Source organism: Geomonas sp. Red276, from assembly GCF_054784495.1.
The window spans coordinates 1-57,671 of sequence record NZ_BLXW01000029.1 but is presented as its reverse complement, the minus strand read 5'-3'; the positions used below and the strand labels follow the sequence as shown (position 1 = coordinate 57,671).

Sequence of the window (57,671 nt, the reverse complement as noted above, 5' to 3'; positions counted from 1 at the left end):
TTAGACGGGTCTCGATCGCCTTCCTGATCCTGGTTCGCATATCGACGTTGATGTTCGGGATATCCCTCGCCTTCACGTCCGGATGGTAGGAAACTGTGAAAGGGATTTTAGGACCAGACATCATCATGTCCCAAGGCATTTCGGGAGTCGAATTCTGCTTCACGTTCCGCTGCAATTGCGGCGAGCATCCTGTCCTCGCGAATTTCCATGGCTTCCCTGACCAGATCCCGCATCAGCATTGACATGGAAATCCCCTCGTCCTCGGCAAGCTCTTGGACAGCATTGTACAGCGGTCTCTCAAGCACCACATTTATCCTCGGGTTTTTTGCGGGCATGGCAGTTACCTCCTTGCAAAAGTGTATCACTTCTGTGTCACCTTGGTCAAGGTGCCCCCCATGCCGGTGTCAACGGAGGCCTAAAGTTGTCCGCACGTAGGTCGCGTTGAACGGCTTCAGCGTGAGACGCGACATTGCCACAGTTGGCGCAGCGCCGGGTGTCGCGTTTCGTTCCTCAACGCGACCTACGGAACTGAATCATGCTGGCATTCGGTTATCCTTTTGCCTAGATGTCCGCGAACTCTGAAGTCAACTTGTAACGCGCGCGTCATATGGACTTCATAGGGGTATGCTGTCCAGTAATCTGTTTTCTTGACCTCTACCTCGTTCCACGGGACAAACAACGCATGCCTCCGGAAGCCGAATGGCAAGAACCTCATCACCTTTACATACATTCCGGTTTCAGTGAACGCGAAGGTTAGACAAGCAACGAAACGTGCACCGTCGATCAGAGCACTTTGAAATCGCAATTTTTTACCTTGAATTTTGAGCTCAGTCCGATAGGCAGATTGGAGCGGCGACCAAGGGTCCAAATCAGATAAGGTGCTCATCTTCTCTCTTTCTTCCTTTTTGCCAACGAGTCATTCACCGGAAATTGTGGATATCACCCCACTCTGGGTGGAGTGGTTACAAAAGCGAGATACCAGCGTTGGCATAACTTGCTGAATTGGCTAACTACCCGTATGGTGAAATGTTCCATTTGGGGGGATCACCAGAAAACTGGTCATCCCTCCGAGTGGGGCTTTGCTTGCAACTCACGCCAAGAACGCCACCTGATTCCAGGCTGAAAACCGCGGAGATATCCGGCTCGTTCTAAGACAGCTTGACCATCCCAGTCTCAACACCACCATGCTCTATACTCACAGTGTTCCCGTTTTAACTACCAAGGATCCTATGAGCACCATGTCTTCTGAATGGAGGCTGGTGGTTCTGACTTAAATTAGGTGGAACTATATAGAGGTCTTTCACTGTTGTCAAAGGTGAAAGGCATAGACAGGGGCGGCGGCTGAAATATTTGCTTGGTGGCAGGCTGGTTAAGCTTTAGATAGGGGGGGAGGGGAGGCAACTCCGAGGTCGCGAAGCTCGGCAGCCACGAGCTCGGCGACCAGGGATACGCTCTCAGCCACCTTGGGGGTGAGCTCCACCCCCGTCTCGATGGAACAGGGCTCGATGCCGAAGAGGACGACTTTGGCGGGCAGCTCCCCCATCAGCCGCGCGGTGGCTAAGAGGTCGGAGATGCCGAGCTGGTGCGGCGATATCTTTTGCTGGAAGAGGGCCGGTACTGCGTCGCCTTCGTAGCGGGAGACCGCCCCCGCGGGGAGGCCTCCCCTCACTACGTCCAGAAGGATCAAGGCATCTCTCCCCGAGAGGTAGGAGAGGAGCTCGATGCCGCTGGTCCCTCCGTCCAAGACGTGAACGCCGGGGATGGGGAGGAATCGTCTTCCGAATTCCTCCACCACCCGTACTCCTGCTCCTTCGTCCTGAAGGAGCAGGTTGCCGATTCCCATGACCAGTACGTTCATGACGTCTCCTAGCGCGCGGTGACGGTGATCGCGCCCGGGTGCTCCTTGTCCACGAGGTGAATCGCGCACGCGAGGCACGGGTCGAAGGAGTGCACGGTGCGCAGCACCTCCAGGGGCTTTTCTGCCTGCGCGATCGGAGTCCCCTTAAGGGATGCCTCGTACGGCCCCGGCTGGTCCTTGGAGTTTCTCGGGCTCGCGTTCCAGGTGGAAGGAACCACCGCCTGGTAGTTCTTGATCTTGCCGTCTTCGATCACCACCCAGTGGGAAAGCACCCCGCGCGGGGCCTCGTGCATCCCCACTCCCCTGATCTCGCCTTTGGGGAACTCGGGGCGGTTGAAGGTGGCGGTATCCTTGCCGATGTTCTCGATCAGAAGGGTCCACTGCTTCTCCAGGGTCTCGTGCAAAACCGCCGCCCGGATGGCGCGGGCTGCGTGGCGCCCGATGGTGGAGTGAAGGGCGTCGAGGCCGACCGTGGTCCCGGCCAGGGAGCTTACGGTGGAGAGTGCCTTCTCGGCGTGCTTCCTGGTCGGCGCGTGCCCGGCCGCGTAGAGCGCCAGCACGTTGGCCAGAGGCCCCACCTGGGCGGGAGCGCCCTGGAAGGTCGGCGCCTTCACCCACGAGTACTTGCCGTGATCCTGGAAGTCGGTGTACTGCGGCTCGGTCTCCTCCTGCCACGGGTGCCGGTCCCAATCTCCCTGGTACCAGGCGTGTTTGATGCTCTCGTTGACCCCCTCGGCGAAGTACTTGTCGTGGAAGCTCGTGATCGGCTTGAATTGCCCGAGGGCCGCGTTGGGGATGAATCCCCCCGGGAGTTGGAAAACGGTTCCCTTGGAGTCGATGGGGAACTCGGGGACGCTCAGGTAGTTCTTGATCCCCGCCCCGTAGCCGGTCCAGTCGCTGTAGAAGGCGCCGATGGCACAGACGTCGGGGAGATAGACGTTGTTGACGAAATCGCCCACCTCGTCGATCAGGCTCTTCACGTAGAGAAGCCGCTCGACGGAGAGGGTGGAGGGGCTGTCGGTGTTGATCGGGTTGGCCACGCCGCCGACCGCCAGGTTCTGGATGTGCGGGGTCTTGGAGCCGAGGATGGAGATGATCATGTTGGCGCGCCGCTGCACCTCGAGCGCCTGGAGGTAATGGGTGCAGGCCAGAAGGTTCACCTCGGGGGTGAGCTTCATGGCCGGGTGCCCCCAGTAGCCGTTGGCGAAGATGCCGAGCTGGCCGCTGGCCACGAACACCTTCAGCTTTTCCTGGGCCTTGGCGAGCTCCTGGACGCTGTTCAGGTGCCAGCTGGAGATGCCTTGGCCAAGCGCCGCCGCCTTTTTCGGATCCCCCTTCAAGGCCGAGGTAACGTCCACCCAGTCGAGGGCGGAGAGGTGGTAGAAGTGGACGATGTGGTCCTGGATGGCGTGGGCGGCGATCAGCATGTTGCGGATGTACTGGGCGTTGAGCGGGATCTCCAGGTTGAGGGCGTTTTCGACCGCGCGCACGGAGGCGATGGCGTGCACGGTGGTGCAGACGCCGCAGATCCTTTGGGTGAAGAGCCACGCCTCGCGCGGGTCGCGCCCCTTGAGGATGACTTCGATGCCGCGCCACATCTGGCCGGAGGCCCAGGCGTCGGTTACCGTGCCGCCGCTTATCTCGCAATCCACCCTCAGATGTCCTTCTATCCTGGTGACCGGGTCGATCGTTATTCTCGTAGACATGGTGTCCCTCCAGTAATGAATTTTTCTGATCGGCTGCTGGCTCCCCCGAACCCCATCCTCACCCTGTCCCCTTGAAGACATTTACCCTCGCCCCCTTGGGGGAGAGGGTGGCCGGAGGCCGGGTGAGGGAAAATCTTAGAACCTCCCTCACCCCTGCCCCTCTCCCCTAAAGGGGCGAGGGGATATGGATTTGACTGCCCCTTTCCCCTTTAAGGAGAGGGGAAAGGGATTTGGCTGCCCATCTTCCCTTTAGGGTGAGGGGCGATAGCGGGCTAGTGGTGCGTCTCCGGGAAGAGGTTCAGGTACTTCGCACAGAGCTTGAAGCCCAAGATGGCGAAGGCGATCATCCCCATGGTCAACAGGAGCTCCATGGCCGAGGGGAAGTAGTCGGCTCCCATCCGGTTGGCGTAATTGGACATCCCGAAGACCCCGACGTTCAGCCGGTTAAGGAGCACTCCCAGCACCACCAGGATGCTGGCGACGAAGATGGCGTCGAGGTTCCGGCGGCTCTTCTTCCTGATGAGCAGTACCACCGGGATCACCACCCCCACCCCGACCTCCAGCACGTACAAAAGGCCGAGCATCCCGCTGGCGAGGAGGTATCCCACCCCGGGGCCGGTGAAGAGGTGGATGAGCTTCATGACCAGGTAGAGCGACCCCATTACCACCACGCCGCGGGCAAGCCCCTCCAAAACGTCGCGGGGCGGGTTGTGGTTGAACACCTTCCCGGTCAGGATGGTCTCGAAGCAGACCATGGCGAGCCCCATCATGATGGCCGAGACGAGGAACATGTAGGGGATGTAGTGCCCGTACCAAAGCGGCGAGAGCTTGCTCGGGGCGATCAGGTAGACGGCCCCCAGCGATGACTGGTGCAAAAGCGAAAGGAGCACCCCGAAGAGGGCGATCCCCACCATGCAGCGGTTCACCCGCCCCATGGCCCGGCTCCACCCGAGCTTCTCGAAGACCATGGGGCTCGACTCGGTGCCGAGCGTCGTCGTGTAGAGGACCACGTGGATGGCGACGATGAACATGATCGAGTTCACCTGCCACATGACGAGCGGGTGCCAGATGACGAAGGAGCGCCCGATGTCGAGGCAGATGGACATGGCGGCCAGAAGGTAGCCGAAGAAGGCGTTGAGGATGGAGGCGCGGGCGATGCACTTGTACTTCTTCATGTTGAGGATGTAGACCATGGCGGCGATGATGAATCCCCCGGCGGCCATGGCCACTCCGCCCAGGACGTCGAAGGAGATCCAGAGCCCCCACGGCCAGTAGTCGGTCATGTTGGTGGAGGCCCCGAGGCCGAAGGCGATCCGGTAGACGGCCACCGCGATGGCGACCACGATCAGGGCGACCAGCAGCCGGGTGAACGGGGTGTCCATCTTGATCCCGAGGTGCCGGCTGTGGCTGTCGTCCAGGAGCCGGTTGATGGTTCCCCCCACCCTGGCGCCGGCGTATCTCGTGAAGTCAATCATGGCGCCCCTCCTTGGCCGAACGGTTCATGCGGCTCGTGATCTGATGGAGCGCGGTCCCCCCGAGGAAGACCCCGAGAAAGACCCAGGGGATCTTAGCGATGTAGGCCCAGGTCAGGTCGGGGAGGGGAGTTGAGGGGACGTCCTTGTTGAAGCCTAAGAGGTCGAAGGAGATCCCGGAGAGCATCAGGTTCTGGGTCCCTCCCGCCTCGGTGAGCCCGTAGATCCGGTCGGCGTACGCGGTGGAAGGGCGCAGGTTGGTGGCCGTGGAGTTAAGGGTCTGGATCGGGTACTCGTACATGGTCCCCGCTTTCATGGCGAAGCGCTTCTTGGCCTCCTCGCGCAGATCCTTCACCTTGCCGAAGATGGTGGCCCCGGTCGGGCAGGACTCGGCGCATGCGGCGTACTTCCCCTCCTGGTAGCGGTGGCGGCAGAGCTGGCACTTCCTCACCTCGGGCCAGACCGCTCCCCACTCGTAGCGCGGGACGTTGAAAGGGCAGCCGATCTGGCAGTAGCGGCAGCCGATGCAGCGGTAGGCCTCGTAGTAGACGGTGCCGTTTTGGGGATCCTTGCGGAAGGCGCCGGCCGGGCAGACCGAGACGCAGGCGGGGGTGATGCAGTGGAGGCACTGCTGCTTGAAGAAGGCGTGCCCGTTGACCGCGGCGTCCTTCTTCACGCCGGTGCCGTTTTTGTAGACCTTGATGACGCTCAGCGTGCTGCCGGTCAGATCCTGGGTGGCGTCCCAGATCCCCTCGTTCCCCTTGAGCCCCGCCGTCTCGTAGGGGGGGCGCATCGGCTCGTTCTTCTCCGTCTTCGTGCAGAGAAAGGAATCGGCGACCGCCGGGACCAGCCCCTCCTTGTAGAGGGCGCCCCCCGGGACGCTGTTGGCCCTTTTGCAGTTCACCGTGCAGGACTTGCAGCCGATGCAAAGGGTCGCGTCGTAGAGAAGGCCCACCGCCTCGGGGGGGAGCTCCTTGGACATGCGGGCCTGGGCGGCGGGCGCACCGGCGGCCAGGAGGACGCCGCTACCCGCGACCCCTTTCAGGAAATTCCGTCTGCTGATGCTCATGGCTACACCTCCTTGCGGCCGTCACGGTCGGGTCCTTGGGAGGGGGTGTCGCTCGGTGGATGCTCGCGGTTCTTGCCGAGCCCGGTCAGGATGGCCGCGCCGGCCGCACCGGCCACGAGCCCCGCGGTGCCGGCGGCCATGGCCTTCAGGTTCCCCGGGATTCCCGGCTTGTCGGGGAAGGCCTCGCCGAAGAAGGTGGGAGGGGTGAAATCGCGGATGGTGGCCAGCGAATGGAGGGGGGTGGTGAATCCTACCCCCGGCTCTGCGCAGCCAAAGCAGGGATGCCCGGTCCCGACCGGCCAGGCGCCCGCCCCCACGTCGCCATACTGGACCTGGGGGCAGTTGCAGTGGGTCTCGGGCCCCTTGCAGCCGAGCTTGTAGAGGCACCCCCCTTTGCGGTGCATCTCGTCGCCGAACTGCGTGGCGAAGCGCCCGGCGTCGAAGTGGGGGCGCCTCTCGCAGTTCTCGTGGATGAGGCGCGTGTAGGCGAACTTCGGCCTGCCGCGCTCGTCGAGCTCCGGGAGCTTCCGGTAGGTGAGGTAGTAGACCAGGGTGGAGAGGAGGTTGTAGGGGCTAGGCGGGCAGCCGGGTATGGTGACCACCTTCTTCCCGGTGAGGATCTCCGGGATCCCCTTGGCCTTGGTCGGGTTGGGTGCGGCGGCCGCCACTCCCCCCCAGGATGCGCAGGAGCCCATGGCCACGATGGCGGCGGCATGGGGGGCGGTCTCGTTGAGGATCTCGAGGGCGGTCCTGCCGGCGATCTTGCAGTAGATCCCGTTGTCCCTGGTCGGCACCGCCCCGTCCACCACCAGGATGAAGTTCCCCTGGTTGGCCCTGACCGAGGCCTCCTTGGCCGCCTCCGCCTGGTGCCCGGCGGCCGCCGACAGCGTCTCGGAATAGTCGAGCGAGATGAGATCCAGGAGGAGGTGTTCAAGGGTGGGGTGGTTGGCCCGCAAAAGCGATTCTACGCAGCCGGTGCACTCCTGGAAGGAGAGCCAGATGACCGGCGGGCGCTTGATGGTGGCGATGGCTTCGGCGAGCCGGGCCCCCGCCGTCAGGGGAAGCCCCATCCCTACCGCCATCACCGAGCAGAACTTCAGAAACTCCCTTCGCGAAACACCCTCTAGCTTCTGCCTGGCATACTCCGACTCTCCTTTCATGCTCCACCTCCTGGGGAAGATTGGCTGACGGACGTCATCGGTTCATCTGACAGACTGATATTATCTAGTGTTTGACGCGCATGATTAGCTATAGCTAACTACCGCCTTGGTGAATGTCAATACTTCTTCATCAAAAAAATGCGTTCAGTCATGTTCAGGACACCCTTGAGAGGGTGTGATATATTTGGAGCGTGACAAAAACTTACTTTCACTGAATCTGGGATGACTGAAAATAAGCGGGTACAGTCAGTGGAAAAATTTTCAGACAGTGTTATTTTTTTATCCATGGTTCTTTCTGTGGCCCCTGCCAATGCAGCTTCCTGGCCTGACCTGTCAGCGAAAATCAGCATTAATTACGGCGGTCTCTAAATTGCAAACGATGTTTGTAGTAAGTATGCGTTGTTCCATGGTTGTTCCACGGTTTTCGCTTCCGGTGAGCCGCCAATCGGCTCTTGGTGCGGCTTCCCGGACGGAGGGATACCCCTGCGCCAGCGGTCCGCCCTTCGGGTCGCTGTAAAGGAATTTTTGCGGTGACCATGCCTGGTGTCGGTATCCCGACAAAGAGTACGTGAGGGCCTCGTGCCGAAGCAATCACCCACCCCGACATCCTTTTCCTTCCCGATCGGGCTCCGCACGGCCGCGGTGCTCTTGGCCCTGATGGTCCTGCCGCTGGCGGCGGTGGAGCTGACCGAGCAGGCCGAACACGCCCCCCTGCGCGGGCTCTTCTTCCTCGTCCTCACCGCAGTCGTCTGCCTCTACATCTTCCGCGGCTGGCAGCGCCAGGCCGAGGCCAACCGGACCCTGGCCGAGCAGGAGGCGAAGTTCCGCACCATGATGGACTTCACCTACGGCTGGGAGTATTGGCAGGGGTACGACGGGGAGGTGATCTACATGTCCCCCTCCTGCGAGAGGATCACCGGCTACACCCCCGAGGAGTTCGCCGCCGATCCCCGCCTGCTGACCACCATCGTGCACCCCGACGACCAGGATGCCCTGGCCCGCCACGCGGCGGTGGTGGACAGCGCCGAAGAGTGCTCGGTGGAGTTTCGCATCTTCAGAAAGGACGGCGAAGTCCGCTGGATTTCCCACGGCTGCCGCCGGGTCAGCGACCGGGAGGGGATGGTGAACGGCCGCCGGGTCAGCAACTACGACATCACCGACCGAAAAAAGCTGGCGCAGGCGCTGGTCGACTCCCAGCGGCAGACCACCGAGATCATCGATTTTCTTCCCGATGCCACCTTCGTGGTCGACCGGGAGATGAAGGTGATCGCCTGGAACCGCGCCATGGAAAAGGTGACCGGCATCCCCAAGGAGGAGATCCTCGGCCAGGGGGACTACGCCTACACCGTCCCCTTCTACGGCGACCGCCGGCCGCAGCTTTTGGACCTGCTCGACATCGACGACGCCGAGCTCGCCTCCCGCTACCAGAACGTCATCAAGAAGGGGGAGGTCCTCTACGCCGAGGCATTCACCCCGGCGGTCTACCACGGCAGGGGGGCCCACTTCTGGGTCTCCGGCGCGCCCCTCTACAATTCGGCCGGGGAGCGGACCGGGGCCATCGAGGTCTTGCGGGACGTCACCGAGCAGAAAAAGAACGAGGAGGCCCTCAGGGAGAAATCCGCCGAGCTCGACCGCTTCTTCACCCTTTCCCTCGACCTTCTCTGCATCGCCGATCTCAGCGGGAATTTCCGGCGCTTGAACGTCTACTGGGAGAGCGTGCTCGGCTACCCCGTCGAGGAGCTTTTGGCCACCAATTTCATGGAGCTCGTCCATCCCGACGACCGGGTGATCACCATGAACGCCATGGCCGACCTCTCGCTCAACCGGCCGGTCCTCAACTTCATCAACCGCTACTGCTGCAAGGACGGCTCCTACCGCTGGATCGAATGGCGCGCCTACCCCTACGGCGAGCTGATCTACGCCGCCGCCCGCGACGTCACCGAGCGGCGGGTGGCCGAGGAGAAGCTGATCGCCCGCGAGCGCTTCCTGAGGACCCTGACCGACCACGTGCCGGGGATGGTCGGCTACTGGACCGACGACCTGCACTGCGGGTTCGCCAACATCGGCTACCGCGAATGGTTCGGCAAAAGCCCCCACGAGATGCGGGGGATCCACCTGAGGGAGCTCCTGGGGGAGGAGCTCTACCGCAGGAACGAGCCGTACGTCGAGGCGGCCCTCAAGGGGGAGACGGTGCACTTCGAGCGGGCGCTCGTGAAACCCAACGGCGAGATCGGCCATACCTGGGCCCACTACATCCCCGACATCACCGAGGGGGAGGTGCGCGGCTTCTTCGTGCTGATCTCCGACGTGAGCGAGATCAAGAAGGCCGAGATCCAGCTGCGGCAGAACCAGACCCGCCTGGAGAGCCTTTTGGCCATCTCCCAGTACCGCGGCGACGACCCGAGCGAGATCCTCGACCAGGCTTTGAACGAGGCGATCACCTTGACCGCCAGCAAGATCGGCTACGTCTACTACTACGACGAGGAGAGCCGCGAATTCACCCTCAACAGCTGGTCCCACGAGGTGATGAACGAGTGCGGGGTGAGGGACCCCGCCACCCGCTACCGGCTGGAAGAGACCGGCATCTGGGGAGAGGCGGTCCGCCAGGGGCGCCCGATCATGATGAACGACTTCCAGGCATCCCATCCCCTCAAGAAGGGGTACCCGGAGGGGCACGTCCACCTCACCCGCTTCCTCACCATCCCGGTCCTCACCGGCGAGCGGATCGTGGGGGTGGCGGCGGTGGCCAACAAGGAGAGCGATTACGAGCAGACCGACATCCTGCAGCTCACCCTCCTGATGGACGCCGTCTGGAAGATCGTCGACCGCATCAACGCCGAGAAGGCGCTTCGGGAGGCGAAGGAGGCGGCCGAGCTGGCGAGCCTTGCCAAGAGCGAGTTTCTGGCCAACATGAGCCACGAGATCCGCACCCCGATGAACGCCATCACCGGGATGGCCTACCTGGCCCTGCAGACGAGGCTCACCCCCCAGCAGCGCGACTACCTCACCAAGATCTCCCGCTCCTCCGAGACCCTCCTGGCGATCATCAACGACATCCTCGATTTCTCCAAGGTGGAGGCCGGAAAGCTGACCCTGGAGGAGATCCCCTTCGAGCTCGACGAGGTGATCGGCAACGTCGGGACCCTGATCGGAAGAAGTGCGGAGGAGAAGGGGGTGGAGGTGCTGTTGTCGCTGCCGGCCGACCGGCAGCTGGTGCTTTTTGGGGATCCCCTGCGGCTTGGCCAGGTGCTCGGCAACCTCGCCTCCAACGCGGTGAAGTTCACCGAAAAGGGGGAGGTGGTGATCTCCGTGCGGCAGGCGGGAGAGGTGGCGGGGGGAAAGATCCCCCTCGCCTTCTCGGTGAGCGATACCGGCATCGGCCTCACCGAGGAGCAACGGGCGCGGATCTGCGAGCCTTTCTCGCAGGCCGACAGCTCCATCACCAGGAAGTACGGGGGGACCGGGCTCGGGCTCGCCATCGTCACCCGGCTGCTGTCGCTTATGGGAAGCGAGCTAAAGGTGGAGAGCGAGCCGGGTAACGGGAGCTCCTTCTCCTTCACCCTCACCCTCGGGGTGGCCGAGGCGCGTCCGGCGCCGGGAACCGCGCAGCGCCGCGAGCTCTCCGGCAGGCGCGCCCTGGTGGTGGACGACAACGAGGTCTCCCGCAAGATCCTCGCCAACCTCCTCTCCTCCTTCTCCTGCCGGGTCACCGCCGCCGGCTCGGGGGGAGAGGCGATCGCCGAGCTTGGCCGCGCCGCCGCCGCGGGGGAGGAGCCGTACGACCTCGTGATACTGGACTGGCGGATGCCGGAGATGGACGGGCTGGAGGTCTTGAGAAGGATACGGGGGGAGGCGGCCCTGCCGCAGCCGGCCGCGGCCATCATGGTCACCGCCTTCGGCAACGAGGATCTCAGGCGGGAGGTGACGGCGCTCCCCAAGGCCGCCTTCCTGACCAAACCGGTGCAGGGATCGGTCCTCTTCGAGACGCTCGGCAGGCTCCTCGGCCTCCCCGAGCAGGCGCTCGAGCGTCGTCCGGTGCGGCCGCTGCCGCGGGCGAGGCGGGGGAGCCTGCCGGGGACCCGGGTTCTCATCGTGGAGGACAACGTCATCAACCAGCAGGTGGCGCGGGAGCTCGTGGAGATGGCGGGGGGCGTGGTGGAGATCGCCGGGGACGGGGCCTCCGCGGTCGAGGCGGTCCGCTTGCGGCAGTTCGACCTCGTGCTGATGGACATCCAGATGCCGGGGCTGGACGGCTACCAGGTAACCAGGATGATCAGGGAGTTCGCCGGCGCCGACGAGCTTCCCATCATCGCCATGACCGCCCACGCCCTGGCCGAGGAACGGGCCAAGTCCCTGGCGGCGGGGATGAACGACCATCTGGCCAAGCCGATCGATCCCCGCGAGCTCACCTCGTTGCTCCTTAAGTGGGCTCCCCGCCGGCGGACGGCAGGGGAGGGGGGGGCGGCGCAGGAGGTGCCGGAGTTGCCGGGGAAGGGAATCCTCTCCCCCGAGCTCCCCGGCATCGACATCCATTCCGCCCTCGAGCGCCTGGGGGGAAACGCCCGCCTCCTCGCCTCGCTCCTCGAGATGTTCAGCCGCCAAAACGTCAGCACGGTGGAGCGGATGCGGCAGATGGTGGAGGATGGAGATGACGAGGAGATCCGCTCCCTGGCCCACGCCGTGAAGGGGACCGCCGGCAATATCGGCGCCCTGCGGGTGGCCGAGGCGGCGCGGACCATCGAGCAGGAGCTGGACATGGGGACGATGGCGGGGGAGGGGGGCGCGGTGCTGCTCGGGTCGCTCTCCCGCGCGCTGGAGGAGGTGGCCGCCGCGGTCCGCCTGTTGCCGCAGGAGGCGGGTGAAGGGGCGGGGGACTTTTCCGGGGAAGAGGGGGCGCGGGTGAGGGTCGAGGGGCTGGTCGGCGAGCTGGCAGGCCAGCTGAACCTCAACCGGATGGAGGCCCGCCGGACCTTCGCCTCCCTCAAGGAGCTCCTTCCCGCGGGGAGGAGGCTCGAGTCCCTCGAACAAAGCCTGCATGCGCTTGATTTCAAGAAGGCCCTCGGAGAGTTGGAAAGCCTGGCCCGGGAGCTCAAGATCCGCTACGACGGCGCAGCGAGGGAGGAACCATGATAAATCGCCCCGGAGACCGCCCCACCATCCTGGTGGTGGACGACATGCCCGTCAACATCGCCATCCTGACCGAGGCGCTGGAGAACGACTACCACATAAGCTTTGCCACCGACGGCCGCGAGGCGCTGGAGCTCGCCGAACGGCTGCTGCCGGACCTGATCCTTTTGGACGTCATGATGCCGGACATGAGCGGGCTCGAGGTCTGCGAGGAGCTCAAGGAGGATCCCCTCCTGAAGGAGATCCCGGTCATCTTCCTCACCGGCCTCTCCGAGCAGGAGCACGAGATCGCCGGCCTCACGGCGGGGGCGGTCGATTACATCACCAAGCCGTTCCACCCCCAGGTGGTCCGCCTGCGGGTCGCCACCCAGCTGGAGCTCAAACGGCTCCGGGAAAAGTATGCGCAGCTTGCCCTTCTGGACGGGCTGACCGGGATCCCCAACCGGCGCGCCTTCGACGATCATCTCCACCGCGAATGGCTCCGCCTGGAGCGCTCCAAGGGGGAGCTCACCCTGCTTCTCATGGACATCGACCATTTCAAGCTCTACAACGATTCGCTTGGGCACCTGGAAGGGGACGAGTGCCTGCGCCAGGTCGCCCACGCGATCCACGATTCGCTCAGGGGGACCGACTTCGCCGCCCGCTTCGGCGGGGAGGAGTTCGCCTGCGTGCTCCACGGCGCAGGCCACGACGGGGCGGAGGTGACCGCGGAACGGATCAGAAGCGGCATCCAGGCCCTGGGCATTCCCCACCCCGCCTCTCCGACCGCGCGGGTCATCACGGTCAGCATCGGCGGCGCCACGCTCATCCCGAGCCGGGAGTACTTCCCGGAACGGCTGGTGAACCTGGCCGACCAGATGCTCTACTGCGCGAAGCAGGCCGGACGCAACCTCGTGAAGCTGATGCCGGAAGGGCACGGGGCCGGCGACGGCTGCCCGCGGTAACTTCGCGGCCGGCTCACCCTCCTCCGGCAACCTTCTCCCGTGGGCTCTGTGGACTCTGTGGACTCTGTGGACTCTGTGGACTCTGTGGACTCTGTGGACTCTGTGGACTCTGTGGACTCTGTGGACTCTGTGGACTCTGTGGACTCTGTGGACTCTGTGGACTCTGTGGACTCTGTGGACTCTGTGGACTCCCGGCGACTCCCCTTGACCTTACCGGAATAATTCTGCTTGTAATATATTCAAAAAGACATATACTGGGGCCGCGTACCGGTTCAGTCAGGGGGCCGGCCCCCCGGAGCGGGAGAGGCCGACGAAAGCGGGCACCCAAGGGGGCCCGCGCCTGTTTCCTGGCGGCCCTTCCCACCAGTCGACGAGAGGGAAAACGCCGGTACCGAGGGAGGTTCAGGTGAAGATCTTTGTCGCAGTAACCATACTGGTCTGGCTGGTGGTCGCGGTGATCGCCTTCCTCTGCCGTTCCAGCGAGGGCGGGCAGTGCATGTTCAGGAAGAGGTGACCCCGCCGGCTCGATGAGCGGAAAATTCATTAAGTAGTTGACTAAAATGGTGCGTGTTTCCCCCGGCTGTTTCTCCCTCTCCTATTCCTCCCTGTGTCATCCCCTTCCTCCCCGAGGGGCGATTCCCGAGCCGAAAAAACTCTCCGTGATATGACCGTGCCATCCCGCCATATGGCAAGAGTGCCCTGGCCGCCCGCGAGCTAAACGGCGGGAATCAGGGAAAAGCGGCGGCTTGGCTTGATAGTTGCTAGATGTGGTACAGACGTTTTTTTAGTAAAGTTCACGACTTTTATGCCGATACGGCAAAATGAAAGGCGAGGTGGATGTGCATCTCATTAAGAATGACGCTTAACCTCCCTTTTTTTCGGCGCATTACATCGTATTATTGGAATATTTCGGTAGATTGTTTATACGATTGATTCACAATTTATTCTAATTAATATAGCGATCCGCTCTGGATCATCGGGAGTATTAACCGAGTAAAATTGTGACGTTTTAACATATTGCGGTGGCAGCAGCGGAAAATGTGTGGCAGCAAGACAAAACAAGGAGGGAACAGTGAACAGAGTTGAAAAAGGATTTCTGTCGGGAGCGCTGTTGATGTCCCTGGTTGCCCCAACCTGTGCGTTGGCGGACGATCAGAATCTTCAGCTCAAGGTTGACGAGTTGACCAGGAAGGTGGAGCGGCTGGAGGACCGGTCGCTCAGCAAGTGGCTGCAGGTGGGGGGCGATTACCGCTTCAGGATCGACTCCCTGTGGGGCCGGACCGTCGCCTACACCGACGCCAACGGCACCTTCTCCAACGCCGAGGCCCAGATGAACGCCGGGTTTCTCAACAACCCCGCCGGCTTCGGCCCGCAGGTGGCGGCCTTCCAGAACTTCGTCACCCAGATGAGGGGGACCACCACCTTCACCGGCGCCCAGCAGTTCCTGGGCAATCCCACCAACCAGGCGATGCTCGGCGGCCTGCAGAACTTCGCGGTGGCCGTCCCGGCCTACAAGCCCAACAACGACACCCTCTACACCAACCGCCTCGGCCTTAACCTCCACGCCAAGGCGACCGAGAACGTCACCGTCAACGTCCGCCTGCTGGCCTACAAGGTCTTCGGCTCCCAGGACGAAAGCTCCATCACCAACAACGGGGCGACCCCCTTCTTCGCCGACCGCGTCGGAGTCTTCGACGGCACCCTGAGCCGCGTTCCCTCGTCCAGCCTCTTGAACGTCGACCGCGCCTACGCCACCTGGTCCAACATCGCCGACCAGCCGATCTGGTTCTCGGTCGGCCGCCGTCCTTCCACCGAAGGGGCCCCCTCCAACGTCCGCCTGAACAACGAGCGTCCCGGTAACGGCGGCACCCCGGCCCTTTTGGTCGACTACGCCTTCGACGGCATGACCCTGGGGTACGCCCCCGACATCGAGGCGCTCCCCGGCGCCTACGCCAAGGTCTGCTACGGCCGCGGCTTCGAGTCCGGCTTCGAGAACACCGGCAACAGCCTGCGCGACACCGACATGCTCGGCGTAGCCCTCATCCCGGTCGACACCGATCCCCTGAGGGTCTGGCTGCAGTGGAACCGCGGCTTCAACATCTTCGACTTCCCGGCCATGAAGAACACCGCCTTCGGCGATACCGCCCCCTCCGTGGAACTGGGCGACATCGACTGGTACGGCGCCGGTGCCATGAGCACGCTGAAGAACATCGGCCCGGGCAAGCTCAACTTCTTCGCCGACGCCGGCCTGAGCATCACCCACCCGAACAACAACGTCTCCTCCAACGCCGGCTTCCAGGGGCTTTTGACCGGTAACTTCTTCAACCCCGAGGCCCCCAACGACAAGACCGGCTGGGCCGTCTACCTGGGCGCCCGCTACGACTACGAGCCGACCAAGACCAAGGTGGGCCTCGAGTTCAACCACGGCTCCAAGAACTGGATCCCCTTCGATCCGGCCGCCGACGACATGTGGACCTCCAAGCTCGGTACCCGCGGCAACGTCTACGAGGCTTACCTGATCCAGGAGCTCAACCTGAAGCCGATTTCCAGCTACCTCTCCAAGGCCTTCTTCAGGCTCGGCATGCAGTACTACGACTTCGAGTACACCGGCAGCAACAACTGGGTCGGTGCCCCGATCAAGATCTCCGACGTGAAGCAGACCAGCATGCTGATGCTGACCCCGCTCTCCGTCGCCCGCGACATCTACGCAACCTTCGACGTCAAGTTCTAAGATCCAAGAGGCAACCCGCGCCGGGCACTTTGGGTGCCCGGCGCACAACCGAAGCAAGTCGCAAAAGGAGTGTCACATGAAGAACAAAAGGAATCTGCTGGTAATCTGCGCTGCCCTGCTCCTCTCCATCTTTGCCTTCTCCTTCACTGCCCACGCCGAAGAGGTCAAGATGGTCGGCACCCTCTCCAAGATCACCCTGGCCGCCGACGGCAAATCCGCCACCGCCGTCCTCAAGGACACCAAGACCGGCGAATCGGTCACCATCCTGGTCACCGACGACCTGACCCTGGACAAGTTCAAGGACAAGCGGATCGTGGAAGGGGACGAGATCCGTTGCAAGTTCGACAAGCAGACCGACAAAAACAGCAGCAAGATCTTCAAGAAGACGGCAGGATGCTAACGGCGGTCCAGGGATAAGGAGAAAATGATGTTCAAGATAACGTTTCCCCTCATGGTACTGGCGACGGCACTGACCGTTTCGGCCGCAAGCGGCGCCGGTCTGCCGTCCCAGGGGACACCCTTTGTCAAGGGGTGCACCGGCTGCCATAAGGCCGAACCGAACACCCTCTTCGGCTACTTCGACAGCGTCGCCTTCAAGTCGGCCACCCTCCAGCTGCGCGGGGACAGCTCCGTGGAGCTCGTGAAGTTCGACGAGGACGAGATCAAGTACCTGACCGCGGCCGGCAAGAAGATGGACGGCGACGGGCTCCACAAGACCAAGAAGGGGCAGGCGCTGAAGGTGGTCTACACCGAGCAGGGCGGGGTGAAGACCGCCGTCTCGGTGGTCGAGAAGCCGGAGGTGAAGGTTCCCGCCGATCAGCTCATCTCCACCGCCGAGGTGGCCAAGCTGGCCGGCAAGAAGGGGACCGTGCTGGCGGACTGCCGTCCGTCCGCCGCCTTTTTGGCCGGTGCCCTGCCGGGCGCGGTGAGCGCCCCCTTCGACCCCGCCGCCCCCGCGCTGACCGGGCTCCCGGCCGACAAGGGGACCGCAGTAATCTTCTACGGCGCCGATTCCTTCAGCTTCGAGAGCCTGGCCGCCGCCGAAAAGGCGAGGAAAGAGGGATACACGAGCGTCAAGATCTACCGTGACGGCGTGGCCGGCTGGTCCGCCGCCAACGCCTTGGCCCTCTCCCCCCGCGGCCTCAAGGAGGCCTGGATCGACCAGCACAACCCGGCCATCATCCTCGATGCGCGCGCCGCCAAGGCTGCCGCCAAGGGGCACATCGCGGGTGCCGTTTCCTTCCCCGCCGCCGCCGCGGCCAGGCTCGTCAAGGGGCTCCCCGACGCGGAGAAGAATCCCGCGGTGGTGGTCTACGGCGCCGGCCCCGGCAAGGATGCCGCCAAGGTCGCCAAGACGCTCGCCAAGGCGGGGTACGCCAACGTCCGGGTGCTGACCGGCGGCTACGGCGCCTGGAAGAAGGCGGGGTACCGGATCGCCTCCGGCAAGCTTGCCGCCAAGGCCACCTACGTCGCCAAGCCGCGCACCGGCGAGATCCCGCTCGACACCTTCAAGAGCTACCTCGCCGCCACCCCGGCCGACGTGGTCATCATCGATGTCCGCAACGCCGACGAGACCAAGGCCGGGATGTTCAAGGGGGCCAAGAACGTCCCGCAGCAGGAAATCGCCAGCCGTCTGGCCGAGATCCCCAAGGACAAGAAGATCGTCACCCACTGCGCCACCGGGGTGCGTGCCGAGATGGCCTACCACCTGCTTAAGAAGCTCGGCTACCAGTCGGTCTGCTTCCTCAATGCCAAAGTTGAGTTCGACAAAAACGGCGCCTACACCTTCAAGAAGGAGTAGGAAGGAGCACGGGGAGAGGCCGGACTGCGTTCTATATATTCAGTGTTCGCTATATTCGGTTTCTTCGCCTGTCCCCGCCCATCCATACATCAGCGGCCGGGCGCCCCTTTGAGCGGGCGCCCGGCCGGTACCGAGATCCACGAGGTGACATGACGTGACGAAATCAATTTCACGTAGATCGTTTCTAAAGATTACCGGAGGGACCACGGCCGGCCTTTCGCTGGCCGCCACCCTCCCCGACCGCTTCCTGCTCTGGGCCGAGGAGCAGGGGATGCTCAAGGCGACCTACACCCCGACCTTCTGCGAGATCTGCTTCTGGAAGTGCGGCGTGATGGCCAAGGTCATCAACGGCCGGGTGGTCAAGCTGGAAGGAAACCTGGCCCACGCCGGCTCCCGCGGCAAGCTCTGCGGCAGGGGTAACGGCGGGGCGGGCCTTCTCTACGACCCCAACCGCCTGAAGACCCCGCTCATCAACGTGGGGGCCCGCGGGGAAGGGAAGTACCGCAAGGCCTCCTGGGACGAGGCGCTCAACGTGGTCGCCGAGAAGATGACCAAGATCAAAGAGAAGTACGGCCCCGAGTCGATGGCGCTCTTCACCCACGGCACCCCGACCGACCATTTCCTCCCGCTCATCCAGGCCTACGGCTCCCCCAACGTCGGGATGCCCTCCTTCGCCCAGTGCCGCGGCCCCCGCGACGTGGGGCTGGAGCTCACCTACGGCGAGGGGATCGGCTCCCCCGAGCGGGTCGATCTGGCCAACAGCAAGGTGGTGGTGCTCCTGGGGTCGCACCTGGGTGAGAACATGCACAACTCCCAGGTGCAGGACTTCTGCGACGGGATCGCCCGGGGCGCCAAGCTCGTGGTGGTCGACCCCCGCTTCTCGGTGGCGGCCGGCAAGGCCCACACCTGGCTCCCGATCCGCCCGGCCACCGACCTCGCCCTGGTCCTGGCCTGGATCAACGTGATCATCTCCGAGGGGCTCTACGACAAGGCGTACATCGACAGCTACGCGGTCGGCTTCGGCGAGCTGGCCGCCGCGGTCAAGGAGTACACCCCCGACTGGGCCGCCGCGGAGACCGACATCCCGGCCGGCAAGATCATCGAGACCGCGCGGCTGATGGCCAAAAACGCCCCCGCCGTCTGCGTTCACCCGGGGCGCCACGCCACCTGGCACGGCGACGACGTCCAGCGCTCGCGCGCCATCGGCATCCTCGCCGCCCTGCTCGGCTCATGGGGAAGGGAAGGGGGGCTCTACCTGGCCACCACCGCCTCCTTCCCGAAGGGTGAGTCCAAGCCGTTCCCGACTCCCGCCCGCGACGCGCTGAACCTCGGCAACTATCCCTTCGCCGGCGGCGAGGGGGTCACCCAGGTCATCCGTACCTCGACCATCACCGGCAACCCCTATCCCATCAAGGGGTGGATGGTGACCGGCACCAACCTCATGAAGGCGGTCCCCAACCAGAAGGAGACCATCGAGGCGATCAAGAAGCTCGACCTCCTCGTGGTGGTGGACGTGATGCCGTTCGACACCGCCATGATGGCCGACGTGATCCTCCCCGAATGCTCCTACCTCGAGCGCCACGACGCCCTGGCGGTCGGCAAGGGGAAATCGCTCACCGTCTCGCTGCGCCAGCCGGTGGTCGAGCCCCGCTTCGAGTCCAAGCCGGGTTGGTGGATCGCCAAGGAGCTCGGCAAGCGCCTGGGGCTCGCCGAGTACTTCCCCTGGAACACCCTGGAGGACAAGATCAAGAGCCAGTGCGCCGCCTGGGGGATCAACTACAACGAGCTCAAGCAAAAGGGGAGCATCACGGTTCCCAACACCGCCAATCCGTACATCACCCCGCTCAACCAGCCGACCTTCAAGACCAAGTCCGGCAAGATCGAGCTCGCCAGCAGCGAATTGAAAGAGAAGGGGTTCGACGCGGTGCCGCGCTACACCAAGCACCCGCAGCCTTCGGCCGGCGAGTTCCGCCTGATCTACGGCCGAAGCCCCGTCCACACCTTCAGCCGGACCACCAACAACCCGGAGCTCAGCGAGCTCTACCCCGAGAACGAGGTCTGGATCAACGCCAAGAAGGCCGCCGAGCTCGGCATCCGCCACGGCGCCAAGGTGCGGCTCACCAACCAGGATGGTGTGGAGAGTAACGCCGTCAAGGCCAAGGTGACCGAGCGTATCCGCGAGGACTGCGTCTACCTCGTGCACGGTTTCGGCACCAACAGCAAGGAGCTCTCCCGGGCCTTCGCCCGCGGGGCGGACGACCAGGGGCTCATCACCCGCTTCTCGGTCGATCCCATCTGCGGTTCGACCGGCATGAGGGTGAACTTCGTCCGGATCAAGAAGGAGGGATTAGATGCCTAAGTACGCCATGGTAATCGATCAACGCCGCTGCGTCGCGTGCATGGCGTGCGTGGTAGCCTGCAAGAAGGAAAACGAGGTGCCGCTTGGGGACTTCAGGACCCGCGTGGTGGAGAAGACCGAGGGGACCTTCCCGCAGCTGAGGATGGAGCTTCGCTCGGAGCTCTGCAACCACTGCGACAATCCCCCCTGCGTCTACAACTGCCCGACCGGCGCCTCCTACAAGAACAAGGATAACGGGATGGTGCTCCTCAAGAAGTACCGCTGCGTCGGCTGCAAGTCGTGCGTGGCCGCCTGCCCGTACGACGCCCGCTACATCAACGAGGAGAAGGGCTTCGCCGACAAATGCACCTTCTGCGAGCACCGCGTGAAGGAAGGGAAGGAGCCGGCCTGCGTGGCGACCTGCATCGGGAAGTCCCGCATCTTCGGCGACCTGGAGGACCCCAAGAGCGCGGTCAGCATCGCCCTGCGTGAGAACCACTCCGAGGTCCTTTTGGCCAGCGCGGGGACCAAGCCGCGCGTCTTCTACATCAAGAAATTCGGCAAGCCGGAATAGGAGCCTTAGTTATGGAACTTACCGTCACGGGAGCAAACGCTATCACCTCGCCCCATCTCCACGTCTGGGACTGGCGGGTGTCCTTGTACCTTTTCCTGGGGGGACTTTCCGCCGGCCTGGCGATCATGACCTCCATCCTGCACGTGAGAAAGGGTGGAAAACTCGCCGAAGGGGAGATCGCCGCGGTGACCGCCCCGATCTTCGTCCCCCTCATTCTGAGCATCGGGATGTTCTTCATTTTTCTCGACCTCGAGCGAAAGTTGAACGTCTTCTGGTTCTACCTGACCGTGCAGCCCCTCTCCCCGATGTCCTGGGGCTCGTGGGGGCTTCTGGTCTTCTACCCGGTCTGCATCCTCTATGCGCTGGCCATGCTCCCCGAGAAATACCGGCCAAAACTGGTGCTGCCGTTTCTGATCAACCTCTCCGAGCGGCTCTACGCCTACCGCCTCCAACTGGCGGCCTGCAACTTCGGCATGGGGATCTTCATCGGCGTCTACACCGGGGTGCTCTTGAGCTCCTTCGTGGCGCGTCCGCTCTGGAACTCCGCCATTTTGCCGGTGCTCTTTCTCACCTCGGCCATGTCGGCCGGGGCGGCCTTCATGATCATGATCGCCAAGGAGAAGAAGGTGAAGCTCTTCTTCACCAAGGTCGACATCTGGCTCATCCTGGCGGAAATGGTGCTCCTCCCCCTGTTTTTCTACGGGCAGTACACTTCCTCCGGAGCACACCGTGAGTCGATCATGCCGTTTTTTACTTTCAACCACGATTACTTCTGGTATGGTTTGGGATTGTTACTGTTGGTGGTGATCCTTCCCGTCGCCATGGTACTGAAGTTTCTCGAGGTCCAGGAAGACCACGGGGAGGAATTGACTCCGGTGGCCTTGATGAAGATGAATCTGAGCGCGCTGCTGGTATTACTGGGGGGACTCATCATCCGTTTCTCCTTCGTCTATGCCGGTCAGCTGAGTCACCTGTCCTAGCCTTGTCCGGCCAGACCGGGCATTATTTCAACAAAAGGAGAGTACGCATGAAAAGATTGGCAACCGTTGTCCTGGCAGCACTGATGACCCTGAGCTTCGCAGCCGTCGTGATGGCAGAGGAGATGAAAACGGAGACCGCTCCGGCCGCCGAGAAGAAGGAAGTGAAGAAAGAGAAGAAAGAGAAGAAAGAGAAGAAGGCTGCCAAGAAGAAGGCTGCTAAGAAAGAGAAGAAAGAAGAGGCTCCGGCCAAGAAGAAAAAAGAGGCTGCGGGCTGCTAATCCTGCCGGCTTTCCGGGGGGCATGGGCTCATGCCCCCCTTTTTTATGTATCCCATCGCCCGTCGATGGGAGGGTAGGAAAGTCAGTATCCCCTCTCCCCCAAGGGGGCGAGGGGATGAGGTAAGAGGGCCTCGCCCACTCGCGGCTTTCTGCGGAGAGGGTGGGGCTTGCAGTGGAACGGGAGTACCGTGTCGGAAGAGGGGCCCACAATTTCAAGCTGCGCCGGGTTTGGCCGCGACCTCCCCTGGCGGGGCGAGCGCAAGGCGGCGTACCTGGTGCTGTTGGCGGTCGCCATCGGCGCCCTCCTTTTTTCCGGGTGCCGGCCCGCCGCCGATTCCGGCTGCCTGTCGTGCCACCGGGGGATCGAGACCGCCTCCGCAAGCCACCACGGCTGCACTGCCTGCCACGGCGGAGAGGGGGGCGCGGCCGACAAAAGCACCGCCCACCGCGGCCTTTTGGGAGGGAATAACCCTTCGGACCCGGAGAGCTGGGAGGCCGGCTGCGGCCGCTGCCACCGCTATCAGCTCGAACGGGTCAAGTCGACCATCATGCAGACCAACGCCGGCATGATCCGCAATATCCAGCTCACCTGGGAGGGGGAGGACGGGAAACGCTACGCCACCGACGGGGGAAAATTCTTCTCTCCGGAGGGGAAGGCCTTCGAGGCCGCCCCGGTGGCCGATCTCGACAACCTCTCCGGCGAGCTCTACCGGAAGTTCTGCTCCCGCTGCCATATCGGGAGCTCCAACAAACAAAGCTACGGCGCCGTGCATGCCTCCGGGTGCGCGGCCTGCCACTTCTCCTGGAACGACGAGGGGACGTACCTCGGGGGCGACCTCACCGTGCGCGGCAAGGGGGGGCACGCGGCGAGCCACAAGATGGAACCCCTTCCCGGGATGCAGAGCTGCACGCGCTGCCACAGCCGCAGCGGCCGCATCGGCTACCTCTACCAGGGGCTCTACGACGGCAACAACAGCCTGGTCCCCACTACCCGCGGGGAGGCGGGGCCGGTGGCGGCCAGCGGTCTTCGCTCGCTCACCCACATCGCCCCCGACGTCCACTTCGCCGCCGGGCTCGAGTGCATCGACTGCCACACCTCCCGCGACACCATGGGGGACGGCTACGCCTACCGGAACATGTACCGCCAGACCGAGATCTCCTGCGAGGACTGCCACGGCTCCGGCGACTCCCCCCCCCGCTTTCGCCCGATCGTGCGCGAGAACGAGGAGCCGCTCAGGGAGTCGCGCTCCTACCGCAGGCCCGCCGTGATGGGGATGCGGATGGTATTGACCGCCAAGGGGCGGAGCTACTCCAACGTCTTCGTGCGCGACGGATCGGTCTGGCTGCAGGAAAAGCGGAGCGGCAAGCTGCACAAAAGCCCGCTCATCACCGGCACCCCCGAGCACCGGATCGCCGGCCACCGGCGGCTCGAGTGCTACAGTTGCCACTCCCGTACCTCGATCCAGTGCTTCGGGTGCCACACCACCTACGACAAGCGCGAGAAGGGTGAGGACCCGGTAACCGGCGAGGAGAGCCCGGGCGTCTTCAGGGAGAGCGAGGACTACCGGATGCTCTATCCCTTCCCGCTGGCCCTGAACCAGCGGGGGCGGATCTCGCCGGTCACCCCCGGCTGCCAGACCTTCGTCACCGTCACCGAGCCGGACGGGACCAATTCCAGGACCGAGTACGTCTCGCGCTTCAAGGGGAGCCAGCAGCTCCGTTTCGCCCCCTTCTATTCGCACAACACCGGCAAGAAGGCGATCGGCTGCGCGGAGTGCCACGCGAACCCCGCCTTCTTGGGCTTCGGCCAGCACGTGATGGAGGGGAACAGCATCCGGGGCACCATGATCTGCGAGCGCTCGGACGACAAGCCCCTCGACGGCTTTCTCCTCATGGAGAGGGGGAGGGTGAAGGCCTACTCGGCCATCACCCGGGAGAACGGGCGCCCCTTGAACACGGCCGAGGTGAAAAGGACCCTCTCGGTCAACCTCTGCCTTCCCTGCCATGGGAAGGGAAACGACCCGATCTACCGGAAAGGATTGAACTACCGTGCGCTGGACGATACTATCCACCGTCGCCTGCTTTCTGGCCGTTAGCCTGGCTGCCGCGGCGTGGGCGGGCCCCGGCGCGGCGAAGAGGTTGCCGCCCCACCGGGCGCTTTCCTGCACCGCCTGCCACAGCCGGGGAGGAAGCTTCAGCGACCCCGCCTCGAAGGCGAACGGCGCCGCCGGCTGCGTCGGCTGCCATCAGGGCTACCAGGCGATCTTCGCCTCCGCCATGGGGAGACGGGACGGGGAGCGGAGGTTCGTCGAGCGGAGCTGGGGGAAGATGGATCGCCGGTTCTGGGAGAAGAACTGCACCTCCTGCCATCTCACCGGGTGCCTCGATTGCCACGGCGCCCCCCACGCCATCTCGCTTCCCAAGAGCTCCGACTGCCAGCTCTGCCACAAGGGGTACTACACCGGGTGGGACTACTCGGGGAGGGCGCCGCGCGAGGACAACATGCGCTACCAGCGGGGAATCGCGGTCAACGGCGAGACCTTCGTCAAGATGATCCCCGACGTCCATTACCGGGCCGGCATGACCTGCGGAGCCTGCCACGGGATGCGGAGCCTCCTGCCGGGAGGCGCCCCCCGCGGCTGCCGCGACTGTCACCGCCCCTCTCCCAAGGTCCTCGAGCACCGGATCGCCGCCCACATGGAGCGCCTGGAGTGCTACGCCTGCCACTCCGCCTGGGGCGCCCAGGAGTACGGGACCTTCATGCTCCGCTTCCGCGATCCCGCCCTCAAGGAGGGATTCGACCTGAAGCCCGGGCCGAACGCCGAGTACCTGCGGAGCAGTTACCTGAAGAAGCAGGACGCTCCCCCCTTGGGGATCAACAGCCGGGGGAGGATCTCGCCCATCCGCCCCGAGTTCATCGCCTACTACACCGACGTCGCCATCGCCCGCCAGGGTGGCGGGGAGAACCTTCTCCTGGCGGCGGAGTGGCGGGCCTTTTTTCCCCACACCGTGCAACGGGGAACGGCGGGGTGCGAGGCGTGCCACGACAACCCGCGCCGCTTCCTCCTGGAGCCCCCCGAGGACCGGATCTATTCCCTCACCCGCGACGGGATGGGGCTTGCGTCCTTCTGGAGTCAGGACGGGCAGCGGATGGTCAACGGCAGTTTCCTTCCCGCGGCACGCTACGGCCGGATGAACGCCAAGGGGCCGGACTACAAAAGGATGTACGTCGAAAAATGGAAGAAGTTTCTCGGCAACGCAGGCGGTTCCTCGCCAAGATAATCGCCCTCCTGGTCGGGCTTCCGCTCCTTTGGCGCTACCTGGTCCCGGCCGGGGCAGGGAAGGGGAAGGTGCTGGTGCGCGCCCGCAAGTCGGACGTTCCCGAACGGGGGGCGCTGGTCTTTCGCGAGGAACGGGTGGCGCTGGTCCGCTCGGCCGGCGACTTCTACGGCCTGAGCCTCGTCTGCACCCACTTGGGGTGCACCGTCAACGTGACCGCCGACCGGCTCTCCTGCCCCTGCCACGGCAGCGAATTCGACCGCTTCGGCAAGGTGGTGAAGGGGCCGGCCACCGCGCCCTTGAAACGTTTGAAACTGGAGCTGCGGGGTGACGACATCGAGGTGATGGAAGGGTGATACGCGATTTCCTCAAACATCTGTTTCCGCGGGTGGTCGTCGAGCGCAACCTGCGTATCAGCTACACCTTCTGCCTGGGGGGGCTTGCCTTCACCGCGCTCATGCTGATGGCCGCCACCGGGCTGCTCCTTCTTTTGTACTACCAGCCGACCCCGGAGCGCGCCTTCCCCTCCATCCTCTTCCTGGAGTCCCGGGTCTTCGGCGGCGCCTACCTGCGGAGCCTGCACCGGCTCACATCGCACCTTTTGCTGGTACTGCTGTTTTTACACACCCTGCGGGTGGTCTTGACCGGCGCCTACCAGCGCCCCCGGCAGCTCAACTGGGTGATCGGCTCCCTGCTCCTCGGGCTCTGCGTCTTCGAGGGGTACACCGGCTATCTCCTCCCCTTCGACCAGCTCGCCTACTGGGCCACCCAGACCGGCATGGAGCTATTGGGGGCGGTCCCCTTCGGCGGAGTGATCCGGCAGGTTCTGGTGCCCGACGGGGTGGGGCAGCCGCTTTCCCTTTTGCGGTTCTACGCCCTGCACGTGGCGCTCATCCCCTTGACCCTGCTGATTCTCTGCTTCCTCCATTTCTACCGGGTCAGGAAGAACAAGGGGGTGCTGCCGTACCTATGAAAAAGGGATTCGTCAAAAGCTCGCCGCACTTCTTCCGCCCGGTCGGGCGCGCGCTCTTTCTCTGCGTGGCGCTCCTGGCCGTCTTGGCGGCCTTCATCCCGGCGCCCCTTCAGGAGGCGGCCGATCCGGCCCACACCCCCAATCCGGTCAAGGCCGCCTGGTTCCTCCTCTGGATCCAGGAGCTGGTCAGCCACTCCCGGCTGATGATCTACCCGGTGCTGGGCGGGGCGCTCTTCTTCCTGTTTCTCCCCTGGCTACCTGGGCAGTTGCGGGTCAACCGGGCGCAGTGGTTTGCCCGGGAGCTTCGCTGGATCAACCTGGCGACCGTGGCGGTCTTTGCCGGCATCGTCCTCCTCACCGTGGTCGCCCTTTACTTCAGGGGGGAGAATTGGTCGCTCTCTTTTCCCGGCTAGCGCTCCTCCTGTTGGTCCTGGCGCCGACCCTGGCGAAAGCGGCCGCGGGGAGGGAGCTCTGTCTTTCCTGCCACCAGCCCCACTACCGGGAGCGGGGGAGCTGCACCTCCTGCCATCGGGGCAATCCCGCCGCCCTGCGGAAAAATGTCGCCCATCACCTGCTGATTCCCGGGAAGTATCTCTGGTACACGGTGGGGAAGGGGGATGCCCTGGCGGGCGGGGAACGGCTGATGGAACGCTTCGCCTGCCGCCGTTGCCACGTCTCCGGGGGGCGGGGAAACCACCTCGCCACACCGCTCGACGCCGTGATGAGAAGCCGCGAGGCCTCAGCCGTGGTGGCCGCCATCCGTACCCCGGCCCTGGGGATGCCTGATTTTAGGCTCACCGACCGCGAACTCAACCCGCTCGTCAACGCGCTCTACGCCGGGAGTGCCCGGGCGGCGACGACGGCCAAGGAGCCGCCGGTCTCGGTCCATTTCGCCGACCGGGCGGGGAGGGCGCAGGACGTCTTCAGCCGGAAGTGCGGCTCCTGCCACCGGATGCTGACCTCGCGCCTGGGGCTTTTGGGAAGCGGCGAGATCGGCCCCAACCTCTCCGGGCTTCTGACACCCTGGTATCCGCCGACCTTCCGGGGGAGCGAGCGGTGGAATGCGGAGCGTCTTTTCAGGTGGGTGGAGAATCCGCGCCGGATCGCGCCCGAGGCGCGCATGCAGCCGATACCGCTCACCGCCGAGGAGCGCCGGGAGCTCAAGCGGCTGTTCAATCTCCCCTCGCCCCTTTAGGGGAGAGGGGCGGGGGTGAGGGAGGTTTTAAAATCTGCCCTCACCCGGCCTTCGGCCACCCTCTCCCCCAATGGGGGCGAGGGTATAGAAAGAAAGGCCATCTCCCCTCTCCCCCAAGGGGGGCGAGGGTATAGAAAAAAGGCCATTTCCCCTCTTCCTTTTGGGCGAGGTTATTCAAATGGAGGAAGCAGCAATGACCCTGAAAGTAAGGATCCAGTATTGCCCGACCTGAAACCTGATGACTGCGGCGGCCGGTCTGGCCCGCGCAATCCAGCAGACGGGATGGGATGTCATCGTCGAGTTCGATAAAGAGGCGGAGTGGGGCGCCTTCGATGTGTATATCGGCCAGGAGCGGGTCTTCTGCCGCCAGGAGAAAGGGAGAGTCCCGGATGCTTCCGAAATCCTGCCGATGCTGGAGGCGCGGCTCTCGGGCGGGGAGGGAAAATGACCGCCGATCTCTTCGACGAGCTGCGCGCCGTCGCCCTCCAACAGAGCGAGCAGGGGGATTTCCCTTCCTGGCTACTGCCGGACGTCCTGGCCATTGCCGACGGGAGGGAGGTTTACGGCGACCAGACCGCACTGATTGCCGAGCTGATAGCCCAGATCAAGGATTACGACCCGTATGCCGGTGCCGGTTGCTTCGGCGAATCGGTCGGCGCCGGCACCATCGAAACCACCGTCCGCAAGATACGCTCGTGCCGCCGCGAGTCAGCGGACAATGCCGTTAGCTGCGAACTTTTGGAGTGCTGCCAGTTTTTCAACGACAGCATGAAGGAGCTCCCCAAGGCGGCGGAGTACATAAAGTCGAAGTTGTGCCACGGCGACTTCCCCTCCTGCCCGCGGTACCGGATTTTCAAGGACTACCACGGCCAGGACTTCCCCCCCTACCTGAACCCGATGGACATCGACGAGGTGGCCAAGGCGCTTCGTTGCCTCGAAAAGAGAAAGGGGGCAAAGCCTTAGGCCCTGCCCCCCAAACTTCCTTTCCCCTCTGATGGTTCGCGGCCTGCTTGGCGACGGCCGTAGCGGCGTTACCGCCCGGCAGGCTGCAACCGCTTGGCCAGGGCCCGCAGATGGCGGCCATCGGTCCCGCAGCATCCTCCCAGTATCTTAAGCCCCAATTCCGCGCCGACGGCGGCCACCGATCGGCCGAAGGACTCCGGATCCTCCTCCACAAGCTCCGCGGCGTTGTCGAGCTCTTCGGGAGTGAGCGCCGCGGTATTGGCGAGCAGGCCGATCATCCGGCGTCGGACCTCCGGCGACGAGTTGGTCTCATCGAGCAGCGCGGCCCTGGCAAAGGAGGCGTGGGTGCAGTTGATCATGTACCCATCCGGCTGGCGGTCGACCGCCGCGTCGATGGCGGCGACGGCCTCCCGTAGCGGGGTCCCGTCCAAAAGCGTTCCGGCGGGGCGGGCCACGAAACTGACCACGTACGGCTTTCCGGTGGCGGCCAGGGCCATCGCCAGTCCGGTGGCCTCGCTCAAGGCGGGGAGCGTCGCCGCGAGGAGGAAGTCCACCGGGGTCTTCGCCAGCTTTTCCGCCTGCCAGGCATGGTACTTCCTCGCCTCGTCCACCGTGAGCGCTTCGGAGGGATGGTAGGCGTCCCCCTTGCAACTCATCAATCCGCAGATGAGCACCTGTTCGCCATACCCGCCGTAGCTGTTACGTAACCCGTCCAGGAATGCGGCGTTGTCGCCATTGAGATCGCGCCCTTCGAGACCGGCGGCGGTGATCCGCTCGCGGCTCGCCCGCCAGGTGGGGGTGGACATGAGGAGCGGCAGCCCGAACTGGCAGCCGATGTCCAGGTAGTCGCGGCAGATCTCCTCCAGCGCCCTCCTCGTGTCATCCCGATAGATGAACGCCGAGTTGACGACGAAGGGATCGAGCTCGATCCCCTCTGCGCGCCGCAGCCGCTCTATCACGGCTCCCTCCCCCAAGACACAAGGGACTCTATCCAGCAATTCGGTTAAGGTTCCCACCGTTTATGTACCTCCTCTCATCCTCACCCTTTTGCCATAAAAGTCGTAGGATTGCCAATTATTTGCTATTGTGGCTTGTCTGCCGCAGTTACAGATTAGCAGGGATTCGGTCGCCGAGAGAATAGATCGGCATGAAGCTCCCGGCCGGTTGAGGTGGAAATTGAAGAATAGAAAGATCCTTCAGATACTCTTGCTGCTGACCTTGGTGACCGTCACCGGGTGTGCCGCCATTACCAGTCGATCTGTGCCTGGATCAAGAGGTGCTGCGGCCGTAGATGAGATCGTGGGGCGTTTGGACCGTGTGGCTCCCGGATCGGGCCAGGTGGTGCTGGTGACCGGTGGCGGGGAGCCCGCTTCCTACGCCCTGGCCATCGGGCTGGAGAAGGGGGATGGGGCGTGGCGGGTGGCGGTGCCGCCGATCGAGGCCGTGATCGGCAGCGGCGGGTTCGCGGAGCCGGGAAAGAAGAGGGAAGGGGATATGAGGACCCCGAGCGGGGTGTTTTCGCTGGAGAGGACCTTCGGCTATCAGCCTTCCATCGACTCGAGGATGTCCTACCGGCAGGTCACCGGGGAGGACGTCTGGGTGGATGACGTCAACGCGGACGACTACAACCGGCCAGCCAAAAAAGGGGAGACCAGGGCGCGCTCCTTCGAGAAGCTCAAGCTGCGTAACGACCTGTATCGCTACCTGCTGGTGGTGGAGTACAACACCCGGCCGGTGGTGAAGGGGATGGGGAGCGCGATCTTCTTCCACACCTGGGCGGGCCCCGGGGTCGCCACTTCCGGGTGCATCGCCATGCCCCAGGAGCAGCTGGTGAGGCTTCTACGGTGGCTCGATCCCGAGAAGAGGCCGGTCGCGGTGATGGGGACCGAGCGGGTACTGGCGACTTTCGGGAGGTGAGACAAGCCCGTTACAGGCTTGCCTCTTTGCCCATTTCAAACCCGCGGTCCAGCAGCATGATGTCCACCTTTTCGCCGGCGGAGAGCTTCGCGTCGGGGGGGAGGAGGATCAGTCCGTTCCCCTGGGTGAGGGAGGAAAGACGGCCGGAACTCTGGTTGCCGGTGGTCGAGACGAGGTAGCGGTTTCCCTCCACCGAGACGATGCCGCGAACCAGGTGGGGACGCTTTCCCTTGTTGGAGGTCGCCTCGAGCAGCTCGGCCTGGATGCGGGGGCGGAAGATCCTGTCGTGCCCCATGGCCTTCAGGATCGAGGGGCGCACGAAGAGCTCGAAGGAGACCACGGCGGCGACCGGGTTCCCCGGGAGCGCGAAGACCGGCTTGCCGTCCAGCATGGCGAAGGCCAGCGGTTTCCCCGGCTTCATGTTGACCTTCCAGAAGGTGATCTCCCCCCCCAGTTTCTCGATGGCGAGTTTCACGAAGTCCCGGTCCCCCACCGACACCCCGCCGGTGATGACCACCATGTCGGCGTTCAGCCCCGACCTGATCTTCTCGCAGGTCCCCTCCAGGGTGTCCGGCGCGATGCCGAGCATCAGCGGCTCGCCCCCCGCATCCAGCACCTGGGCTCCCAGGCTGTAGCTGTTACTGTTGATGATCTTTCCCGGAAGTGGGGTGGAGCCCGGCTCGAGGAGCTCATCGCCGGTGGAGAGGATGGCGACCCGGGCGCGGCGGTAGACGGCGAGCGACGAGGTCCCCATGGCGGAGAGCATGCCGATCTCCTGCGGGCGGATCAGCGATCCCGCCGGGATGACTTTTTCCCCCTCCGTGATGTCCTCGCCCCGCTTGCGGACATGGGCGCCTTTCTTGGCTTCGGCCGCAACGTGGATCAGGTCTCCGTCCTCGCGGACGTCCTCGACCGGAACCACGGTGTCGCAACCGGGGGGAACCGGCGCCCCGGTCATGATCTTGATCGCCTCCCCCGGCGCGACCGGAGTGGAGCGATACTCCCCGGCCGGGAGGAAGCCGGTGACCCGGAGCCGGTCGCCTTCCATGGTGTCGTAGCTGAAGGCGAAGCCGTCCATGGCCGAATTGTCCGCCGGGGGGATGTCCCAGGGGGCGATGTGGTCCACCGTGGTTACGCGATTGAGCCCGCTGAAGAGCGAGACCCGTTCCGTTTCCAGCAGGGAGATCGATGCCAGTATGCTTCGTTGCGCTTCTTCGATGGTGACCATGAGTGTCCTCGATGACGTATGGTTTTTTTAGTGAATGAGAGGGGCTCCTACCTCTGGCTACGGAAAGATCTCCCTGAACTTGGCGTCGATCATCTCGCGGACCCCCTGTTGGAGCTGGGCGAACCTGTCGAGGAGGTCCACCGCCTGCGGCGTGAGGGTCGATACCCCACCTCCCGATCCCCCCTTGACCCTGTCCACCAGCGCGAACCCGAGCCGCTTCTCCATCGCGTCCACGTAGGTCCAAGCCTTGCGGTACGGTATCCCCATCTCCTTGGCGGCGGCGTTCATCGAACCGGTCTTCCCGATCAGGCGCAGGAGTTCTTCGCGCCCCTGGCCGAAAACCGGTTGGCCTTCCACCTCCAGCCAGATTTTCGATCGGACGTGAGGTGCGGTTGCCGTGGTCATGATTCTCCTCCTATCTCCAGGAGTTCCTCCGGAGTGTTGACGTTGACGAAGGCATTTTGGTCGGGGTCGAGGGACGCCAGCTCCAGGTACGGAACGCTCAGGAGCCGGATCTTCGGAAAGTAGGTGTATGCGCAGTAATCGCCGGTGGCGATCTGTTCCTTGATGGGATCCAGGCAACGCTTGGAATAGAGGGCGAACAGGGGCTCGTAGCCGTGCTCGCGGCAGGGGACCACCGCGTCGTATCCCCCCCTCGCCGCGCAGAGATGGCGGACGATGGCCCCGTTGGGGAAGGGGAGATCGCAGGAGGCGAGGAAGATGTACTCGGTCTCGGCATGGACGAGCCCGGTGTAGAGCCCCCCCAGCGAGCTGCCGGGATAGATGTCCGGCACCACCGGCAGTCCGTGTTCATCGAACCGCTCGGCCCGGTCACCTACCAGCAGCACCCGGGTGAAACAGTCCTGAAAGAGCTCGATGGTCCTGTCGATGAGCGTCTTTCCCCCGACCCGCAGGAAGGCCTTGTCCCTCCCCATGCGGCGGCTCTTTCCGCCCACCAGGATGATCCCCGTTATGTCGTCGAACCTGGTTCCCTGCATGATCTCTGCTCCCGTTTGTCCTGCCGTTCAGGCCTTATACCAAATCTGCATAACGATAGCAAGGGGCGTTTGCAGGGCGAGGACGGGGTACCCGATTCAACGATGGATGATGCGCCCTTTATCCACTACCGATCCCTTGAGGTACAGCTTTTCGGCGGCTTCCCAGCCGGCAATGACCGGGAGGGAAAAGTCCCCCTTGATGGCCCAGGCGTCTTTCAGGTAGAACCAGGGTGCCAGGCTGGAAAGCCGGTATCCCTGGGCCACGTCGATCTTCTCGTCGGCCCGGATCCCCTTGATGAATAGCCCGTCCCGGTTGGCGACCACGGTGTGCCTCCCGTTGAAGGGGAAGGCTCCGGCGTCGCTGAACTCCCAGGCGATCTCCTGGAGCTGCTGCCCCTCCTTCGTGTGGCAGGAGGCGCAGGGGCGGCTTTTGCCGTACTTGTGGGAGAGCTTGTCCATCTGGATCCAGAGCAGCGCCTTGTTCCCCTCGGGAAGCCCATCCACCAGGCCGACGTATCCCCAGGCGTCGTCGGTCCGCTGAAGGTCGGGCAAGCCGGCCGGGTAGCGCCAGTGGAGGCCAGGTTCCAGGCGGGAGCTCTTCTGGTTGAGGACCGCCATGGGGAACGGCTTGACCGGAATCCAGCGGCCGCGCTGGTCCCTGAGGAGGATCGGCTCCTTCATGATCCCGTAGTAGTCCTTGTACTTGAAATAGGGGGTGTCGTACCCGGCGAGTTTGCCGGGCCCCCAGAAGGTCGCCTGATACCCGCCGACGTTGGTGATGTGGCACGCCTCGCAGGAGAGCTTGCGGTGCAGCGAGACGCCGAGAGTGGCCACCGCCTCGGGATGGCACTTCTCGCACCGGGCCTGCCGTTTGAAGGTGGCGTGTTCGAGACTCCTGTCGTCCCTGCTCCCCTGGTGACAGTCGAGACACCCGACCTTGGCCTTGGCGTGCGGGTCGGGGGGCATCCCCTCCGGATGGGAGTAGGGGCCGCCGAAGTACCCGGCACCGCGGCGCCGGTCCTCCGGGCCGCCGTGGCAGAGCGCGCCGCGTCCTCCCCCATAGCAGCTGTCGGGGGGCGGGATCCGCACGAAGGTGTGCATCCCCTTGCCGGGAGTGCCGCTGGCCGCTTCGGGGCGGTAGTGGCAGTCGAGACACCCTACGTGGCAGCCGTTGCAGGTCCGCTGGTTGAGATCGCTGAGCTCCCGGGTGAAGGGGACCGCGGTGTTGCCGGCGATGGCGCGGTAGTTGCCTGCCGACCAGACGCCGCAGTTGTGAGGGCCGTGCCGGGGATCGTCCCAGCTCCCGTACTGGCTCTGTTTGGCGTTTCTCCCCATGGGGCTTCGCTTGAACTGCTCGAACTCTTCGTGGTGGCATTTACCGCAGGTTTTTTCCATCACGTCGAAATCCTGGGAGAGGGTGTCGCTCCTCTTGTCCTGGGCGAGGAGGGCGGTCACCGCCGGATCTACCACCTTGCGCCCTTCCTTTTCCATCATCGGCTTCAGGCGCAGCACCGGGTCTCCGCTTTTCTCCAGCGGGAACTTGCGGGCTACCGTTTCCGCCCGCAGCCCCTTCTTCATGACCAGACGCCACCGTCCCATCCCCCGGTGCGCCTCCTCGCGGTCCGCCTTGGCGGGATCCCCCAGGTGGCAATCGGAGCAGCCGGCAGACATCCCGCTTTGTTCTTCTACCTCGGCCTCGGTCACCGTGAAGTGCGGGAAGCCGAAGGAGGCCATTCTCTCGGCGCTGCCGTGACAATCAAGGCAACTGTCAGGACGCGGCTCTTTGCAGTCACTGGTCGCCGGCAGGCACAGAAGAAGGGTAACGGCTGCCACTACTCCTACTGATCGAATCATCTGCCGTTTCACCATGGTTGATCTCCTGTGACTGATTGGCCGGTACAGCTAGGCGCGCTCTTATAATCATTTGTGGCAAAGGGTGCGCCGGGAAATTAGGAGAAGTCCTTCCGTTAGACACTATGAGAAAGGATAACGTCTTGTCGAGCCACCGCAACGGCGGCTCCGCGTACTTCGTAGGGTGGGCAGCCCTCTGCCCACCACTTCTTTGGCCGATCATTCTTTCTGCCACCATCCTGACGGACCGGCGTGGGCGGGGGGTGCCCACCCTACTCGGCTGTCGGACCCGCTATCCCTGCCGGCCAAGCGTTAAACTGGCGCGCTGAACTGTTCTTATGGTTGACATATGGAATCTTGAATATATAATGCTAAAATGTGCCCGGGTCGGGCCCTATTCCAGCAGCGCAAAGGAGGTCAATATGTACAGGATCGTTGGACTCTTCGCAGCAGTGCTGATGTTGGTAGCTTCGACTGCGTACGCAGGACCGGGACGGGGGTGGCAAGGGAGCGGTGGCTGGGGGATGCAGGGAGCCTTTGGCAGGCTGTACAACCCTGCGACCGTGGAAACCGTTGCCGGCAAGGTCACCGTCGTGAACCGGATCGCGCCCATGAGAGGGATGGGGGCGGGTGTCCATATCGACGTGGACACCGGCAAGGAGACGGTCTCCGTTCACCTGGGGCCAGCCTGGTTCATCGACCGGCAGGACACCAGGATCGAAAAGGGCGACCAGGTGGAAGTGAAAGGTTCGCGGGTGACCATTGCGGGCAAACCGGCCATCATCGCCGCCCAGGTGACGAAGGGCGACCAGTTGCTGAAGCTGCGTGACGATAACGGCGTGCCGGTCTGGAGTGGGTGGAGACGAGGCCAGTAGTCAGGGCAAGACAAAGGAGAAAGTGATGAAGCTTAGAGTTGTCGTTATCGGCGCTAACGCGGCAGGGGCCAAGGCCGCCTCCAAGGCGAAGAGGGTCAATCCGCAGGCCGAAGTCATCGTCATCGACCGGGGGAGCTTCATCTCCTACGGTGCATGCGGTATCCCCTACTACATCTCCGACACCGTTGCCCATCTCGATGAACTGATGAGCACCCCGGTCGGCGTCATCCGCGACGGGAACTTCTTCAAGAAGGTGAAAGGGGTGGAAGTCCGGACGAGCACCGAGTTGACCGGCATCGACCGGGCGAAGAAGATCGTGCAGCTCCACGACCTCGCCTCCGGGGACCGGTACGAACTGGGCTACGACCGGCTGGTGATCGCCACCGGAAGCTCCCCCATCGTTCCGCGGCTCGATAACGTCACCCTCGGCAACATCTTCACGGTGAAAAGCCTGGAGCAGGCGGAGGCTGTGAAGGAGAGCGCCTCCGCCGACGCCACGGCCTGCATCGTTGGCGGGGGCCTCATCGGTCTGGAGACCGCGGAAGCCCTGCGGCAAAAGGGGATGGAGGTCACCCTGGTCGAGATGCGTGACCAGCTCCTCCCGGGGGTGCTGGACCGCGAGATCGCCTTCCTGGTGGAACGGGAGCTCAGGCAGCAAGGTATCACCGTTCTCACCGGATCAGCCGTTTCCGGCTTTGCCGGCAGCGAAAAGGTGGAAAAGGTCCTGGTCGGCGGGAAGGAGATCCCGGCGAGCCTCGTCATCCTCGCTCCGGGGGTGACCCCCAACGTCGAGGCGGCCAGAAACGCCGGCATCACCATCGGCGCAACCGGTGCCATAGCCGTCGACGCCATGCAGCGCACCAACGATCCCGATATCTACGCCTGCGGCGACTGCTGCGAGGCTACCCACATCGTCTCCGGCAAGCCCTCCTACATCCCCTTGGGGAGCACGGCCAACAAGCAGGGGCGCGTGGCGGGGATCAACGCGGCCGGCGGCGAAGCCACCTTCGCGGGGGTAGCCGGAACCAGCATCCTCCGGGCCTTCCGTATCAACGCCGGGAAGACCGGCCTGACCGAGACGGAAGCCCGCGCCTGCGGATACGACGTCGAGACCGTCATCTCCCCGGCCCCCGACCGCGCCCACTTCTTCCCGGGCGCCAAGCCGATCGTGCTGAAGATGGTGGCCGACCGTGCGACCGGCCGGGTGCTCGGCCTCCAGGCTGCGGGCGAAGGGGCGGTGGACAAGCGCCTCGATGCCGCGGCGACCGCCATCACCTTCCGGGCCACCGCCGAGCAGGTCTCCCAGCTCGACCTGGCCTACGCCCCGCCCTTTGCCGCGGCCATGGACAACCTCATCGTCGCGGCCGACATCATGAAGAACAAGCTGGCGGGCCACGCCCGCGGCATCTCCGCGCAGGAGGTGAAGCGCAAACTCGACGATGGCCACGACTTCATCCTCCTCGACGTCCGCTCCCCCGCCGAGCACGCCGAGGTCGGCATCGAGGGGGCGAAGCTGGTCCCCCTCGGCATGCTGCGGGAAAAAGCGGCCGAACTTCCCAAGGACAAGGAGATCGTGGCCTTCTGCAAGATCAGCCTGAGAGGGTACGAGGCGCAGAAGATCCTGGATGCGGCAGGGTTCTCCGACACCAAGTTCATGGACGGCGGGATCCTCGCCTGGCCGTACGCGCTGAGGAGAGGGTAAGCGTTCATTCCTCCTTCGGACCGGGTGGGCACGGGGTGCCCACCCTACGGTACCGGGGGAGGGAAATGATGTCGGCGGGACAGCGCCCGGCATGGACGGGAGAGCAGAAAAAACTGGAGGCCAAGCTCATCCGGATCGTTCCGGTAGGCTTGGCCTCTTTTTTTGCCGATTAACGATGAGCTTCCGCCGTGAGGATGGGGCCCTCGTTCCGGCTACTTTACCCTATCCTCACCCCTCCCCTCTCCTTGAAGGAGAGGGAGAGTTGGTCCCCGCGGAAGGTGGTCGCTCAGCGCTTTGCAGTACGGTTCGCCGCCTCGGACTTCTCTTTCAGCAAAACTTTTAGCAGGGCGTCGCGGCGTTCTACTTCGTATTCTAGTTCCGCGATTCGATCTCGCAATTGCGATGTCAGTTCCTGGTGGAGTTCGACCGGTAGCCGATAGAGTCTCATTAGATCATCCATCTTGAAGAGATACCCGGAAGGTACCTTCTCTGCAGGAAGCTTCTGATTGTCTATGTGGTTGTAGAGCGTTCTTCTGGCAACTCCGAAGAGCTTTGAAGCAGCGGTGACTCCGATCATCTCCATTTTCCCACCAGCCTTTCCTATTCTGGCCACCCGAGCAGCCATCATAATCTGTCAGCTTCCGATCAATAACTCGCCCTTGTACCGGCTGATCGTGGACGACCATAGCATAGTGCCGAAATTGTTTCAACGGTTGTTAATCAAAGAGGGTTACGGCTTCGGAATCTCGTTGAGAATATCGAAGGGGGAGATATCGTCTTGGTCGGGACCGGAGCCTTGCCGGGGGGAGGCGGTGGTCACCGGACGGCGGCCGGACGGAACCGGGGCCACTGCATCTGCAGAGGGCACCGGGGGCGCTGCAGATGCGGACGGCACGGCGGCCACTGCATCTGCGGAGGTGGCGCCATAGGGCCTGCTGCTGCGGGATGATTTCCGGCGCTGCTTCTGCTCGTACATGATCTCGTCGCCGCGGGCCATCAGGTCCGTGAGTGAGCAGGGGACCGCGGGGTCGTAGATGGCCATGCCGAAGCTGATGGAGAGCGGATAGGGCCTTCCCGCTTCCTGGTTGTGCAGATCGAGGCAGTCGGCCAGCCTCGCCAGCAGCAAGTCGCCGTCCTCCTTTCCGCTGAGGACCGCCAGCCCGACGAACTCGTCCCCTCCGAGCCGCGCCACGATATCGCTTTCCCTGAAGGAGCGCCGGATGATGCCGGCCATGTCGGCCAGGGCGCGGTCCCCTTCCTTGTGACCGAGGGTGTCGTTGATCCACTTCATCCCGTCCATGTCGGCGTAGATGAGCGCCACGAACTGCCGCTTGCGTTCGACCGTCTTCATCTGCTGTTCCGCCAGGGTGACGAATCCGCGGCGGTTATTGAGTCCGGTCAGCTCGTCTTTGAGCGACAGGTCGCGCAGCCTCGCCTCCGCCAGTTTCCTTTCCGAGATGTCCCGCAGGATACCCTCCACCCCGATGGCCCGCCCCCCGGCGTCGAAGAGAATGCGCGCGTTGAGCGACGCGTCGACTATCCGCCCATCCTTTCTCCTCAGCTTGGTCTCGTAGTCGTTCAACTCCCCCTGCGCCTTCAGGCGCTTGAGCATCTCCAGCCGGTCGCCGGCGTCGGCATAGAAGGTCGTGACAGCCTTGCCGAGCACCTCTTCCTGCGTATAGCCGCCCATGGGGAGGATCGAGGGGGTGATCTCGGTGATGAGGCCGTTCATGTCGGTGCGGTAGTAGAGGTCCTGGAACGACTCGAAGATGGAGCGGTACTTCTCCTCGCTGATCCGGAGCGCCTCCTCGGTACGTTTGCGGGCGGAGATGTTGCGGGAGACGCCCATGAAACCGAGGAAGATGCCGGCGTCGTTGTAGATGGCGGTAAAGGTGACGTCGAACCAGGCGGTCGAGCCGTCTTTCCTGGTCTTTTCGATTTCCAGGCGGGTGCCGGTGATCCGCTCGCCGGCGGTAATCTCGGCGATGGCGTCGTTGAGCCTGGGGCGGACGGAGGGGAGCGATGCCGGGGAGAGGAGTTGGTCGAAGGTGAAGCCCAGCACCTCCTCGCGGGAATAGCCAAGCTGGCGCTCGACCGAGGGGCTCACGTAGGTGAATTTGCCGTCGAGGTCCATGGTCCAGATGAGGTCGTTGGCGTTCTCGGCGAGCAAACGGAACTCCTCCTCGCTGTCGCGCAGAGCGCTTTCGGTGGCCAGCCGGGCCAGCTCCTCGTGGCGCATGTGGGAGAAGCCGGCGGCCATCATGGCGAGCCCGATCAGCCAGATGGAGCCGATCCAGAAGAGGACCTCGTGGCGGTGGTGGTTTTCGGCGGAGAACAGCTGCCGCAGGGGGACGAGCACGGTGATGCCGCCGCGGACGTCGCCGTTGGCTGTGGCGGTGGCTGTTTCGCGGTGGCAGCCGCGGCAGGTTTCGTCCTCGAGGAGAGGGCGGATCAGCCGCAGGTAGGAGATGCCGTTCAGTTCGATGCGGTCGCTCGCCTCGGTTTCCCCTTGGGCGAAGCGCCTGAGGGCGGCCGCTTCCCATTGGTCCGGGGCATGGGGAGCTGTTCCACCCAGGGAGGTCAGGTGGGTGACGACATCCGTCTCTTCCGGGGGGGGAGTGGTTGCCACCGCTTTTCCAGGGAGGGGAGGGGAGGAGCGGTGGGCGAGGAGTTTGGTGGCGAAGGCGGTGCGGGCCTTTTGGAGGGCGAGATCGTTTAGGTGGCCGTGGAGCTCGCGCATGCTCCAGAGGTCGAAGGTACCGACGATGAGGCTCCAGAAGAGGGCGCAGATGACCCCGTAGCGGAAAAGGGGGAGCATTCCTTGGGAGGGAGACAGGGGACGCACTTTCGGGTGATGGTCGGATAGGACAGCGAAGGGACGAAGATGCTTCATGACTTTTCCTCGCTTACACAGTGGAGCGCCGGATATCTCATATATCGGCGCATAGGAAAATTAATGAAGCAGAAAAGGGGTGCCACGGAGAGAGTCTGTGAACTTCGGAGAGAACCTATGTCACGGAGAACTTCTGAGAACTTCGGAGAAAAGCAATGCTAAGGAGAAATAGGAAAAACTTGGAGAAAAAATTTTTCGGGGGAAAATCCGAACCTAGAAAATCCTTGTTCCTACAAGTAAAAACCGAGACCCCGATCTTCTCGGTGTCCCGGTATCTCAGTCTTCTCCGACTCTCCCAGGCTCTCTGTGCCGAGCCTTTCTCCACCTTTCTCCGTGTCTCCTTGGCTATTTGCCGAAGGCCTGCAGGAACTGCTGCAGCAGTTGCGGGGCGTTGGACTTTATCTTGCCGCCCATGAAATCCATGATCCCGGGACGGTACCCCTGGAACCAGATTTTATCCAGCATCTCCTTGCTGGTCTTGCAGACGCAGTCGGCCTCGCCGGCCGGCTTGCCTTCGGCTACGGTGCACCCCTCGGCGTTGAGGGTGAGGGTCTTCTTCACGTCCTCGTCGATGGAGAAATAAAAGACGGTCGGGACGGTGAATACTTCCTTCTGGTAGCTCTGCTCGAGGTTGTTGAATATGTCTGACATGCGGCTCTCCTTTCCTATTTAGTTGGTTCTCTCTGTGACCCTTTCCCCCCGGCCGTCGGTACCCTTGAGAAAGAGTGAAAGCGCGTTGCGCAGAAATTCGGAGGTGCTCTGGTTGCTCTCCTCTCTCAGGTTCTTCAGCATCGACAACTCCTGGTCGCTGATGCGAAGGGAAATCACGTTATGCCGTGCGGTGGTGACTATTTTCCTCATCGTTTCCCTCGTTGCGGCGGGGCCGAAGCCCCGCCGCTTGGTGGTTCTCAATGTGCCAGTATCTTGATCGTTCTCGGGAACGCTATCTCCCGGGCCGCTACCGGGATGGTCGCCCCGGCGGATACTCCGCCTGCGGTGGTGGGATCGACCACGGCACCCTCCAGCAGGTAGTGCGCCATCTGAAGCTGGGCCAGCGCGGTGTTGGCAGGCGTGCTGTTGTCGATCAGGAATCCATGGCCGATGCCGGTCTGGTCGAACTGGAAGTACCCTTCGGAGGGGGTGCTCCCGGCCGCCGTCACCGCCCGGGCCGCCTGCTTCTTCGGTACCACCTGCCCGCCCGCGATGGTGTACATGAACGGGGCCGGCACCCTCCCCGACAGGTAGGCCAGCTGGTCGAAGCCGGGAGCTACCGTCGCACCGGCGGCGCCGAGGACTCCCCTGCCACCGAGGGCGTTACCCAGGTAGCGCGTGCTGTTGTTGGGAATCACCTGGTCACCTACAGCCTCCTGCATCACGACCCTCCCCGACAGCCGCGAGGGGAGCCCGCTGGCCAAGGGAGTGGTGACGCTGGCCGGGTCGGCCGGATCGACGACGGTCTGGGTCAGCAGGAAGAATTGATTGTAGGTCGGGGTGCCGACGTTGATTCCCACGCTGGCAAGCCCCGCATTGATGCTGCCGGAGAAGGCCGGGCTCTCTTTGATGAGGTAGGCCAACCGGCCGCCCGGGACGCTCAGGAACCCTTTCATGTCGTTGTTGAGGGTCGCCTGGGTGTACGGGGGAACCGAGGTGGAAAGGGTGGTGTTCCCGGCCAGGTAGTAGGTCCCCACGATGGAGCCGAGGCTCAGGCCGACGTAGCTGATCTCGGTCGGCGGTGCGGCGGCGACCCCTGCCGCCACCAGGGCGCCGGTCCGGAGTGAGATTTCGAGACGGTCCAGGTTGAAGGCGGCCTGCTGGATGTTGGAACGGGTGGCCAGCGGCGCTCCCACCGCCATGAAGTCCTGCCCCCAGAGGGCGGGGTTGCTGTGCCCGGGTACCGCCAGCGCCCCGTGCAGCGGAAGGTCGATGGCGACCACCGCGTAGCCCGCCCCGGTCAGGGTCTGGGCCACCGTCAGCACCTGCTCCTTCTGCCCGGTGATCCCGTGCTGGAAGATGACCAGCTTCCCGTTAGGGGCGGCGGGGGCCAGGTAGATGAACGGAATGGTGCGTGGAACATGGTAGTAGCCGACGAGATTCGCCCCGCTACGGTACGGCTGCACCACGCCGGCCGCCGGGTTGTCGGCGCCGGTCACGCCGGTCAGATCCATGGTGCCGGAGTTGGCGGCGACCACCACGGGATCCATCGAGAGATCGGCGCTGTTGATGCTGCCGATGGTGACGCTCGCGAGGCCTGCCGGCGGGGTGCCGGGAGCGCCGGCGCCGGTCCAGTAGGTGGCAGCCGGGATGGTCTGAGTGTTGGTGACCCCGTTGACCCAGGTCTTGCCGGGAAGCCCCCCGGGGAGGTTGGTCCCGGCCGCGAAGGCGCGCAGGGCGCTCTCCACCGGCATCACGGTGGCCGGTTGCGTTGCGTCCGGTGCCACGTACCCTGCTGCGGTCGTTATGAAGCGTCCCATGAGGGCGATGTCGGCACGGTTCGCGATGCCGGTGGTGGCCGAGGCGGTGATCAGGTCGTTCATCACCTTGGCATAGCCGGAGAGCTGGATGTTGGTGCCGCTCATGGCATTGGCGCGGATCGGCTCCAGGGCCGCGAGCGGGCCGACCAGCGGAATGGTGGATTTCAGCGCATCGAAATAGGTGGAGCTCATCACCGGCTTGCCGGTCGCCGCATCCTTCACCCCGCTGGTGACCACGTAGAGGTAGCGGGCGGCCGGCTGCAGCGGGAAGTTTGGGAACAGGAAGACCTCGGTACTGCCCGCCGCGTACTGGTAGGTGAACATCCCCGAGACGTCGGTGAAGGTGAGCGGGTTGTTCTCGGTGGCGAGCGGGCTCGCGCTGTCGCCGGTCACCTGGAAGACCTTGATGGTGGCAGCGGTCACCGAGGCGGCATCGAGAGGCTGGCCGAAACGGATGTAGATCGGTGCGTTGAGGCCCGATACCGCGTTGGTGCCGCCGACCTCCTTGAGGTTCACATAGGCCAGGGCCTCCAACGGATTCATCGGGGTATTGGCCGGACGCGCGCCGGTCGCCCCGGTCAGGGGATTGGTGTAGCTCGTCAGCGGATTGGCCGCCATCGCGGTCGCCAGGACGTTGGGGAGCGGAACGGTGCTGGTGGTGGGATCGAACAGCGCCTGGTTGGTGCTGAGGGCGCCGGACTGCTGATGGTCTTCGCTGCTGCACGCTATCGCCAACAGGAACCCGAGAATTACAAGAAAACGTGTCACGAGTTTCATGGTCGTACCTCACTCATAGCAGGGGAGGGGGCTCGTCGCCCGGCTCACCTAGAATTTGATGGTGACGCTGGCGCCGAAGAGATGCGCGTCGCTCTTGAAGGTCCCGTTCTCGCCGGTCAAGCTGGCGGCATCCTGGTTGGCGACCGTGCGATTGAGCCAGTGAACCCACATGTAGGCGAGGTCCAGGGTGGCGTAGTCGTTATGAAGCCCCATACCGATGGAGACGTTGTGACGGTCGGCATCGGGGAGCATCGGCCCCAGCGAGGAGGAGGGAATCGGATTGGTGTCGTAGGCGTAGCCGGCCCTCAAGTCCACGTTCTTGTTGTAGGAGTACTGGCCGCCCAGCCGGTAGCACCAGGCATCCTTCCACTTGGTCTCGATCGGCTGGTCGTTGAAGTTGTTGAACTGGGTGTTGTTGAAGGAGAAGAGGAGCTTGTCGATCGAGCTCCAGCCGGTGCGGTCGGCGTCGAATTCGACCACCCAGCTGTCGTTGGGGTGCCAGGCCACGCCGAGGTTCAGGTCGTCCGGCAGCGTGATGTCCGAGGTGAATTTCGAGGTGGCGCGGATCCTCGAGTTGTAGGAGTTGAAGTTCGCCGTCTGGCCGATGGCGGCGGCGCCGGCCTGGGTGGTGGCAAGGAAGTTGGAGGCCCCGTCGACGTGGAGGGTGACCTCGCTGCGGTAGGAGGCGCCGAAGGAGAGCTCCTTGATCGGCTTCCACATGAGGCCGAAGTTGTAGCCGAAGTCGGTCGCGGTGCCGTCGAGCCCCATGATCCCGAGTTCGGCCGGGGTGCCGGGGTTGGTCGGGTCGGGGACGTACACCGAGCGGGACAGGGTGACGATGGCGTGGGTGACGTCGAGGCCGGCGGCTACCGCCAGGTTCCAGTCCTCAAATAGGTAGGCGACGGTCGGCTGGAAGTTGACCGGCTTGACCGCGATGTTCTGGACCTGGTTTCTGAAGGCGCTCGAGTCGTCCCAGCTTTTGGCCAAGGGATAGATGGAATTGATCCCGAGGCCGAAGGTGAGAGGTACCCGTTCGAGGCTGTAGGTGGCATAGAGGCTTGGGGCGATAAAGAGGTCTTTCTTGGCCTCCTCTTCCACCGGGGTGGAGCCGGAGAGGGCGGTGGTCCCGCTGAACTTGGTCTCCGGCACCGAGATCAGCAGGGAACCCATGTTCACCTGGGCCCCCTTGAGGTAGGCGATCCCGGCGGGGTTGTAGTAGAGGGCCGTCGGATCGTCCGCCTGGGCGACGAAGGCGTTGGCCATACCCATCGCCTTGGCTCCCTGCTCATTGATCTTCAGCCCCGCGGCCTGGGCCATCCCCGCCGTCGCGAGCATGGTCGCCCCGACGGCGCAACATACGAGCTTCTTTCCCATGTTCCTCTCCTTTCGCGGCCCGCTGCCGGGCCGCTGCTGCCTGCATCCTTCCGATGCCGATCCCTGCAATTTCATCGCTTCTACGCTTGGTTACCGGAGCTTTTCCCCCGCCTTCGCCCTCCTCCTCACCGCTAACGGGCAGGGGGAGTGGATGGCTGTTTCGAGGGATGTTTACTCTAACAATAAAACGTTATTTTGGTAATCGTGTTTAAATCACCTTGACGTTTATGTCAAGAATAAAAAATCCACGCCGGGAAAAATATTATCCGCTTTGCCGCGTCCCTTCACCGGCCACGCCCCGGATCAGGCTGGTATTTCGTAATTTCGTGAAAATATAAACGCTTTACCCGATTTGGCAAGTCGGAACCTGCGGTCGGCGGTTCATCGCCTACTATTTATATGGAGGAGAGGAAAACAAATGCCGATGAGGGAGGGCAGGGGAGCTCGCGGAAAGAAGCCTGGAAGATTTACGGCCTTTAATTTTGGACCCGTTTTGGCATGATCGAAAAAATAGAAAAGAATTATACTTGACATGAGCGTTAAGGTCATATACTGTTCGCTCAAGCTAAGTCACGCCGAAGGAGGCAAGCGATGGATATATCCTTCAAATCGATTCCCGACATGCTTCGTCGAAACGCCGCCAGGTTCGACGGGCAGCTCGCGCTCAAGTACCGGAAGCAGGGGAGATTCGTCACCCTGAGCTATGCCGAGTACTACGACCGCGCGCTGATGGCCGCCCGCGGCCTGAAGAAGATGAACGTACGCGCCGGGGACCGGGTCGCCATCCTTTCCGAGAACCGGGCCGGCTGGGTGATCGCCGACATGGGGATCCTGGCCGCCGGCGCGATCACCGTGCCGATCTACCCGACCAACACGCCGGAACAGATCGAGTACATGCTCAACCACTGCGGCGCCCGCATCGTCTTCGTCTCCAGCCGCTTCCAGTACTACAAGCTTCTCAAGGTGAGGGAGTCGATACCCGGTGTGGAGCTGGTGGTTTCCTTCGAGCGCTTCCTGGGCGACAGCGCGCTGCCGGTCTGCACCTTCTACCAGCTCTCCGAGGTCGACCATCCCATCACCGACGAAGAGAGGCGCGAGCTCGAGTGCGGGATCGACTGCCTGGGGCCGGACGACATCCTGACCCTCATCTACACCTCCGGCACCACCGGGGTACCCAAGGGGGTCATGCTCTCCCACCGGAACATCCTGACCAACACCCAGTACCTGACCGAGCAAAGCGGCGCGGTGGGGGGCAACGACGTCCTGTTGAGCTTTCTCCCCTTAAGCCACGTCCTGGAGCGCTCCGCCGGCTACTACACCGCCATCAGGAACGGCGCCCTCATGGTCTTCGCCGACAGCATCGAGAAGATCCCGGAGAACATGATGGAGGTGAACCCGACCGTCATGGTGAGCGTGCCGAGGCTCTTCGAGAAGATCTACCACCGTATCTTCGAGAACGTGCACCAGATGCCGGTCGTGAAAAGGACCCTCTTTCACTGGGGGATCGAGGTCGGCAAACAGTACGTCGAGGCGAAGTTCGTCAAGAAAGAGCCTTCAGCCCTCCTCGCCTTCAAGTACGGGCTGGCCGACCGGCTCATCTTCAGCAAGATCAGGTCCCGGTTCGGCGGCCGGATGAAGCTCTGCTGCTGCGGCGGGGCGCCGCTCGACAAGACCATCAACGAATTCTTCTGGATCATCGGGATTCCCATCTTCGAAGGGTACGGCCTGACCGAGACCAGTCCGGCCATCTCCTTCAACAACTTCAGCCACGTCCGCTTCGGTTCGGTGGGGGTCCCGCTGCGGGACACCGAGGTGAGAATCGCCGAGGACGGGGAGATCCTGGTGCGCGGGCCGCAGATAATGGTCGGCTACTACAACGACCAGGAGGCGACCGCCACCGCGGTGGAGGACGGCTGGTTCAAGACCGGCGACATCGGGCACCTGGATGACGGCTTCCTCTACATCACCGACCGCAAGAAGGAGCTCATCATCACCGCGGGAGGGAAGAACATCGCCCCCCAGCCGATCGAGAACGAGCTGAAGCTCGACAAGTACGTCTCCTCGGCCTTCGTCTACGGCGACAGGAAGCCTTACCTGGTGGCGCTGGTGGTCCCCAACATGGAAAGGGTGCTGGAGTTCGCCAAGTCCAAACATATCGACTACGTGGACCTGGACGACCTGGTGATGCACTCCGCCGTCCACAAGCTCTTCGAACAGCGGCTCGCCGAGATCAACGGAAGGCTCGCCCGCTACGAAAGCATAAAGAAATTCGTCCTTTTGCCGCGGGACTTCTCGATCGACGGGGGCGAATTGACCGCCACTCTGAAGCTGCGGCGCAAGGTGATCTACGAGAAGTACAAACACAAAATTGAGGATCTCTACGCCGACCAGGGCGAATGAGAACAGGATTGGTCATAACTGACAGGAGGATTGCCATGAATCAGATCAACAAGGTGGCCGTGCTGGGGGCCGGGGTGATGGGCGCCACCATCGCCGCCCACCTGGCCAATGCAGGGATCCAGGTACTGCTTTTGGATATCGTGCCGAGGGAGCCCAACGAAGCCGAAGCGAAGGCGGGGCTAGGCCTTAACGACGCCGCGGTGAGAAACCGCATCGCCGCGGACGGGCTCGCCGGCCTCATGAAGATGAAGCCGGCCGCCTTCTTCCTTCCCGGCTACGCAGACTACATCGAGGTCGGGAACTTCGACGACGACATGGGGCGCCTCAAGGAGTGCGACTGGGTGGTCGAGGTGGTCATCGAGAACATGGCCATCAAGAAGAAGCTCTTCACCGAGAAGGTGGCCCCGAACCTCAAGCCCGGCGCCATCCTCTCCACCAACACGAGCGGCCTCTCCGTGAACGAAATGGCCGAGTGCCTCCCGGACGAGGTCAGGAAGAACTTCCTGGTGACCCACTTCTTCAATCCGCCGCGCTACATGCGCCTGATGGAGATCGTCTCCTGCCGCTACACCGATCCCGAGATCGCGGAAGCGATGGGGAACTTCCTCTCCACCCGGCTCGGCAAGGGGATCGTGACCGCCAAGGACACCCCGAACTTCATCGCCAACCGGATCGGCGTCTACGCCATCTGCAACTGCGTCAGGAACATGGTCTCCATGGGGATGACGGTGGAGGAGGTCGACGCCATCGCCGGGCCGGCCACCGCCAGGCCGAAGTCGGCCGCCTTCCGGACCGCCGACCTGGTCGGCATCGACACCTTGAAGCACGTGGCCGACAACTCCTACCAGCTTCTCCCGGGCGACGAGGAGCGTGAGATCTTCAACTTCCCCTCCTTCGTGGGGGAGATGGTCGGCAAGGGGCTCTTGGGGAACAAGAGCAGGCAGGGTTTCTTCAAGAAGGTCAAGGGGGAGAAGGGGCAGGAGTTCTTCTACTACGACTACACAACCGGCGAGTACAAGCCCGCCACCCGTCCCAAGTTCGCCTCGGTGGAGGCGGCCAAGGGGATCGACGATCCGGGCCAAAGGCTGAAGGCGCTCATCGAGTCCAAGGACAAGGCGGGCGAGTTCGCCTGGAAGAACCTGCGCGACACCCTGATCTACACCTTCAACCGGATCCCCGAGATCGCCGACGACGTGGTCAACATCGACAACGGCATGAAGTGGGGCTTCAACTGGGAGCTCGGCCCCTTCGAGATGCTGGACGCCATCGGGGTCTCCTACTTCGTGAACCGCGCCGAGAAGGACGGGGTGGCCGTCCCGGCGGCACTGAAGAACATCGAGCGCTTCTACCGCTTCGAAAACGGCAAGCGTCAGTACTTCTGCGTGACCGGGAATCAGTACCGCGAGGTGCCGGTCGCCCCGGGGCAGGTGAGCCTCTCCATCATCCGCAAGAACGGCGGCGTCGTGGAGAAGAACTCCGGCGCCTCGGTGCTCGATCTGGGCGACGGCGTCTTCTGCCTCGAATTCCACACCAAGATGAACGCCATCGGCGGCGAGATCCTCTCCATGGTGCACAAGGGGATCAAGCGGGCCGAGCAGGACGGCGTCGGTCTCGTGATCGCCAATGAAGGGACCATCTTCTCGGCGGGTGCGAACCTCATGCTGTTGGTGATGGCCATCGCGGAAGGGGCCTACGACGAGATCAACATGACCATCAACAACTTCCAGAAGGCGATGATGGCCATCAAGTACTCCAAGATCCCGGTGGTGGCGGCTCCCCACAACCTGGTCATGGGTGGCGGCTGCGAGACCTGCCTCCATGCCGACGCCATCATCCCCTACGCCGAGACCTACATGGGGCTCGTGGAGATCGGGGTGGGGCTCCTGCCGGGGGGCGGCGGGACCAAGGAGATGGCGATCCGTGCCATCAAGCTCGCCGAGGAGAACGACATCGACGCGACGCCGTTCATCTTCAAGAATTTCATGAACATCGCCATGGCCAAGGTATCCATGTCGGCGGCCGAGCTCGGCCCGATGGGCTTCCTCCGCCAGGGCGACGCCATCACCATGAACGTCGACCGCAGGATCCACGACGCGAAACTCAAGGCAATCTCGCTGGCCGCCAACTACCGCCCGGGTCGCCCGCTCGTGAACCTGAAGGCGCCGGGGCGCGGGGTGGCCGCCTCCATCAAGTCGCAGCTCTGGAACATGCAGCAGGGTGGCTTCATCTCCGAGTACGACCAGTTCCTGGCCGGCACCATCGCCGACGTCATCACCGGCGGCGACGTCCCGTCCGGCACCCTGATCACCGAGCAGTACCTGCTCGACCTGGAGCGCGAAGGGTTCCTGAAGCTCTGCGGCCAGAAGAAGACCCTGGAGCGCATCCAGCACATGCTGAAGAAAGGGAAGCCGCTTAGGAACTAAACAAGTTCTACGTTCTAGGTTCTACGTTCTAGGTTGTGAAGCAATTTGCCAAAAAACGGTACACCTTGAATGAGAATATGGAAGGTAGGGCACCGATAGAGTCCGCTATCGCAGTTAACGTAGAACATAGAACGGTAGGTCGCGTTGAGGAACGAAACGCGACGAGCTTTACAACAACCTGCGTCAACAAGGGAATGTCGCGTTTCGAATCTCAACGCGACCTACGGAGGATTACGATGAGAAAGGCATATATTTTAGCGGCTTACCGCACTCCCGCTTGCCGGGCTAAGAAAGGGAAACTGAAGGATGTCCGCCCCGATGACCTGGCGGCTGCGGCCATCAGGGGGCTTTTGGAGAGGACCGGGGTCGATCCCCTGCTGGTCGAGGACGTCATCATGGGGTGCGCGTTCCCGGAAGGGGAGCAGGGGATGAACTTCGCCCGCGTGGCGGCTCTTAAAGCCGGGGTGCCGGTCGAGGTCCCCGCCCAGACCGTCAATCGCTTCTGCTCCTCGGGGCTGCAGACCATCGCCAGCGCCGCCGAGCGCATCATGGCCGGCTTCGCGGACTGCATCATCGCCGGCGGCGCCGAGAGCATGACCATGATCCCGATGGGGGGCTCCAAGTACAGCGCCAACCCGGGGCTGATGGCCTCATGGCCGGAGTCCTTCGCCTCCATGGGGATCACCGCGGAGCTGGTGGCCGACCGCTACGAGATCAGCCGCGAGGATCAGGACGCCTTCGCCGCCCAAAGCCACGCCAAGGCGGCCGCCGCCATCGCGGCGGGTAAGTTCAAGGACGAGATCGTCCCGGTGCAGGCCGAAAGCTACGCGCTTTTGAAGGGGAAGATGCAGAAAAAGAGCGAGACGGTGGAGATCGACGACGGCGTCCGCGGCGACACCACCGCCGCCGGGCTCGCCAAGTTGAAGCCCGCCTTCAAGGCCAACGGTTCGGTGACCGCGGGGAACTCCTCGCAGATGACCGACGGCGCCGCCGCGGTGATGGTGGTCTCCGAGGAGTTCATCAAGCGCCTCGACAAGAAGCCCCTGGGCCGTTTCGTCGCCTTCGCGGTGAAAGGGGTGGCCCCGGAGGTCATGGGGATCGGCCCGGTGGCGGCCATTCCCGCCGCGCTGAAGCTGGCCGGGCTTTCTCTGGATGAGATCGGCCTCTTCGAGCTCAACGAGGCGTTCGCCGCCCAGTCGCTCGCCTGCGTGAGGGAACTCGGCATCGACCCGGCCAGGGTCAACGTCAACGGCGGCGCCATCGCGCTCGGACACCCGCTCGGCTGCACCGGCGCCAAGCTCACCGCCAGCATCCTCCACGAGATGCAGCGGAGCAAGACCCGCTACGGGATCGTCTCCATGTGCATCGGCGGCGGCATGGGCGCCGCCGGGATCTTCGAGCGAGTCTAGCAGCTTCACTACTCCCCCAATGCACGTTCCTCCCCCTTCAAGGGGGAGGACAGGTGGAGGATGGGGGTAGGCAGACGCGGAATCTACCCCATCCTCACCCTGACCCTCTCCTTGAAGGGGAGGGAACCTTACTCCGGGGGGAAGGGATCCTAACCAATCTTTACGAGGTGACATCATGGCAAGGTTATTCAAAGGCGCGGAATACCTGATCTCCCAGGCCCGCAAGGACGACATCTTCACCCCCGAGGACTTCACCGACGAACAGCGCCAGATCGGCGAGACCACCGAGCAGTTCGTTCTCAATGAGGTGCTCCCGCACCGCGAAAGGCTCGAGGAGAAGGACCTCCCGCTCAACGTGGAGCTGATGAAGAAGTGCGGCGAGCTCGGGCTTCTCATGATCGACGCCCCCGAGGAGTACGGCGGTCTCGAGCTCGACAAGGCCACCAGCATGCTGGCCGCCGAAAAGCTGGCCCCGGCCGGCTCCTTCTCGGTTACCTACTCGGCCCACACCGGGATCGGCACCCTGCCGCTCGTCTACTACGGCACCCCGGCGCAGAAGGAGAAGTACCTCGGGAAGATCATCTCCGGTGAATGGGTGGCCGCCTACTGCCTGACCGAGCCGGGCTCCGGCTCCGACGCCCTGGGCGCCGCGGCGACCGCCCGGCTCTCCGAGGACGGCAAGCACTACATCCTGAACGGGACCAAGCAGTTCATCACCAACGGCGGTATCGCCAACCTCTACACCGTCTTCGCCAAGATCGACAAGGAGCACTTCACCGGCTTCCTGGTCGAGCGCGACACCGAGGGGCTCTCGGTCGGTGCCGAGGAGCACAAGATGGGTGTCCGCGGCTCCTCCACCACCCAGATCATCCTGGAAGACGCCAAGGTCCCCGTGGAGAACCTCCTGGGCGAGATCGGCAAGGGGCACAAGATCGCCTTCAACGTCCTGAACGTCGGCCGCTTCAAGCTCGGTGCCGGTGTCACCGGCGCCGCCAAGCGGGCCATCACCGAAGGTATCCGTTACGCCAACGAGAGAAAGGCCTTCGGCGTACCCATCTCCAACTTCGGCGCCATCCAGGAGAAGATCGCCGACCAGAGCGCCGCCACCTTCGCCTCCGAGTCCGTCGTCTACCGTCTCGCCGGCCTGATCGACGACCGCCTGGCCACCATCCCGAAGGGGACCGACAACTACTACGAGGCGTACCAGGAGGGGATCGAGGAGTACTCCATCGAATGCGCCATCGCCAAGGTCTTCTGCTCCGAGGTCTTGGCCGACGTGGTCGACCAGGTGGTCCAGATCCACGGCGGCTACGGCTTCATCGCCGAGTACCCGGCCGAGAGTTTCTACCGTGACGAGCGGATCAACCGCATCTGGGAAGGGACCAACGAGATCAACCGCCTGCTGATCCCGGGCATCATCTTAAAGCGCGCCATGAAGGGCGAGATTCCGCTCCAGAAGGAAGCGATGAAGGCGTTTGAATCGCTCATGTCCCCCTCCTTCGAGGAGCTCGAGGACGTGCCGTTTGCCGCCGAGAAGGCGCTGGTGGCCGGTCTCAAGCAGGCCTTCCTGGTGCTGGCCGGTTCCGGCGTCCAGAAGTTCATGAACAACATCAAGGACGAGCAGGAGATCCTCATGGCGGTGGCCGACGTGGCCATCGGGATCTTCGCCATCGAAAGCACCGTCTTGCGCGCCGAGAAGATGCTGGCCACCGTGAGCGAGGCCAAGAGGCAGTCGGTCGAGTCGGCGGTGAAGATCTTCGCCTTCAACGCCTCCGAGAAGGCCGCCACCGCCGCCAAGCGGGCCGCCTACTACATCGAGTCCGGCGACAACCTGACCATGCTTTTGGCCGGCATCCGCCGCTTCACCAAGTACGACGCGAGCGGGCTCCTCCAGGCCAAGCGCCAGCTGGCCTCCGCCGCCATCGAGGCGGAGAAGCACGTGTTCTAGCAGACAAGCAATATCCTTCGCCCCTTCAGGGGAAGAGGGTCAGCAAATCCCTATCCCCTCGCCCTCCGGGAGAGGGTAGATTGAGTGAAGCCTCCGGCCACCCTCTCCCGGGGGGAGAGGGGATGATGATAGACGTACCGGGGCGGCGGCGCTGGCCGCCGCCCTCAGCGTGGAGTTCCAACCCTATGCGACAGCACACGGTAACCACACCCTACCTGGTCGGGGAAGTCCACTTCTACACCGCCGAAACCGAAGGTGGTCTCGCCCTTTTCGACACCGGTCCCCCCACCCGTGAAGGGGAGCTCGCCCTCTGCTCGTGCGTCGATCTGAGCCGCCTCAAGTACCTTTTCATCAGCCACTGCCACGTCGATCACTACGGCCTGGTCAACTTCATAATCGACAACAGCACCGCCGACGTTTACCTCCCCCGCAAGGACGCCATCAAGCTCGAGCGGCACGAGGAGCGCATCGCCGGCATCACCAGGCTCCTGCTCGACTGCGGCTTCTCCAAGCGGTTCGTGGTGGGGCTGAAGGAGTCCTACCAGAGGAATAAGGTCTTCCCGGACCGCCCGAGGGGATACCGGATCGTGGAGGATTCCCCGGAGCTGGGAGAGCTCGGCATCGAGTGGTTCGCCGCCCCCGGCCATTCCCAAAGCGACCTGGTATACCTGGCCGGTGGCTGCGCCGTGACGGGAGACCTCCTGCTGCGCAACATCTTCCAGGCGCCCCTTTTGGATATCGACCTCGACACCTTCGACGGCCGCTTCCGCAACTACGACGCCTACTGCGAATCGCTCCTGAAGCTCACCCGTTTGCGGGGAAAAACCATCATGCCGGGGCACCGCGACTCGGTGGACGGCGTCGACGAGGCCATCCTCTTCTACGTGACGACGCTCCTCGAACGCGCGACCAGGATTCGCCATTACCGCGGCTCTTCGGTGGCCGGGATCGTGGAATCGCTCTTCAAGGGCAAAGCCGTCGATCCTTTCCTCTTCTACCTCAAGGCCTCCGAGATCGTCTTCATGCTGGATTTCCTTGAGCAGCCGGAAATGCTCAAGTCGTCGCTTGAGCGGATCGGGCTCTTCGACCGCGTGGCCGAGCCGTTTTCGGCGGTGGCCGCCGGGTAGCCAAAGGGAGAAACACATGCACGACCCACTTTTTCAACCGATCACCATCAACCGCCTCGAGGTGAAGAACCGGATCTTCATGCCGGCCATGCACCTCAACATGGCAGCCAACTACGCGGTTGGGGACCGGCTGGTCGACTTCTACGCGGAACGCGCCCGCGGCGGGGCCGGGCTCATCACCGTCGGCTACGCCACCGTGGACGAGCACTCCGGCAACCCCGGCAACATCGGCGCCCACCGCGACGTCTACCTCCCCGGGCTCTCCAGGCTCGCCTCCGCCATCAAGGAGAACGGAGCCCGCTCCTCGGTGCAGCTGAACCACGCCGGCCGCTACAACCACTCCATGCTGATGGGGGGGAGGCAGCCGGTTGCCCCTTCCGCCATCGCTTCCCGGCTGACCCGCGAGACCCCGAAGGCGTTGGAGATCGACGAAATCGCCGCCATCGTGGAGAGCTTCGCCCAGGCGGCCCGGCGGGTGAAGGAGGCGGGCTTCGATGCGGTCGAGATCCTCTCCGGAACCGGCTACCTGATCAGCGAATTCCTCTCCCCCCTGACCAACAAGCGGACCGATGCCTATGGCGGCTCATTCGACAACCGCATCCGCTTCGGCCTGGAGGTAGTGGGGGCGGTCCGTAACGCGGTGGGGGAGGATTTCCCGCTCCTGGTGAGGATGAACGGCAACGAGTTCATGAAAGACGGCTCCAGCCGTGACGAGCTGGTCGAGTACGCCACGCGTCTGGCCGGGGCCGGGGTCGACGCCCTCTGCATCAACGTCGGCTGGCACGAGGCGCAGGTCCCCCAGATCGTCTCCGAGGTGCCGCGCGGCGTCTTCGCCTACCTGGCCCGCGGCGTCAAGGAGCGGGTCGATATCCCCGTCATCGCCAGCCATCGCATCAACGATCCTGCCGTGGCCCGGGAGCTTCTCGACGAGGGGTGCTGCGACATGGTGGCCATCGGCCGCGCCCTGATCGCCGATCCCTACTTCCCCGAAAAGGCCCGCCAGGGCCGCGAGGAGGAGATCGTCCACTGTGTCGCCTGCGGACAGGGATGCTTCGACAACCTCTTCAAGCTGCGGGCGGTGGAGTGCCTCTGCAACCCGAGGGCCGGGTACGAGAAGACCCGCCCGGTGGCCCCCGCGGAAAACCCTCGCAAGATCATGGTGATCGGCGGAGGCGCGGCCGGGATGACCGCCGCCCTTACCGCCGCCGAGCGGGGGCACCAGGTCACCCTCCACGAGCGAAGCGGCAGGCTGGGCGGTCAGCTCCTTCTGGCCGGGGCACCTCCCGGACGGGACGAATTCCTTGAGCTTGCCCGCGACCTGGACCACCAGGTGGCGCTCTCCGGCGTGACGGTCCGGCTCGGCTCCGAGGTCGATAGCGCCCTGCTTGATGCCGAGGCTCCCGACGCGGTGGTGCTTGCCTCCGGAGGTGAGCCGGTGCGTCCCCCCATACCGGGCGCATCGCTTCCCCATGTGACGCAGGCTTGGGATATCCTGAAGGGGAGGAGGGTACCCGGCAAGCGGGTGGTGGTCATCGGTGGCGGTGCAGTCGGCATAGAGACCGCACTGATGCTGGCGGAGCAGGGGACCCTCTCCGGCGACGCCTTGAAGTTCCTCCTCGTGCATGGTGCGGAGACCCCGGAATCCCTCTACGCCCTCGCCACCCGCGGGAGCAAGGAGGTCAACGTCATCGAGATGCTGGACGAGATGGGAACCAACTTCGGCAAGAGCACCCGCTGGGGGATGATGCAGGACGTGGAGAGGTTCGGCGTGAAGAGCAGGATGAAGGCGCGCGTGGTGGAGATCACCGCCGATTGCGTCAAGATCGAAATCGACGGAGCCGTCGAGGAGATCCCCGCCGATACCGTCGTACTGGCCGTCGGCACCCGCCGCCACGCCCTGCTGGTGGAGGTGTTGGAGGAAAAGGGAATCCGGTACGAAGTGGTCGGCGACGCAAAGAACCCCGCCATGGTCTTCGACGCCATCCACACCGGCTTCGCCGCCGGTCGCACCCTCTAACCCCATCCTCACCCCCGCCCTTTCCTTGAAGGAGAGGGAGTGCAGGCAAAGAAGGGGAGATGGAGAGAGGGGGAGAAGCGTGCGAGTGATCCCCTCGCCCCTTCAGGGGAGAGGGTGGCCGAAGGCCGGGTGAGGGAGGTTTTACAGATGACCGCAAACCACAAGGAGAAATCACGATGAGAATACTGCTTGCCCTGCTTATTACCCTATTGTTAGCCGGCACCGCACCTGCCAAGGAAATCGCCGGTGTCGCCATCGAGCCGACCGTCAACGTCGACCATCACCAGCTCAATCTCAACGGCAGCGGCATCCGGAAGAAGTTCTTCGTCAAGGTCTACATCGGCTCCCTCTATGCCACCAAAAAGCTCAACACCGCCGCCGAAGCCCTCCGCGATCCGGGCGACAAGCTGATCCGGATGAACTTCTTGTACCACAAAGTGGACAAGGAAAAGATCATCGAAGCCTTCCGCGAGGGATTCGCGAACAACTCGCCGGCCATTGCCAACTCCGTCGAGGTCAAGCGCTTCCTGGCCCTCTTCACCGACGACTTCGTGCGCGGCGACACCGTGGACATCTACCTCTCCGCCAGCGGGAAGGTGACGGTGAAGCACAACGGCAAGATGATGGGGAGCGTGTCGTCGCCTCAGCTCGGGCCGGCGGTCCTCGCCATCTACCTCGGGAACAAGCCCGCCGACGAGGATCTCAAGGCCGGGATGCTCGGCCGCTAATGGAGGCGAGAGGCTCATGGTCCGCCAGCCGCTGAAGATACCGCTTCCCACCGGGGACACCCTCCACCTCTTGAGGTTGTGCGGTAACCCGCGGGGACCGGTGGTGTTCATGCTGCACGGCGCCATCGAGAGCGGCCGGATCTTCTACTCCGACTCCGGCAAGGGGCTCGCCCCCTACCTGGCCTCTCACGGTTTCGACGTCTACGTCGCCGATCTCCGGGGGCGTGGTGAAAGCGCCCCCGCCATCGGGCGCGGTTCCCGGTTCGGCCAGACCGAGGCCATCGTCGAGGATATCCCGGCCCTGGTCGAGGCGATCGTGAAGCTGCGCGGCCCGGTTCCCCAGCAGTGGGTGGCGCACTCCTGGGGAGGAATCATCCTCTCCTCGGTACTGGCCCGCTTCCCGAGGTACCTGGAAACGGTGAACTCCCTGGTCTACTTCGGGAGCAAGAGAACGGTGAGGGCCCGGAACCTGGAGCGCCTGGTGAAGGTCGACCTGATCTGGAACGGGATTTGCCACCTGGTGACGGCGGTTGCGGGATATCTCCCGGCCCGGCGGCTCGGGATCGGATCGGAGAGCGAGACGAGGAAGTCTCACTGGCAGAGTTCGGAGTGGGTACGTAAGGACGCCTGGGTGGACTCCGACGACGGCTTCGACTACGGCACTGCGATCGGGAAGGTGAAGCTTCCCCCGGCCTGGTATCTGGCTGGGAAGAATGACCGCGCGCTGGGGCACCCGGAGGATGTCCGGAGGTTCATGGAGTCGGCGGGGCGGCAGCCCTCCTGCTACACGATCCTCGCCAAAGAAAACGGCTACCTGCATGACTATGGGCACATCGACATGCTTACGCATCCCGACGCGGTGCGGGACCATTTCCCGCAGGTGCTTGAGTGGCTAAGGCAGCATGCGGGGGGAAAGGCAGAATCGCCCTCACCCGGCCTCCGGCCACCCTTTCCCCTACCTGATTAGCGCCAATCTTCCGCTGGAAGACAAGCGCGACATATTACGTCGTAGGTGGTTCATATAATCACGGCACATTCCATCCGAGGAGGCTGCCGTGAAGAATCGTTTCCAGTTCCAGTCAGGC

At 63.6% G+C, this 57,671-nt stretch carries 46 protein-coding genes (1 of these 46 running past the window's edge); 28 read left to right on the top strand and 18 right to left on the bottom strand.

Annotated features, from left to right (window positions below):
* From ACYVL5_RS17645 to ACYVL5_RS17615, 7 genes are all read right to left on the bottom strand, one after another.
* A protein-coding gene (locus ACYVL5_RS17645) for a type II toxin-antitoxin system RelE family toxin (RefSeq protein WP_460596892.1) crosses the window boundary here: on the bottom strand, nucleotides 1-121 show its beginning. The gene continues 176 nt to the left of window position 1, outside the view; only the first 121 of its 297 coding nucleotides appear in the window; its start codon is at nucleotides 119-121; its stop codon lies off the left edge, out of view.
* Nucleotides 108-335, bottom strand: a complete 228-nt coding sequence (locus ACYVL5_RS17640) for a ribbon-helix-helix domain-containing protein (protein WP_460596891.1) — start codon at nucleotides 333-335, stop codon at nucleotides 108-110. Before ACYVL5_RS17640 ends, ACYVL5_RS17645 begins: the two co-directional genes overlap by 14 nt.
* A gap of 1,034 nt (nucleotides 336-1,369) precedes the next feature.
* Nucleotides 1,370-1,858: a HyaD/HybD family hydrogenase maturation endopeptidase gene (locus tag ACYVL5_RS17635; protein WP_460596890.1), complete on the bottom strand. Its 489-nt coding sequence runs from the start codon at nucleotides 1,856-1,858 to the stop codon at nucleotides 1,370-1,372.
* Between the two features lie 8 nt (nucleotides 1,859-1,866).
* Nucleotides 1,867-3,564: a nickel-dependent hydrogenase large subunit gene (locus tag ACYVL5_RS17630; RefSeq protein WP_460596889.1), complete on the bottom strand. Its 1,698-nt coding sequence runs from the start codon at nucleotides 3,562-3,564 to the stop codon at nucleotides 1,867-1,869.
* Nucleotides 3,565-3,836: 272 nt separating this feature from the next.
* Nucleotides 3,837-5,039 (bottom strand): polysulfide reductase NrfD family protein, encoded by a 1,203-nt coding sequence (nrfD, locus tag ACYVL5_RS17625; protein ID WP_460596888.1) that lies wholly within the window; start codon nucleotides 5,037-5,039, stop codon nucleotides 3,837-3,839.
* Nucleotides 5,032-6,105, bottom strand: a complete 1,074-nt coding sequence (gene hybA / locus ACYVL5_RS17620) for a hydrogenase 2 operon protein HybA (RefSeq protein WP_460596887.1) — start codon at nucleotides 6,103-6,105, stop codon at nucleotides 5,032-5,034. Before hybA ends, nrfD (ACYVL5_RS17625) begins: the two co-directional genes overlap by 8 nt.
* Before the next feature lie 2 nt (nucleotides 6,106-6,107).
* Nucleotides 6,108-7,265, bottom strand: a complete 1,158-nt coding sequence (locus ACYVL5_RS17615) for a hydrogenase small subunit (protein ID WP_460596886.1) — start codon at nucleotides 7,263-7,265, stop codon at nucleotides 6,108-6,110.
* A 579-nt stretch (nucleotides 7,266-7,844) separates the two neighbouring features.
* On the opposite strand from ACYVL5_RS17615, the gene ACYVL5_RS17610 reads away from it, so the two are divergent.
* From ACYVL5_RS17610 to ACYVL5_RS17530, 17 genes are all read left to right on the top strand, one after another.
* Nucleotides 7,845-12,395 (top strand): PAS domain S-box protein, encoded by a 4,551-nt coding sequence (locus tag ACYVL5_RS17610; protein WP_460596885.1) that lies wholly within the window; start codon nucleotides 7,845-7,847, stop codon nucleotides 12,393-12,395.
* Nucleotides 12,392-13,336 carry a PleD family two-component system response regulator gene (locus ACYVL5_RS17605; RefSeq protein ID WP_460596884.1) on the top strand — a complete coding sequence of 315 codons (945 nt, stop codon included), beginning with the start codon at nucleotides 12,392-12,394 and terminating at the stop codon, nucleotides 13,334-13,336. Before ACYVL5_RS17610 ends, ACYVL5_RS17605 begins: the two co-directional genes overlap by 4 nt.
* 1,072 nt (nucleotides 13,337-14,408) lie before the next feature.
* On the top strand, nucleotides 14,409-16,067 hold the full coding sequence (locus ACYVL5_RS17600; protein WP_460596883.1) for a DUF3373 domain-containing protein: 1,659 nt from the start codon (nucleotides 14,409-14,411) through the stop codon (nucleotides 16,065-16,067).
* 76 nt (nucleotides 16,068-16,143) lie between these two features.
* Complete coding sequence (locus ACYVL5_RS17595; RefSeq protein WP_460596882.1) at nucleotides 16,144-16,467, top strand: hypothetical protein; 324 nt, start codon at nucleotides 16,144-16,146, stop codon at nucleotides 16,465-16,467.
* 27 nt (nucleotides 16,468-16,494) lie between these two features.
* Nucleotides 16,495-17,868, top strand: coding sequence for a rhodanese-like domain-containing protein (locus ACYVL5_RS17590; RefSeq protein ID WP_460596881.1), 1,374 nt, complete (start codon nucleotides 16,495-16,497; stop codon nucleotides 17,866-17,868).
* Between the two features lie 154 nt (nucleotides 17,869-18,022).
* A complete protein-coding gene (locus tag ACYVL5_RS17585) occupies nucleotides 18,023-20,227 on the top strand; it encodes a molybdopterin-dependent oxidoreductase (RefSeq protein ID WP_460596880.1) in 2,205 nt (734 codons plus the stop codon).
* The gene (locus ACYVL5_RS17580) at nucleotides 20,220-20,780 is read left to right on the top strand and encodes a 4Fe-4S dicluster domain-containing protein (RefSeq protein ID WP_460596879.1); all 561 of its coding nucleotides are present in this window, start codon (nucleotides 20,220-20,222) and stop codon (nucleotides 20,778-20,780) included. Before ACYVL5_RS17585 ends, ACYVL5_RS17580 begins: the two co-directional genes overlap by 8 nt.
* Nucleotides 20,781-20,791: 11 nt before the next feature.
* Complete coding sequence (gene nrfD / locus ACYVL5_RS17575) at nucleotides 20,792-21,760, top strand: NrfD/PsrC family molybdoenzyme membrane anchor subunit (RefSeq protein ID WP_460596878.1); 969 nt, start codon at nucleotides 20,792-20,794, stop codon at nucleotides 21,758-21,760.
* Between the two features lie 47 nt (nucleotides 21,761-21,807).
* Nucleotides 21,808-22,038, top strand: a complete 231-nt coding sequence (locus tag ACYVL5_RS17570) for a hypothetical protein (protein ID WP_460596877.1) — start codon at nucleotides 21,808-21,810, stop codon at nucleotides 22,036-22,038.
* A 272-nt stretch (nucleotides 22,039-22,310) separates the two neighbouring features.
* Nucleotides 22,311-24,134, top strand: coding sequence for a selenite/tellurite reduction operon c-type cytochrome ExtM (gene extM, locus ACYVL5_RS17565; protein WP_460596900.1), 1,824 nt, complete (start codon nucleotides 22,311-22,313; stop codon nucleotides 24,132-24,134).
* Complete coding sequence (extO, locus tag ACYVL5_RS17560; RefSeq protein ID WP_460596876.1) at nucleotides 24,088-25,320, top strand: selenite/tellurite reduction operon b-type cytochrome iron-sulfur cluster-binding subunit ExtO; 1,233 nt, start codon at nucleotides 24,088-24,090, stop codon at nucleotides 25,318-25,320. The genes extM and extO overlap by 47 nt, the downstream gene beginning before the upstream one ends.
* The gene (locus ACYVL5_RS17555; protein ID WP_460596875.1) at nucleotides 25,275-25,673 is read left to right on the top strand and encodes a QcrA and Rieske domain-containing protein; all 399 of its coding nucleotides are present in this window, start codon (nucleotides 25,275-25,277) and stop codon (nucleotides 25,671-25,673) included. The genes extO and ACYVL5_RS17555 overlap by 46 nt, the downstream gene beginning before the upstream one ends.
* The gene (locus ACYVL5_RS17550; protein WP_460596874.1) at nucleotides 25,670-26,290 is read left to right on the top strand and encodes a cytochrome b N-terminal domain-containing protein; all 621 of its coding nucleotides are present in this window, start codon (nucleotides 25,670-25,672) and stop codon (nucleotides 26,288-26,290) included. The genes ACYVL5_RS17555 and ACYVL5_RS17550 overlap by 4 nt, the downstream gene beginning before the upstream one ends.
* Nucleotides 26,287-26,703 carry a selenite/tellurite reduction operon b-type cytochrome membrane protein ExtQ gene (extQ, locus tag ACYVL5_RS17545; RefSeq protein ID WP_460596873.1) on the top strand — a complete coding sequence of 139 codons (417 nt, stop codon included), beginning with the start codon at nucleotides 26,287-26,289 and terminating at the stop codon, nucleotides 26,701-26,703. The genes ACYVL5_RS17550 and extQ overlap by 4 nt, the downstream gene beginning before the upstream one ends.
* The gene (gene extS, locus ACYVL5_RS17540) at nucleotides 26,679-27,485 is read left to right on the top strand and encodes a selenite/tellurite reduction operon c-type cytochrome lipoprotein ExtS (protein ID WP_460596872.1); all 807 of its coding nucleotides are present in this window, start codon (nucleotides 26,679-26,681) and stop codon (nucleotides 27,483-27,485) included. The genes extQ and extS overlap by 25 nt, the downstream gene beginning before the upstream one ends.
* 238 nt (nucleotides 27,486-27,723) lie before the next feature.
* Complete coding sequence (locus tag ACYVL5_RS17535; protein WP_460596871.1) at nucleotides 27,724-27,933, top strand: SelT/SelW/SelH family protein; 210 nt, start codon at nucleotides 27,724-27,726, stop codon at nucleotides 27,931-27,933.
* Nucleotides 27,930-28,448 (top strand): GSU3529 family protein, encoded by a 519-nt coding sequence (locus tag ACYVL5_RS17530; RefSeq protein ID WP_460596870.1) that lies wholly within the window; start codon nucleotides 27,930-27,932, stop codon nucleotides 28,446-28,448. The genes ACYVL5_RS17535 and ACYVL5_RS17530 overlap by 4 nt, the downstream gene beginning before the upstream one ends.
* A gap of 68 nt (nucleotides 28,449-28,516) precedes the next feature.
* Here the strand turns inward: ACYVL5_RS17530 and ACYVL5_RS17525 are convergent, their stop codons facing one another.
* Complete coding sequence (locus ACYVL5_RS17525; protein WP_460596869.1) at nucleotides 28,517-29,407, bottom strand: homocysteine S-methyltransferase family protein; 891 nt, start codon at nucleotides 29,405-29,407, stop codon at nucleotides 28,517-28,519.
* A 358-nt stretch (nucleotides 29,408-29,765) separates the two neighbouring features.
* On the opposite strand from ACYVL5_RS17525, the gene ACYVL5_RS17520 reads away from it, so the two are divergent.
* Complete coding sequence (locus ACYVL5_RS17520) at nucleotides 29,766-30,365, top strand: L,D-transpeptidase family protein (protein ID WP_460596899.1); 600 nt, start codon at nucleotides 29,766-29,768, stop codon at nucleotides 30,363-30,365.
* 10 nt (nucleotides 30,366-30,375) lie between these two features.
* Here the strand turns inward: ACYVL5_RS17520 and ACYVL5_RS17515 are convergent, their stop codons facing one another.
* The 4 genes from ACYVL5_RS17515 to ACYVL5_RS17500 all read right to left on the bottom strand — a co-directional run bounded on the left by ACYVL5_RS17515 (nucleotide 30,376) and on the right by ACYVL5_RS17500 (nucleotide 34,445).
* Nucleotides 30,376-31,593, bottom strand: a complete 1,218-nt coding sequence (locus ACYVL5_RS17515) for a molybdopterin molybdotransferase MoeA (RefSeq protein WP_460596868.1) — start codon at nucleotides 31,591-31,593, stop codon at nucleotides 30,376-30,378.
* 57 nt (nucleotides 31,594-31,650) lie between these two features.
* Nucleotides 31,651-31,998 carry a winged helix-turn-helix domain-containing protein gene (locus tag ACYVL5_RS17510; RefSeq protein ID WP_460596867.1) on the bottom strand — a complete coding sequence of 116 codons (348 nt, stop codon included), beginning with the start codon at nucleotides 31,996-31,998 and terminating at the stop codon, nucleotides 31,651-31,653.
* Nucleotides 31,995-32,591 (bottom strand): molybdenum cofactor guanylyltransferase, encoded by a 597-nt coding sequence (gene mobA, locus ACYVL5_RS17505; protein WP_460596866.1) that lies wholly within the window; start codon nucleotides 32,589-32,591, stop codon nucleotides 31,995-31,997. The genes ACYVL5_RS17510 and mobA overlap by 4 nt, the downstream gene beginning before the upstream one ends.
* Nucleotides 32,592-32,687: 96 nt before the next feature.
* Complete coding sequence (locus tag ACYVL5_RS17500) at nucleotides 32,688-34,445, bottom strand: cytochrome c3 family protein (protein WP_460596865.1); 1,758 nt, start codon at nucleotides 34,443-34,445, stop codon at nucleotides 32,688-32,690.
* Nucleotides 34,446-34,864: 419 nt separating this feature from the next.
* On the opposite strand from ACYVL5_RS17500, the gene ACYVL5_RS17495 reads away from it, so the two are divergent.
* Nucleotides 34,865-35,317 (top strand): DNA-binding protein, encoded by a 453-nt coding sequence (locus tag ACYVL5_RS17495; protein WP_460596864.1) that lies wholly within the window; start codon nucleotides 34,865-34,867, stop codon nucleotides 35,315-35,317.
* Nucleotides 35,318-35,342: 25 nt separating this feature from the next.
* Nucleotides 35,343-37,019 carry an FAD-dependent oxidoreductase gene (locus tag ACYVL5_RS17490; protein WP_460596863.1) on the top strand — a complete coding sequence of 559 codons (1,677 nt, stop codon included), beginning with the start codon at nucleotides 35,343-35,345 and terminating at the stop codon, nucleotides 37,017-37,019.
* A 286-nt stretch (nucleotides 37,020-37,305) separates the two neighbouring features.
* Here the strand turns inward: ACYVL5_RS17490 and ACYVL5_RS17485 are convergent, their stop codons facing one another.
* From ACYVL5_RS17485 to ACYVL5_RS17460, 6 genes are all read right to left on the bottom strand, one after another.
* Nucleotides 37,306-37,602, bottom strand: coding sequence for a helix-turn-helix domain-containing protein (locus tag ACYVL5_RS17485; protein ID WP_460596862.1), 297 nt, complete (start codon nucleotides 37,600-37,602; stop codon nucleotides 37,306-37,308).
* Nucleotides 37,603-37,749: 147 nt separating this feature from the next.
* Complete coding sequence (locus ACYVL5_RS17480) at nucleotides 37,750-39,912, bottom strand: PAS domain S-box protein (protein ID WP_460596861.1); 2,163 nt, start codon at nucleotides 39,910-39,912, stop codon at nucleotides 37,750-37,752.
* Between the two features lie 345 nt (nucleotides 39,913-40,257).
* The gene (locus ACYVL5_RS17475; RefSeq protein WP_460596860.1) at nucleotides 40,258-40,563 is read right to left on the bottom strand and encodes a hypothetical protein; all 306 of its coding nucleotides are present in this window, start codon (nucleotides 40,561-40,563) and stop codon (nucleotides 40,258-40,260) included.
* 18 nt (nucleotides 40,564-40,581) lie between these two features.
* Nucleotides 40,582-40,773: a ribbon-helix-helix protein, CopG family gene (locus tag ACYVL5_RS17470; RefSeq protein ID WP_460596859.1), complete on the bottom strand. Its 192-nt coding sequence runs from the start codon at nucleotides 40,771-40,773 to the stop codon at nucleotides 40,582-40,584.
* Nucleotides 40,774-40,820: 47 nt separating this feature from the next.
* Nucleotides 40,821-43,160 carry a hypothetical protein gene (locus ACYVL5_RS17465; RefSeq protein WP_460596858.1) on the bottom strand — a complete coding sequence of 780 codons (2,340 nt, stop codon included), beginning with the start codon at nucleotides 43,158-43,160 and terminating at the stop codon, nucleotides 40,821-40,823.
* 48 nt (nucleotides 43,161-43,208) lie between these two features.
* Nucleotides 43,209-44,534: an OmpP1/FadL family transporter gene (locus ACYVL5_RS17460; protein WP_460596857.1), complete on the bottom strand. Its 1,326-nt coding sequence runs from the start codon at nucleotides 44,532-44,534 to the stop codon at nucleotides 43,209-43,211.
* Nucleotides 44,535-45,125: 591 nt separating this feature from the next.
* On the opposite strand from ACYVL5_RS17460, the gene ACYVL5_RS17455 reads away from it, so the two are divergent.
* The 8 genes from ACYVL5_RS17455 (at nucleotide 45,126) to ACYVL5_RS17420 (ending at nucleotide 57,553) form a co-directional block, all read left to right on the top strand.
* On the top strand, nucleotides 45,126-46,934 hold the full coding sequence (locus tag ACYVL5_RS17455) for an AMP-dependent synthetase/ligase (protein WP_460596856.1): 1,809 nt from the start codon (nucleotides 45,126-45,128) through the stop codon (nucleotides 46,932-46,934).
* Nucleotides 46,935-46,969: 35 nt separating this feature from the next.
* The gene (locus ACYVL5_RS17450; protein ID WP_460596855.1) at nucleotides 46,970-49,357 is read left to right on the top strand and encodes a 3-hydroxyacyl-CoA dehydrogenase/enoyl-CoA hydratase family protein; all 2,388 of its coding nucleotides are present in this window, start codon (nucleotides 46,970-46,972) and stop codon (nucleotides 49,355-49,357) included.
* Nucleotides 49,358-49,593: 236 nt separating this feature from the next.
* Complete coding sequence (locus ACYVL5_RS17445) at nucleotides 49,594-50,766, top strand: thiolase family protein (RefSeq protein ID WP_460596854.1); 1,173 nt, start codon at nucleotides 49,594-49,596, stop codon at nucleotides 50,764-50,766.
* A 175-nt stretch (nucleotides 50,767-50,941) separates the two neighbouring features.
* Nucleotides 50,942-52,714, top strand: coding sequence for an acyl-CoA dehydrogenase family protein (locus ACYVL5_RS17440; RefSeq protein ID WP_460596853.1), 1,773 nt, complete (start codon nucleotides 50,942-50,944; stop codon nucleotides 52,712-52,714).
* Between the two features lie 185 nt (nucleotides 52,715-52,899).
* Nucleotides 52,900-53,841, top strand: coding sequence for an MBL fold metallo-hydrolase (locus tag ACYVL5_RS17435; RefSeq protein WP_460596852.1), 942 nt, complete (start codon nucleotides 52,900-52,902; stop codon nucleotides 53,839-53,841).
* 16 nt (nucleotides 53,842-53,857) lie between these two features.
* Nucleotides 53,858-55,858 (top strand): oxidoreductase, encoded by a 2,001-nt coding sequence (locus ACYVL5_RS17430; protein ID WP_460596851.1) that lies wholly within the window; start codon nucleotides 53,858-53,860, stop codon nucleotides 55,856-55,858.
* A gap of 176 nt (nucleotides 55,859-56,034) precedes the next feature.
* Nucleotides 56,035-56,586 (top strand): chalcone isomerase family protein, encoded by a 552-nt coding sequence (locus ACYVL5_RS17425; RefSeq protein WP_460596850.1) that lies wholly within the window; start codon nucleotides 56,035-56,037, stop codon nucleotides 56,584-56,586.
* A gap of 16 nt (nucleotides 56,587-56,602) precedes the next feature.
* Complete coding sequence (locus ACYVL5_RS17420; protein WP_460596849.1) at nucleotides 56,603-57,553, top strand: alpha/beta hydrolase family protein; 951 nt, start codon at nucleotides 56,603-56,605, stop codon at nucleotides 57,551-57,553.
* Nucleotides 57,554-57,671: the final 118 nt, after the last annotated feature.

What these genes read in the sequence shown, in the direction of transcription:
- ACYVL5_RS17485 (WP_460596862.1), bottom strand. Translation starts at nt 37,602, where the DNA reads ATGGAGATGATCGGAGTCACCGCTGCTTCAAAGCTCTTCGGAGTTGCC.
- mobA (WP_460596866.1), bottom strand. Translation starts at nt 32,591, where the DNA reads ATGCAGGGAACCAGGTTCGACGACATAACGGGGATCATCCTGGTGGGC.
- ACYVL5_RS17450 (WP_460596855.1), top strand. Translation starts at nt 46,970, where the DNA reads ATGAATCAGATCAACAAGGTGGCCGTGCTGGGGGCCGGGGTGATGGGC.
- ACYVL5_RS17420 (WP_460596849.1), top strand. Translation starts at nt 56,603, where the DNA reads ATGGTCCGCCAGCCGCTGAAGATACCGCTTCCCACCGGGGACACCCTC.
- ACYVL5_RS17515 (WP_460596868.1), bottom strand. Translation starts at nt 31,593, where the DNA reads ATGGTCACCATCGAAGAAGCGCAACGAAGCATACTGGCATCGATCTCC.
- ACYVL5_RS17595 (WP_460596882.1), top strand. Translation starts at nt 16,144, where the DNA reads ATGAAGAACAAAAGGAATCTGCTGGTAATCTGCGCTGCCCTGCTCCTC.
- ACYVL5_RS17430 (WP_460596851.1), top strand. Translation starts at nt 53,858, where the DNA reads ATGCACGACCCACTTTTTCAACCGATCACCATCAACCGCCTCGAGGTG.
- ACYVL5_RS17470 (WP_460596859.1), bottom strand. Translation starts at nt 40,773, where the DNA reads ATGAGGAAAATAGTCACCACCGCACGGCATAACGTGATTTCCCTTCGC.
- ACYVL5_RS17445 (WP_460596854.1), top strand. Translation starts at nt 49,594, where the DNA reads ATGAGAAAGGCATATATTTTAGCGGCTTACCGCACTCCCGCTTGCCGG.
- ACYVL5_RS17605 (WP_460596884.1), top strand. Translation starts at nt 12,392, where the DNA reads ATGATAAATCGCCCCGGAGACCGCCCCACCATCCTGGTGGTGGACGAC.
- hybA (WP_460596887.1), bottom strand. Translation starts at nt 6,105, where the DNA reads ATGAGCATCAGCAGACGGAATTTCCTGAAAGGGGTCGCGGGTAGCGGC.
- ACYVL5_RS17480 (WP_460596861.1), bottom strand. Translation starts at nt 39,912, where the DNA reads ATGAAGCATCTTCGTCCCTTCGCTGTCCTATCCGACCATCACCCGAAA.
- ACYVL5_RS17435 (WP_460596852.1), top strand. Translation starts at nt 52,900, where the DNA reads ATGCGACAGCACACGGTAACCACACCCTACCTGGTCGGGGAAGTCCAC.
- ACYVL5_RS17630 (WP_460596889.1), bottom strand. Translation starts at nt 3,564, where the DNA reads ATGTCTACGAGAATAACGATCGACCCGGTCACCAGGATAGAAGGACAT.
- nrfD (WP_460596878.1), top strand. Translation starts at nt 20,792, where the DNA reads ATGGAACTTACCGTCACGGGAGCAAACGCTATCACCTCGCCCCATCTC.
- ACYVL5_RS17510 (WP_460596867.1), bottom strand. Translation starts at nt 31,998, where the DNA reads ATGACCACGGCAACCGCACCTCACGTCCGATCGAAAATCTGGCTGGAG.
- ACYVL5_RS17640 (WP_460596891.1), bottom strand. Translation starts at nt 335, where the DNA reads ATGCCCGCAAAAAACCCGAGGATAAATGTGGTGCTTGAGAGACCGCTG.
- ACYVL5_RS17465 (WP_460596858.1), bottom strand. Translation starts at nt 43,160, where the DNA reads ATGAAACTCGTGACACGTTTTCTTGTAATTCTCGGGTTCCTGTTGGCG.
- ACYVL5_RS17615 (WP_460596886.1), bottom strand. Translation starts at nt 7,265, where the DNA reads ATGAAAGGAGAGTCGGAGTATGCCAGGCAGAAGCTAGAGGGTGTTTCG.
- ACYVL5_RS17495 (WP_460596864.1), top strand. Translation starts at nt 34,865, where the DNA reads ATGTACAGGATCGTTGGACTCTTCGCAGCAGTGCTGATGTTGGTAGCT.
- ACYVL5_RS17530 (WP_460596870.1), top strand. Translation starts at nt 27,930, where the DNA reads ATGACCGCCGATCTCTTCGACGAGCTGCGCGCCGTCGCCCTCCAACAG.
- ACYVL5_RS17590 (WP_460596881.1), top strand. Translation starts at nt 16,495, where the DNA reads ATGTTCAAGATAACGTTTCCCCTCATGGTACTGGCGACGGCACTGACC.
- ACYVL5_RS17490 (WP_460596863.1), top strand. Translation starts at nt 35,343, where the DNA reads ATGAAGCTTAGAGTTGTCGTTATCGGCGCTAACGCGGCAGGGGCCAAG.
- ACYVL5_RS17500 (WP_460596865.1), bottom strand. Translation starts at nt 34,445, where the DNA reads ATGATTCGATCAGTAGGAGTAGTGGCAGCCGTTACCCTTCTTCTGTGC.
- ACYVL5_RS17555 (WP_460596875.1), top strand. Translation starts at nt 25,275, where the DNA reads ATGGAAGAAGTTTCTCGGCAACGCAGGCGGTTCCTCGCCAAGATAATC.
- ACYVL5_RS17635 (WP_460596890.1), bottom strand. Translation starts at nt 1,858, where the DNA reads ATGAACGTACTGGTCATGGGAATCGGCAACCTGCTCCTTCAGGACGAA.
- nrfD (WP_460596888.1), bottom strand. Translation starts at nt 5,039, where the DNA reads ATGATTGACTTCACGAGATACGCCGGCGCCAGGGTGGGGGGAACCATC.
- ACYVL5_RS17455 (WP_460596856.1), top strand. Translation starts at nt 45,126, where the DNA reads ATGGATATATCCTTCAAATCGATTCCCGACATGCTTCGTCGAAACGCC.
- ACYVL5_RS17570 (WP_460596877.1), top strand. Translation starts at nt 21,808, where the DNA reads ATGAAAAGATTGGCAACCGTTGTCCTGGCAGCACTGATGACCCTGAGC.
- ACYVL5_RS17440 (WP_460596853.1), top strand. Translation starts at nt 50,942, where the DNA reads ATGGCAAGGTTATTCAAAGGCGCGGAATACCTGATCTCCCAGGCCCGC.
- ACYVL5_RS17580 (WP_460596879.1), top strand. Translation starts at nt 20,220, where the DNA reads ATGCCTAAGTACGCCATGGTAATCGATCAACGCCGCTGCGTCGCGTGC.
- ACYVL5_RS17460 (WP_460596857.1), bottom strand. Translation starts at nt 44,534, where the DNA reads ATGGGAAAGAAGCTCGTATGTTGCGCCGTCGGGGCGACCATGCTCGCG.
- ACYVL5_RS17475 (WP_460596860.1), bottom strand. Translation starts at nt 40,563, where the DNA reads ATGTCAGACATATTCAACAACCTCGAGCAGAGCTACCAGAAGGAAGTA.
- ACYVL5_RS17535 (WP_460596871.1), top strand. Translation starts at nt 27,724, where the DNA reads ATGACTGCGGCGGCCGGTCTGGCCCGCGCAATCCAGCAGACGGGATGG.
- ACYVL5_RS17425 (WP_460596850.1), top strand. Translation starts at nt 56,035, where the DNA reads ATGAGAATACTGCTTGCCCTGCTTATTACCCTATTGTTAGCCGGCACC.
- extQ (WP_460596873.1), top strand. Translation starts at nt 26,287, where the DNA reads ATGAAAAAGGGATTCGTCAAAAGCTCGCCGCACTTCTTCCGCCCGGTC.